The 50,956-nt window shown below is 44.0% G+C and carries 36 protein-coding genes and 1 pseudogene (1 of these 37 only partly in view); 19 read left to right on the top strand and 18 right to left on the bottom strand.

Annotation, left to right across the window (positions count from 1 at the left end; translation table 11 throughout):
* Positions 1 to 70: 70 nt before the first annotated feature.
* The 9 genes and pseudogenes from IAQ59_RS22380 to IAQ59_RS13940 all read left to right on the top strand — a co-directional run.
* A pseudogene (locus IAQ59_RS22380) lies at positions 71 to 184 on the top strand (helix-turn-helix domain-containing protein); the annotation flags it as partial.
* Positions 181 to 1,170 carry an FAD:protein FMN transferase gene (locus IAQ59_RS13975; RefSeq protein ID WP_209331441.1) on the top strand — a complete coding sequence of 330 codons (990 nt, stop codon included), beginning with the start codon at positions 181 to 183 and terminating at the stop codon, positions 1,168 to 1,170. The pseudogene IAQ59_RS22380 and the gene IAQ59_RS13975, both read left to right, overlap by 4 nt.
* Before the next feature lie 323 nt (positions 1,171 to 1,493).
* Entirely contained in the window at positions 1,494 to 1,571 is a 78-nt protein-coding gene (locus IAQ59_RS22780) for a potassium-transporting ATPase subunit F (protein ID WP_209331453.1), read from the top strand.
* A 3-nt stretch (positions 1,572 to 1,574) separates the two neighbouring features.
* On the top strand, positions 1,575 to 3,272 hold the full coding sequence (kdpA, locus tag IAQ59_RS13965; protein WP_209331440.1) for a potassium-transporting ATPase subunit KdpA: 1,698 nt from the start codon (positions 1,575 to 1,577) through the stop codon (positions 3,270 to 3,272).
* Between the two features lie 11 nt (positions 3,273 to 3,283).
* Positions 3,284 to 5,305 (top strand): potassium-transporting ATPase subunit KdpB, encoded by a 2,022-nt coding sequence (kdpB, locus tag IAQ59_RS13960; protein WP_209331439.1) that lies wholly within the window; start codon positions 3,284 to 3,286, stop codon positions 5,303 to 5,305.
* A gap of 12 nt (positions 5,306 to 5,317) precedes the next feature.
* Positions 5,318 to 5,884 carry a potassium-transporting ATPase subunit KdpC gene (gene kdpC, locus IAQ59_RS13955; RefSeq protein ID WP_209331438.1) on the top strand — a complete coding sequence of 189 codons (567 nt, stop codon included), beginning with the start codon at positions 5,318 to 5,320 and terminating at the stop codon, positions 5,882 to 5,884.
* 22 nt (positions 5,885 to 5,906) lie between these two features.
* Positions 5,907 to 7,001, top strand: coding sequence for a porin (locus IAQ59_RS13950; RefSeq protein ID WP_209331437.1), 1,095 nt, complete (start codon positions 5,907 to 5,909; stop codon positions 6,999 to 7,001).
* Positions 7,002 to 7,139: 138 nt separating this feature from the next.
* On the top strand, positions 7,140 to 8,333 hold the full coding sequence (locus IAQ59_RS13945; RefSeq protein ID WP_209331436.1) for a sensor protein KdpD: 1,194 nt from the start codon (positions 7,140 to 7,142) through the stop codon (positions 8,331 to 8,333).
* A 12-nt stretch (positions 8,334 to 8,345) separates the two neighbouring features.
* A complete protein-coding gene (locus tag IAQ59_RS13940) occupies positions 8,346 to 10,142 on the top strand; it encodes an ATP-binding protein (protein WP_209331435.1) in 1,797 nt (598 codons plus the stop codon).
* A 285-nt stretch (positions 10,143 to 10,427) separates the two neighbouring features.
* On the opposite strand, the gene IAQ59_RS13935 is transcribed toward IAQ59_RS13940, so the two are convergent.
* The 7 genes from IAQ59_RS13935 to IAQ59_RS13905 all read right to left on the bottom strand — a co-directional run bounded on the left by IAQ59_RS13935 (position 10,428) and on the right by IAQ59_RS13905 (position 25,234).
* Positions 10,428 to 15,236, bottom strand: coding sequence for a RecQ family ATP-dependent DNA helicase (locus IAQ59_RS13935; RefSeq protein ID WP_209331434.1), 4,809 nt, complete (start codon positions 15,234 to 15,236; stop codon positions 10,428 to 10,430).
* A 1,040-nt stretch (positions 15,237 to 16,276) separates the two neighbouring features.
* A complete protein-coding gene (locus IAQ59_RS13930) occupies positions 16,277 to 16,756 on the bottom strand; it encodes a hypothetical protein (protein ID WP_209331433.1) in 480 nt (159 codons plus the stop codon).
* Positions 16,749 to 17,387, bottom strand: coding sequence for an IS1096 element passenger TnpR family protein (locus IAQ59_RS13925; RefSeq protein WP_209331432.1), 639 nt, complete (start codon positions 17,385 to 17,387; stop codon positions 16,749 to 16,751). The genes IAQ59_RS13930 and IAQ59_RS13925 overlap by 8 nt, the downstream gene beginning before the upstream one ends.
* A gap of 58 nt (positions 17,388 to 17,445) precedes the next feature.
* Positions 17,446 to 18,717 carry a hypothetical protein gene (locus IAQ59_RS13920; protein ID WP_209331431.1) on the bottom strand — a complete coding sequence of 424 codons (1,272 nt, stop codon included), beginning with the start codon at positions 18,715 to 18,717 and terminating at the stop codon, positions 17,446 to 17,448.
* Between the two features lie 78 nt (positions 18,718 to 18,795).
* A complete protein-coding gene (locus IAQ59_RS13915) occupies positions 18,796 to 20,454 on the bottom strand; it encodes a SusD/RagB family nutrient-binding outer membrane lipoprotein (protein ID WP_209331430.1) in 1,659 nt (552 codons plus the stop codon).
* A 32-nt stretch (positions 20,455 to 20,486) separates the two neighbouring features.
* Positions 20,487 to 23,882 carry a SusC/RagA family TonB-linked outer membrane protein gene (locus IAQ59_RS13910; protein ID WP_245189599.1) on the bottom strand — a complete coding sequence of 1,132 codons (3,396 nt, stop codon included), beginning with the start codon at positions 23,880 to 23,882 and terminating at the stop codon, positions 20,487 to 20,489.
* Between the two features lie 314 nt (positions 23,883 to 24,196).
* Positions 24,197 to 25,234, bottom strand: a complete 1,038-nt coding sequence (locus IAQ59_RS13905) for a DUF4421 domain-containing protein (RefSeq protein WP_209331428.1) — start codon at positions 25,232 to 25,234, stop codon at positions 24,197 to 24,199.
* A gap of 857 nt (positions 25,235 to 26,091) precedes the next feature.
* Here IAQ59_RS13905 and IAQ59_RS13900 point away from each other — a divergent pair.
* Complete coding sequence (locus IAQ59_RS13900) at positions 26,092 to 26,871, top strand: glycosyltransferase family A protein (protein WP_209331427.1); 780 nt, start codon at positions 26,092 to 26,094, stop codon at positions 26,869 to 26,871.
* Between the two features lie 154 nt (positions 26,872 to 27,025).
* Here IAQ59_RS13900 and IAQ59_RS13895 read toward each other — a convergent pair whose 3' ends face one another.
* Both IAQ59_RS13895 and IAQ59_RS13890 read right to left on the bottom strand, forming a co-directional pair.
* Positions 27,026 to 27,769: a glycosyltransferase gene (locus tag IAQ59_RS13895; protein WP_342450705.1), complete on the bottom strand. Its 744-nt coding sequence runs from the start codon at positions 27,767 to 27,769 to the stop codon at positions 27,026 to 27,028.
* A 47-nt stretch (positions 27,770 to 27,816) separates the two neighbouring features.
* Positions 27,817 to 29,019, bottom strand: coding sequence for a pyridoxal phosphate-dependent aminotransferase (locus IAQ59_RS13890; protein ID WP_209331426.1), 1,203 nt, complete (start codon positions 29,017 to 29,019; stop codon positions 27,817 to 27,819).
* Positions 29,020 to 29,225: 206 nt separating this feature from the next.
* Here IAQ59_RS13890 and IAQ59_RS13885 point away from each other — a divergent pair, with 206 nt between their 5' ends.
* The gene (locus IAQ59_RS13885; RefSeq protein WP_209331425.1) at positions 29,226 to 30,077 is read left to right on the top strand and encodes a toxin-antitoxin system YwqK family antitoxin; all 852 of its coding nucleotides are present in this window, start codon (positions 29,226 to 29,228) and stop codon (positions 30,075 to 30,077) included.
* Here IAQ59_RS13885 and IAQ59_RS13880 read toward each other — a convergent pair.
* Positions 30,074 to 30,430, bottom strand: a complete 357-nt coding sequence (locus IAQ59_RS13880; protein WP_209331424.1) for a YraN family protein — start codon at positions 30,428 to 30,430, stop codon at positions 30,074 to 30,076. The genes IAQ59_RS13885 and IAQ59_RS13880 overlap by 4 nt on opposite strands.
* A gap of 122 nt (positions 30,431 to 30,552) precedes the next feature.
* On the opposite strand from IAQ59_RS13880, the gene lipB reads away from it, so the two are divergent.
* From lipB to IAQ59_RS13850, 6 genes are all read left to right on the top strand, one after another.
* Complete coding sequence (gene lipB, locus IAQ59_RS13875) at positions 30,553 to 31,278, top strand: lipoyl(octanoyl) transferase LipB (protein WP_209331423.1); 726 nt, start codon at positions 30,553 to 30,555, stop codon at positions 31,276 to 31,278.
* A gap of 160 nt (positions 31,279 to 31,438) precedes the next feature.
* Positions 31,439 to 31,840, top strand: coding sequence for a hypothetical protein (locus IAQ59_RS13870; protein WP_209331422.1), 402 nt, complete (start codon positions 31,439 to 31,441; stop codon positions 31,838 to 31,840).
* A gap of 9 nt (positions 31,841 to 31,849) precedes the next feature.
* The gene (locus IAQ59_RS13865) at positions 31,850 to 32,587 is read left to right on the top strand and encodes a 3'-5' exonuclease (RefSeq protein ID WP_209331421.1); all 738 of its coding nucleotides are present in this window, start codon (positions 31,850 to 31,852) and stop codon (positions 32,585 to 32,587) included.
* 60 nt (positions 32,588 to 32,647) lie between these two features.
* Positions 32,648 to 34,834 (top strand): ribonuclease R, encoded by a 2,187-nt coding sequence (gene rnr / locus IAQ59_RS13860; protein WP_209331420.1) that lies wholly within the window; start codon positions 32,648 to 32,650, stop codon positions 34,832 to 34,834.
* Positions 34,821 to 35,810, top strand: a complete 990-nt coding sequence (locus IAQ59_RS13855; protein WP_425342610.1) for a polyprenyl synthetase family protein — start codon at positions 34,821 to 34,823, stop codon at positions 35,808 to 35,810. Before rnr ends, IAQ59_RS13855 begins: the two co-directional genes overlap by 14 nt.
* Before the next feature lie 13 nt (positions 35,811 to 35,823).
* Positions 35,824 to 36,453 carry a rhomboid family intramembrane serine protease gene (locus IAQ59_RS13850; protein ID WP_209331418.1) on the top strand — a complete coding sequence of 210 codons (630 nt, stop codon included), beginning with the start codon at positions 35,824 to 35,826 and terminating at the stop codon, positions 36,451 to 36,453.
* Between the two features lie 37 nt (positions 36,454 to 36,490).
* On the opposite strand, the gene IAQ59_RS13845 is transcribed toward IAQ59_RS13850, so the two are convergent.
* The 3 genes from IAQ59_RS13845 to rplU form a co-directional block, all read right to left on the bottom strand.
* Positions 36,491 to 36,799 (bottom strand): HPF/RaiA family ribosome-associated protein, encoded by a 309-nt coding sequence (locus IAQ59_RS13845; protein ID WP_209331417.1) that lies wholly within the window; start codon positions 36,797 to 36,799, stop codon positions 36,491 to 36,493.
* A 510-nt stretch (positions 36,800 to 37,309) separates the two neighbouring features.
* Positions 37,310 to 37,570, bottom strand: coding sequence for a 50S ribosomal protein L27 (gene rpmA, locus IAQ59_RS13840; RefSeq protein WP_209331416.1), 261 nt, complete (start codon positions 37,568 to 37,570; stop codon positions 37,310 to 37,312).
* 42 nt (positions 37,571 to 37,612) lie between these two features.
* A complete protein-coding gene (gene rplU, locus IAQ59_RS13835; RefSeq protein ID WP_209331415.1) occupies positions 37,613 to 37,924 on the bottom strand; it encodes a 50S ribosomal protein L21 in 312 nt (103 codons plus the stop codon).
* Positions 37,925 to 38,472: 548 nt separating this feature from the next.
* Here rplU and IAQ59_RS13830 point away from each other — a divergent pair.
* Entirely contained in the window at positions 38,473 to 39,456 is a 984-nt protein-coding gene (locus IAQ59_RS13830; RefSeq protein WP_209331414.1) for a ribonucleotide-diphosphate reductase subunit beta, read from the top strand.
* Positions 39,457 to 39,477: 21 nt separating this feature from the next.
* On the top strand, positions 39,478 to 41,868 hold the full coding sequence (locus tag IAQ59_RS13825; RefSeq protein ID WP_209331413.1) for a ribonucleoside-diphosphate reductase subunit alpha: 2,391 nt from the start codon (positions 39,478 to 39,480) through the stop codon (positions 41,866 to 41,868).
* Positions 41,869 to 42,270: 402 nt separating this feature from the next.
* On the opposite strand, the gene IAQ59_RS13820 is transcribed toward IAQ59_RS13825, so the two are convergent.
* The 5 genes from IAQ59_RS13820 to IAQ59_RS13800 all read right to left on the bottom strand — a co-directional run.
* On the bottom strand, positions 42,271 to 44,553 hold the full coding sequence (locus IAQ59_RS13820) for a DUF2357 domain-containing protein (protein ID WP_209331412.1): 2,283 nt from the start codon (positions 44,551 to 44,553) through the stop codon (positions 42,271 to 42,273).
* 10 nt (positions 44,554 to 44,563) lie between these two features.
* Positions 44,564 to 45,601: a PDDEXK nuclease domain-containing protein gene (locus IAQ59_RS13815; protein ID WP_209331411.1), complete on the bottom strand. Its 1,038-nt coding sequence runs from the start codon at positions 45,599 to 45,601 to the stop codon at positions 44,564 to 44,566.
* A gap of 8 nt (positions 45,602 to 45,609) precedes the next feature.
* Positions 45,610 to 47,055 carry an McrB family protein gene (locus tag IAQ59_RS13810; RefSeq protein ID WP_209331410.1) on the bottom strand — a complete coding sequence of 482 codons (1,446 nt, stop codon included), beginning with the start codon at positions 47,053 to 47,055 and terminating at the stop codon, positions 45,610 to 45,612.
* A 166-nt stretch (positions 47,056 to 47,221) separates the two neighbouring features.
* On the bottom strand, positions 47,222 to 48,874 hold the full coding sequence (locus IAQ59_RS13805) for a response regulator receiver domain (RefSeq protein WP_209331409.1): 1,653 nt from the start codon (positions 48,872 to 48,874) through the stop codon (positions 47,222 to 47,224).
* Positions 48,864 to 50,956, bottom strand: the 3' portion of a protein-coding gene (locus IAQ59_RS13800) for an ATP-binding protein (RefSeq protein WP_209331408.1). The gene runs 811 nt beyond the window's last position; 2,093 of the gene's 2,904 nt are visible here — the last part of the coding sequence; the start codon falls outside the window, past its right edge; the stop codon is at positions 48,864 to 48,866. The genes IAQ59_RS13805 and IAQ59_RS13800 overlap by 11 nt, the downstream gene beginning before the upstream one ends.

Here is a 50,956-nt window from a genome sequence, read left to right as displayed (position 1 = left end):
TTTTTAGAGGGGTCAATATGACCGGAACAGGGGTCAGTATAGTCCGGAATATCCACCTGCCGAAAGAGCCCAAATTATCAGGGTCCTTAACCATGTTTATGGAAACAAAACACAAGCTGCCAAAGTTTTGGAAATTGGTTTGACTACACTTTACAAAAAATTACATGATTTTGGAATAGAATGAAAAAGGAGCTCTATTGTCCTCTATTTATGGGTATATTGATACTGCTGCTTTTGTTTTTAAATTCTCTGAAAGACCCTGAACATTCATATATTCTTCTAGAAGGGGAAGCTTTAGGTACTTATTATCAAATTCACTATCAAGGAGAAAATAACCTTGCTCCTCAAGTGAAGAGTTTTTTTGAAGATTTTAATCAATCTGCCAATACCTATGTGCCAGATTCTGAAATCTCCATTTTTAATAAAAATGGACTTGTTGATCTTGGACCTAATTCTTTTTTGCCTGAAATGCTGACTTTGTCGCAACTGTACTTAGACAAAACGAATGGAGCCATTGATCCTACTATGATGCCATTAATAAACGCCTGGGGATTCGGTTTTAGTAATAAAGCAACTATGAATCAATTAATGGTAGACTCTCTTTTGACGTTAGTTTCAATTCAAAATGTCGAAATTGAGCAAAACAGATTAATTAGTAAGATTCCAGGAGCTATGTTAGATTTCAGTGCGATGGGTGAAGGGTTTGCTATTGATAAACTTTCTGAAATCCTTATTTCCAATGGTGTGGAAAATTTTAAAGTGGAAATCGGTGGAGAAATGCGCTGTAAAGGTTTAAACCCTACAGGAGAGATTTGGAGAATCGGAATTGAATCACCTTATCCTACAGGCCCCAAGTTGCTGCATATTACATTGTTGGATGACCAAGCGCTAAGCACATCTGGTAACTACAGAAAGTACTACATAGATGAGATGGGAAAAAAAAGAGTTCATATTATTGATCCAAAATCAGGGTATCCTGTCTCACACAATTTGTTAAGTGCAACTATCAAAGCAAAAACAGCACTTGAAGCAGACATTTTTGCAACAGCTTGTATGATTTGGGGGCCTGAAAAGGCTCGATTGTTTATTGAAAACAACAATTCAATTGAAGGTTTTTTGGTGTACGAAGAAAACTCAGAAATGAAAACCTGGACATCCAAAGGTTTATAAACAGAACCTAATTTTTTTTTGACCCCTTCCATTTTGGAAATCGACCCTTCAGAATCCGAAGGGTTTTTATTTTTTAATAAATCGCCTTTTTTACCATAAAATTTTTTAAGTAACTGTATATCAATATTTTAAATTATAAAACCAGAAATTTTTTCAAAACGGGAGCAAGACTTGCCAATGGTTATCCAAAAAAAACTATGAACGGAATTCTTGTCATTGGCATGTTGCTGCTCGGAGTAGCAGTACTGTCCGCAATTTTCAAATCCATTTCTTTCTTCGACGATTTATGAACCTATATCTAACTACTAAAACTTAACTGAATCATGATACTCATTCTTATCACATCGCTCATAGCATGCGGATACTTAACCTATGCGATTATGAAACCTGAAAAATTTTAAACTATGAATACTGAACTGATTGGAGTACTATTCATCTTCCTATTATCTCTGGGATTGGCTTGGCCACTTGGCAGGCACATGGTAAAGGTGTTCAAAGGAGAAAAAGTCTGGTCGGATTTTATGTCTCCTTTAGAAAAGTGGGTTTTCAAAATTGCAGGTGTAGACCCACGGCAAAACCTGGACTGGAAAGAAAACATGAAAGCCCTTGTCGTGATCAATATTGGGTTTTTTATTCTTGCATTCCTATTCTTAGTCCTACAATCCCTGCATCCCTTCTGGAATCCTAATGGTTTTGAAAATTGGGAACCGACCTTGGCATTCAATACTGCGGTAAGCTTTACCACCAATACCAATTTACAGCATTACAGTGGTGAATCAGGAGCCTCTTATTTCACCCAGTTATTGGTGTTTTGTTGGCTACAGTTTGTCAGTGCCGGTACGGGAATAGCGGCTTGTGCTTTGCTTTTCCAAGGTTTGGTCAATAGGTCTTCGGCAGGTTTGGGCAATTTCTTCAACCTTTTGGTAAAGAGCTGCACTAGAATTCTTCTGCCCCTCTCTGTTTTGCTAGCCATTATTCTCGTATTCAACGGAACGCCTGCCAATTTCGAAGGATTGCAGAAAGTCAAAACCTTGGAAGGAGAAACCCAGATGGTAGCAGCAGGACCTGCCGCGCCCATGGTGGCCATCAAGCAGATGGGAACCAATGGAGGTGGATTCTTTGGTCCAAACTCAACCCACCCTTTCGAAAACCCCAACTACCTCACCAATATCGCTGAAAACGTGGCTATTTTATTGATACCCATGGCCTTGGTTTTCGCCTTTGGTTTCTATACCGGCAGAAAAAAGTTGGCACTGGTATTTATCTCGGTGATGTCAGTATTGTTTGTATCCTTTACCGCTATCTCAGTTGTACAGGAATTTGCTGGAAACCCCAATTTCACCAATTTAGGCTTATCTGATCCAACCAATATGGAAGGTAAGGAGGTAAGGTTTGGGCCAGCAGCATCTTCACTTTGGGGCGTATCAACCACTTCGACTTCGAATGGATCGGTCAATTCCATGCACGACAGTCATACTCCGCTTTCAGGCGGAATCTTCTTGCTGGATATGTTTATCAATGCGATTTACGGAGGAGTGGGCGTAGGATTTATCAATTTCTTCGTGTTCGTCATTGTGGCTGTATTCATTGCAGGATTGATGATTGGAAGAACCCCTGAATTCATGGGAAAAAAGATTGAAGCCCGGGAAGTGAAAATCGCTGCTCTAATAGTCATTTTACATCCCTTTTTGATCCTTGCCGGTACGGCTTTATCAAGTTACTTGGCCGCGAAAGATGCCACCCTCTTTGCCGAATGGATCCACAACCCCGGCTATCACGGACTTTCGGAAATGCTCTATGAATTTACATCTGCCTCAGCAAACAATGGTTCCGGGTTTGAAGGACTCAATGATGACACCCCATTCTGGAACATCTTAAATGGTTTGGTGATGTTGCTAGGTAGATTCCTGCCCATCATTGGTCCCTTGGCCATTGTTGGTTCATTGGCTATAAAGAAGACTGTACCAGAATCTGCAGGTAGTCTCAAGCTTGAAACTCCAGCTTTCGGGGCAGTCCTGCTATCCGTGATCCTGATTGTCGCTGCCTTGGCATTTTTCCCTGTCATGGCGCTTGGGCCAATTGCTGAATTCTTTTCCTTCTAAATGAAAAAATCATGAACAAATACACAAATACCATCAATTTTTCAGAAGCCTTCAAATCAGCTTTCGGGAAATTGAAGCCTCAGTACATGATCAAAAATCCGGTTATGTTCACTGTAGAGCTAGGAACATTTATCATGTTGGTAGTTTCCATCGTTTCTTTGGTTTCCCAAAATGACTTTCTGGGTTCCTTTGGATATAATCTTACGATTACTCTCCTTCTTTTCCTGACCGTTGTATTGGGAAATTTTGCTGAAGCCATCGCCGAGGCAAGGGGAAAAGCACAGGCAGATACCCTTAGAAAAACACGGCAGGATACACCTGCCAAACTTCTTCGCAATGAACAGGAAACCATTATCAGTTCTGACCAGCTTCAAAAGGGTGATCTATTCATTTGTGAGGCAGGAGATACAGTACCTGCAGATGGTGAAATTGTGGAAGGATTGGCTTCCATTGATGAATCCGCTATCACTGGTGAATCAGCACCTGTCATCAGAGAGGCAGGTTCAGACCAAAATACCGTTATCGGTGGGACCAGGGTGCTGAGTGATAGAATAGTGGTAAGCGTCAGCTCCAATCCAGGGGAAAGTTTCCTTGACAAAATGATCGCATTGGTAGAAGGCGCCAATAGACAAAAAACTCCCAATGAAATTGCGCTTACCATTTTACTGGCGGCATTCACATTGGTGTTTTTGATCGTCACCGTTACATTGAAGCCCTTTGCTGACTTTCTGAACATCAGCCTTTCTTTGGCTTCACTGATTTCTCTCTTTGTCTGCCTGATCCCTACGACAATCGGAGGCTTGCTTTCTGCAATAGGAATTGCAGGGATGGATAGAGCCTTAAAAGCAAATATCATTGCCAAATCAGGAAAAGCGGTCGAAACTGCTGGCGATATTGATGTCCTCCTTCTGGACAAGACCGGTACCATCACCATCGGGAATAGAAAAGCAACAGCCTTTATTGCAGCTCCAGGAATTACCAAAGATGAATTGGTAAAAGCTGCTGTTTTGGGTTCACTTTCTGACACTACGCCGGAAGGAAAATCTATCATTGAATTGGCTCGAAAAAAAGAAAATCTTGAAATGAAAAATCCAACAGGGGCAACTTTCATCGACTTTTCCGCAGAAACCAGAATGAGCGGGGTAAACCTTTTGGAGGGATCACAAATCAGAAAAGGCGCTTGGGACACCATAAAAAAATGGTCATCCACTTCTCAAAATGGCACATTGGAGGCCTTGGAAAGTGAGGTTAGAAAAATCGCCGAAAAGGGTGGCACTCCTTTGGCTGTTTCGGTGGATAAGAAAGCTATAGGCATAATTCAGTTGGAGGACATCATCAAGCCGGGTATCCAACAACGTTTCGAGCGTCTCCGCAAAATGGGTGTCAAAACAGTCATGGTAACGGGAGACAATCCGCTTACAGCCAGATTCATTGCCGAACTGGCAGGAGTGGATGATTACATCGCGGAAGCCAAACCTGAAGATAAAATGAATTATATCAAGCAGGAGCAGACCGAGGGTAAACTGGTAGCCATGATGGGTGACGGCACCAACGATGCACCTGCTCTTGCACAGGCGGATGTGGGTGTGGCGATGAACTCAGGTACCCAAGCCGCCAAGGAGGCAGCCAATATGGTAGACCTGGATTCTGACCCGACCAAATTGCTGGAAATCGTAGAAATCGGGAAGCAATTACTGATTACCCGTGGAAATATTACCACTTTCTCAATTGCCAATGATGTGGCCAAATATTTCGCTATCGTTCCAGCGCTTTTTGCAGCATCCATCCCGGGTCTTGCGGCTTTGGACCTGATGAATCTGGGAAGTCCCGAATCTGCCATTTTATCAGCGGTAATCTTTAACGCCCTGATAATTCCAGCACTGATCCCTCTGGCCCTTAAAGGCTCAAAATACAGACCAATCGGGGCATCAGCATTGCTTAGTAGAAACCTCCTAATCTATGGCTTAGGAGGTATAATCCTGCCTTTCATAGGGATAAAGGCAATCGATATGGTAGTCTCTTTATTCATTTAAATTAACAAAATCATGATACGTCAAAGCATTACACTCCTTTTGATCACCTTGATCTTATTTGGGGTAATTTATCCGATCACCATTTGGGCAATAGGAAAGTCCATGCCGCACCTGGCTAATGGCAAACCCATAGAGATTAATGGAGAATTAAGGGGATTCGAAAATATCGCCCAGAATTTTACCAGCGAACATTACTTCTGGTCCAGACCCTCTGATGTGGACTATGATGCTTCGGATACTGGTGGATCAAACTATGGCCCGAGCAATGAAGCCTTTTTGGATCAGGTATCAGAGAGGATGGACTATTTATTGAAAACACATCCGAATAAGAATAAAGCTGACATTCCAATAGATTTAGTCACAGCTTCGGGAAGTGGATTAGACCCTTTCATTTCCTTAGCAGCAGCAAGGTTTCAGGCAGAACGGGTTGCAGAAGCCAGAAACCTACCGCTCGATCAAGTGAACAGATTGATTGAGTCCCACACGCAAGGCGCCTTATTGGGAATATTTGGCCCAAAAGACATTGTACATGTATTAAAGCTGAACCTTGCACTCGATGCCATCAATACTGAAAATTAAACCAACTATTCTTATAAAAGTCATGAAAAAATTATTCGCTTTAGGAGTCTCTTTTTTATGTTCGTTTGGGGCTATAGCCCAAGAATCGAACCGACCTATCATTAACATCAGCGGGTTTGCTGATGTGTATTACGGCTACGATTTTAACCGTCCTGTATCTAATGAAAGGCCTGACTTTCTCTTCAACCATACCAGGCACAATGAAGTCAACCTTAACCTTGGATTGGTTCAGATGGATGTGGATGGGGGTTATTACAGGGGAAGCCTTGGATTGATGGTGGGTACCTACGCCCAATACAATCTTGCTGCAGAGCAGGATTTGCTCAAAAATGTGTTTGAAGCTTATGCAGGTATTGCGCTTGATCAGGACAGAAAATTATGGCTGGATGCGGGTATTTTTGCTTCCCATATAGGTTTTGAGTCCGCAATTTCTTCCGAGAATTTCACCTTAACCCGAAGCCTACTGGCTGAGAATTCGCCTTATTTTCTTTCTGGTGCGAAATTAACCTTTACGCCTTCTAGCAAATGGGAATTTGAGGCAGGTGTATTCAATGGTTGGCAAAGAATCCAAAGGTTGCCCGGAAATACAAGTCCTTCTTTCGGTACCAGGATCACCCATACTCCTACGGAGAATTTAACCTTAAATTGGAGTACTTTTGTGGGAAATGATTTTCCACAGGAGGATAAAAGGATGCGGTACTTTAATAACCTTTATGCCCAAATGCAGGTATCTCCAAAAGTAGGTTTGATCCTAGGATTTGACTACGGTATCCAACAGGAAGCTAATTCAGAAGTTATGGCAGGTGAAAATAGACAATTCGACCATTGGTTTTCACCTATAGGGATTTTCAAAGTGGATTTCAACGAAAAATGGCGGATGGCTCTGCGAGGCGAATATTACCAGGATGAAAATGGGGTAATCATCGATGCCCTATCTCCCGATGGTTTCAAAACAACGGGGTTTTCTATAAACTTAGATAGAAAAATCAGTGAGCATATCCTATTTAGAATTGAAGCAAGGCATTTACAAAATGCAACACCGAATTTTATTGAAAACAATGAACTGGTTAGAGGAAATACCCTGCTGATAGGCGGATTATCTATTACGATCCCTTAAAAGTTTGGCCCACTTCCATGATTTTGGAAGTGGGCTATTTAAAAAAATCATGCATTGAATTCATGATTTTATCAAATGGAATTGGAATGGTTGAGTCTATTGCTGCTTCATTTTCCTGATTAAAAAATTGTCATTCTCATGAAAAGTAACCCCAATTATTTTCTGCAATTGATCCAAAAATCAAAAAAAGGTAGATTGAAAATCTACCTGGGCATGATAGCGGGGGTAGGTAAAACTTACCGTATGTTACAGGAAGCACAAGAGTTGCTGAAAGTCGGGGTAGATATTAAAATCGGGTTTATAGAAACACATGGACGACCCGAAACCCAGGCTTTGGTGGCAGGTATTCCTTCTATTCCAATGAAAGAAGTTTTTTACAAAGGGAAAATCCTCAAAGAAATGGACCTGGATGCCATTCTTCAAATCAAACCTTCTATTGTGATTGTAGATGAATTGGCACACACCAATATTCCGGGAAGTAAAAATCTAAAAAGATGGGAAGACGTAAAAGCCTTGATTGATTCGGGGATCCACGTGATCACTGCATTCAATGTCCAACACTTGGAAAGCCTCAATGACAAGGTCAAACAAATCAGCGGGATTGAGGTAAGTGAGAGAATTCCAGACACTTTTCTGAAAAAAGCAGACGAAGTCGTCAACATAGATTTACCTGCCGAAGATTTGATCAAACGCCTGAAAGCTGGAAAAATCTACCAAGGCCGTAAGATCCAGCAGGCACTTGACAATTTCTTCAGGGAAGAAAAAATCTTACAGTTAAGGGAGTTGGCCTTATTGCAAGTAGCCAAATCCCTGGAGCAAAAAATCAATTTTTCCCTACAGGAGAAGCCAAGTGTAGTAGAGCGTTTTATGGCTTGCATCAGTACCAATGAGCTGCTCTCCAAAAAAGTAATACGAAAAACAGCCCGGCTTGCTACCAACTACCAGGCCTCTTGGTTCGTGGTCTATGTCAAAACCCCACAAGAATCAGCAGAGAAAATCAACAGCAGAACACAGACCAAACTGCTTCAAAATTTCAAATTGGCCAATAGCCTGGGAGCGGAGGTTTATATTTTCGAAAGTCATACCACCACAGCGAGGGTACTGCCGGAAGGGCAAAACCTATTTGTGCAGGATAGCTCGCGTACTTTTCAAAGTGCTGAGAAAAAGATTCCTGCTGTATTATTCGAAGCAGCCAATAGGCTTCAAGCCACCAATATTGTCATCGGAAAACCCAATCAGCATATCTGGAGAACCCTAACGGGGAAAAACCACTTTCAGGGACTTGTCAAACTGATTTCTCCCACAGATATAGACCTCATTGTAGTCACCTAAGTCCAAATAACCATGAAATTAAAGACCAAACTCTATCTCTCTTTCGGTTTCCTGTTTTTTTTGATTGTGTTGCTTTCAGGACTGGGAAGTCTATTTGTCAGGCAATTGGCAGATGACTCCAAGGCCATCATACAAGACAATTACCGTACTTTGGATTACATGCAGCAAATCAAAACTTCATTGGACAGGTTAATCCTTGTCATCGGACAAGAGGATCTAAAAAGTCTCAAAGAGAGGGACACAGCTTTGGACCTTTTAGAGGTGAGCATAGAGAATCAGTTGAAAAATATCACAGAGCCGGGGGAAAATAAGCTTTCGGAGGAATTGGCCCAGCAGTTTGAAATTTTAAAGGTTGCCCTCATTGAAGAAAGTCCCACCGCCCTAGGCATCAACAATCAGTTCTTGTTATATCAGATAGTTGCTTTACAGGATTTAAGCTCCAAAATTTATGAACTCAACATCCAAACTTTATTGAGGAAAAACGACACAGCCAATCAAACTGCGGAAAGGGTAATACTTTATATGGCCATCACCGGTGTGACCGGTTCCATCCTCAGTCTGATTTTTATCATAGGATTTCCTGAAGTGATTTTTGACCCCTTGCAAAAATTAAATGAAGGTATTAAAGCCATTGCTGCCAAAAAATATGATCAGGTTTTGGATGAAAAACAGGGGGATGAACTGGGAGAAATAGCAGCTTCCTTCAATCAAATGGCTGTAAAATTAAAAGAATATGAAGCCAGCAGCTACGCACTTCTTTATTCGGAGAAAAAACGGATCGATGCCATTGTCAGTCAGATGCATGAAGGGATAATCGGTATAGATGAAAATCAGCGGATACTTTTTGTAAATGATTTTGCAAAATCAATCTTTAATCTTCATGGAGATCAGATCAATGGGGAGCATATTCAGAGCCTAGCCAAAAAAAACGATTTCATTGCCTCCTTCGCCTCTGATTTTGCTTTGGGAGGGGAAGAAAGCCTCCAACCCAAATCCATCAAAGTAGTTGTATCGGGTTTGGAAAAAACTTTTTCAAGAGAAATCATTCCCATCAATATCCAACAAAAAGAGGTGCGGGTAAATATCGGCTATGTAGTAGTCTTGACAGACATCACGCAATATAGCGAAAGGGATAAAGCCAAGACCCAGTTTATTGCCACCATTTCGCATGAATTAAAAACACCTATATCATCCATAGGACTCGGGCTAAAACTTCTGGAAGATCAGCGCACTGGTACTTTAAATGAAGAACAACAAAAATTAGTCAAAAGTTTACAGGAAGACAAAAACAGGCTTTTATCGATTACAGGAGAATTGTTGGACATCACGCAAGCAGAAACAGGGAACATTACTTTGGAGCAGGAGATATTTAAACCAGAGGAAGTCATTCTAAGTGCTACAGAAGCGCTTCAATTGCCCTTGGAGGAAAAAAATATTCAGTTGAAATTAGAGATTGTGAACAATGATCCTGTTTTAGGCGATCCCAATAAAGTGGTATGGGTGATCGTAAATCTCCTTTCCAACGCCATCCGGTATTCCAGGCAGGGCGGCAGCATTGAAGTTACCTGTTCAGATAAAAATTCCAACCGGATTTGGTTTGAAGTGCAAGACCATGGAAAAGGTATTCCTGAGGCATATCAAAGCCAATTGTTTGAAAAGTATTACAAAGTACCCGGAAGCAAAAGCAGTGGTTCTGGTTTAGGTCTTGCCATCAGTAAAGAATTTATCAAAGCCATGGGAGGCAGTATCGGAGCAAAAAGTGAAGTAGGGAAAGGCTCGAGATTTTGGTTTACCCTGAACAAAGCCTAGGCATTATTTTGGGGCAATTGCTTCCCACAAAACTTGCAAAAAATTGCTTCCTTATCAAAAATCACCTGTTCACAGCTTTTGCATCTCGGGGCTGAGGCAAGTTTTTTTCTACTCCTCACCTGTGTCAACTCTGATGTGACTATCCCTGTAGGCACGGCAATGATTCCGTATCCCATCAACATGAAAATTGAAGTTATCAGTTTTCCTTTTAATTGCAAACTAATTTTTATTATGTTTGTTGCCTAGGCTTGAAATCTTTGATATAGGCTTCACGAAATTGATTCTTTAAGAGACGCTGATACGCTCAAAAATCAACTCGGGCAAAATAACCAATCCCTCCCTGTCTTGCTCCTCATCCTTCCAATAAACCAAATAATTAACCCTAATATGGGCTATGCGGTAGGGTTTTTCGGATTGCACTTCCAGTTCCTTTAAAAAGCTTTTTGCAAATTTCAGCACAGATTGGCCGGCGCCGTCCAAGCACTCTCCTTCTCGCAGGGTGAGTGGGTCCCCGCTGCGTAGCCGTTTGATAATAGGTTGTCTGCGCAAAAAATAGCCCAGCCAAACATCTCTGAACGTAAGCTGCCTGGCCAGTAGCTGGGGAGGAAAGGTAAACTGGTTGTTATGTCTATAGGTCAGGTTTTTTACCGAAAGGCCCGCCAGAAACCGGCCGTTCAAATGAATACTTAGCTGCTGCTTTGCCCGCGTCATCCCCACATAGAGCAATCGGCGAAATTCAGGAGTTAATTCAGGCGTCTTTTCCAACACAATAAATACCCGATCAAACTCCTTGCCCTTTGCTTTGTGGATGGTAGATACAAACACCGTCTCCGTCCGCTGCGGAAAGAAATCCTCCAGCTTGGATTCCCGGATAAAGGTATCCAAATCGGAACGGTACCGGGTCTTCGGATAAATTCGCTCAAAATCCGAAATCATCTGTAGGCAAAGCTCAAATTTCGTGCTTTGTCCAAAATACTCTTTTAGCCTGTCCTTGGCCTGTTTCCAGTTGTCCGAAGGAATGGTAAATACATCATCCGGCAATCGGAGCTGCTCTAAAAAGTAGCGTACTTCATATAAATTGACCAGGTTAAAACCGTCGTTGGATTGAATCAGCTTGGCGGGAATACCCCCTTTAATCAACAACCCTGTTATCTGCATGGCCTCTTCATTGGTGCGTGTCAGTACAGCCACCGTCCCATGGAGTGGGCTGCTTAGCACGTCCTCCACGATGGGAGAAATCAGGGACTGGTCCATATAGGTCGTGATGGAAAGCTTTCCATTCCCCGATTGCTTGGCAATAACCGGAGCTGATTTTAGCCGTTTGGAAAGGGCGGCTACCCATTGGTTCGAAAAAGCCACCAAATTGGCCTTACTTCGATAGTTCTCAGCCATCTCGTATTTGACGGCTTGGTTCTTGGTTAAGAACTCTTCCAAAAAGGCCGCACTGGATCCTCGGAACTCGTAGATATTTTGGTCGTCATCCCCTACGGCTATCACGCGCATTTCCTCGTTTTGGGCCATGAGGGCTTCGATAAGCGCAAATTCCTCGGCATTTATGTCCTGGGCCTCATCGATCACCAATACGGTGCGGGTCACTTCCCTGATTTCCACCTCCCCTCCACTGATTTTTTCGGTCGCCTGCCGGATGATATCCGCCGATGCATCGAGGTTCCCTACTTTTCCCAAGATATCAAAGCAATAGGCATGGAAAGTCTTGATATCTACCCAAAGAGCCGCATTACCGATCAACTCCATCAAGCGCTTTTTAAATTCGGTGGCGGCGGCCCGTGAAAAGGTCAGCATTAAGAGCTGCTCATGCCTCACGTCTTCCATCAGTAGGAGGGAAGCCAACTTGTGTACCAAAACCCTTGTTTTACCACTGCCCGGTCCTGCCGCCACGAGGATATGCTGGGCCCGGTTGTCTTTGATAATCGCCAGCTGGGCAGGCGAAAGCTCACCGAAAAGCTGCTTGAACTTGGCGGGCGTGATATTCTGACGGATCTCCCGCTGTCTGCCGGCACTGAAGTATTTGCGCAGGAAGGACGGGTAATTTAACTGGAAGTAGTCGTCCACAAACTGCAACGCACCTTGGTAATCCTGTATCATGCGCTTGGCATACTCCCCGACTATGTGGATCTGCTGCACTTTGTTTTCGTAGTATTCCCGGAGTTTTTCATAGTCCTCCGTCTTGTACCGCTTTTTGTTATCCTTCTCCAACCGTTCTATGGTCAGGCGGTTATAAATAACCAAAAAGCCTCCCTCGATTTTGATAGCCTCGATTTTGGACAGGAAATAAAGGGTGTCCTCTACATCCGCAATACTGACATCCAACAGAAAAAGTGCCGAATGATTTAGGTAGGCATCTCTGAGTTCCTGCACGGAAAATGCTACCAGAACCTCTCCGTTGGATTCGGATTCCTTCAGCTGTCCGCTTTTCTGGTAAAGATACTCGATGATAAATCTGGAAAGAACGTGGCGTTTTTCCATTTTCTCTCCGAGCAATTCCCTATCTACCAATAGCGCTACTTTCAAGTGGTTTTTGGAAAGCCGGCTGAGTTGGCTCTTCGCCCAGTGCTTGATATTCCAATACGTTATCAGGGTTCTGATGCGGTGGGTGGTAACTTCCTCTCCTAAGGTTGGCGCAGCGGCCTCGTTCAGAGCCTTTAGCGAATGTACGTTGGGTTCGGTCCCGATTTGGGTGAGCAGAAATTTTTCCAGCTTACTATACAGCTCCACCAGCGAAACGGAGCGGTTTATCGGTTCTCCCTGCTTGATAAACGCTGTCAGGTCTTTGGCATCTGCGAGTATCTTTTCCTCACGTAGCAGGTTGATGATGTTGATCACCTCCTCCCGTACGATGCCCAAGTGGTCTGAGATATAATCTACGCGGGACTCTGCAGCCTCCTCTCCGTCCGTAAGCTTGCTTTTGCTGGAAAATAGCTTCTTGATAATCCGGGTACCCGAGGCTTTCTGCTTTTCGTTAAAGCGGGAGGAAGCTTGGATCTTATCAATGGCCTCTTGGGCATTTTTGGAGAGAATACTGTTGGCAAAAATCCGGGGCATATTTTGCCCTCTACGAAGGTATCCAGCATCCTCTAGGGCTGCGATGGCGGTGGTCACCCGGGATTCTATATCCAGGATGCTGTCATCCCAGCCGGCTTTGCGGGCAATTTCCAGGGCAGAGTTGGATGCCGTACTACGAAAGTGGGTCACCTCCTTGATGGCTTTCCACACCTGCTGAATCTCTTTGATGCTCAATTTGGTCTGATTGAGCATGATAAAATGCTTGCTCAAATCCTCTTCATCAAAGAGCACGTAACAGGAAGCTTCGATGGCCTCGTCCCTTCCGGCGCGTCCGGCTTCCTGCACGTAGTTTTCGAGCGAGTCGGAGATCTCGTAATGCACGACAAGGCCCACGTCCTTCTTGTCCACGCCCATCCCAAAGGCGGAGGTAGCCACCATAATCGGTACTTCTCCGGAAACAAACGCATTCTGGTTGGCAGATTTCTCCTGTTTGTCCATCTTGCCGTGGTAGGGCCTGGCTTGAAATCCGTCGGTATTCAGACGCTGTGCCAGATCGTAGGCTTTTCGGGTCCTGGATACATACACGATGGTGGGGCAGTTTTTGGATGAAATCAAGTCCCTAAGCGCGGCATATTTGTCTTCTTCTTCTCTACGCTCAAAGACGCTGTACTGAAGGTTTGTACGGGACACACCCGATCGGAATACAATAAATCGAAGGCCTAGCTTTTCTTTGAAATAATGCTGGATATCTTCGATCACTTTTTGTTTGGCGGTGGCTGTAAAGCAAGAAACAGGAATTCCTTCGGACAACTGTTTCTTTTCCTGAAGCTGCTTGATAAAATCGCCAATATACAAGTAATCTACCCGGAAGTCCTGTCCCCACGCAGAAAAGCAATGCGCCTCATCAATGACAAAGCGACTTATTTTACGCCCCAATAGCAGTCGTTCGATGCTATGCGACCGGAGAGACTCTGGAGAGATATAAAGAAGGGATGCCGAGCCGTCTTCTACCCGTTCAAAGGATTTGGCCCGCTCAATCGGATCCAGCAATCCGTTGATGGCTACTGCTTGGGTAATCCCGCTTGCCTCCAAGTTGTCTACCTGGTCTTTCATCAGGGATTGCAGCGGAGAAATGACGACGGTAAGTCCACGCTCGGTTTCTCCGCTCATCAGGGCAGGTACCTGAAAGGTGATTGATTTGCCACCTCCCGTAGGGAAGATAGCCAGCACAGATTTTTGCATCACAGCCGCCTGCACGGCCGACTCCTGTAGGGGCTCATCTCCGAATTTGCGGTAAGCATCGAATCCAAAGAACTTCTTTAACCCCAGGTGTATGTCCAGTGCTTGAGAACAATAAGCACAACCGGCGAGGCAGGGACGGTTTCTCAATAGCGTAATCACGCGATCTACTTTTGGAAAGGTCCTCAATACCCACGGTGGAGTAATGGACTGGATATCCCCACCATAAATCAGGGCAAGGCAATACGCGATTTCCCGCGGACTCTCTTTGACCAGTTTGGCCAGCGGTGCGGAGGAGCAGATTTTCCCGGTAAAATAGCCGTTGATTAACTCTTCCAGAGAGGTCTGTGAACAGACATATCCAAGATACAAAAAGAAACCTGCAAACCCTTCTTGGTTTTTTAAGAGCAGGTAGTATATCTGCTTCAAGTCCTCTGGCAGCTTTAAAAAAGCAGTACACTCATCCTGAAACAGGTCTTTTGCCTTTTGGGCATCATTCAACGGGTTATTGATGCTTTCGGTTAAGAGTTTATCGTCTTTTAACAGGGCATGATAGGGGCGGTTTGGGAAAAGTAACGGCGAAAGGAATAATGTATCGATTGGCTTGACGTGACCGGGTTTAGCCAGCTGTTGAAGTGCAGCCTGTAAATAGGGTAAATCGTGGTACACCATATTATGCCCACAAAGAAAACGTCTATTGCCAATAAAGTGGAGGAGGCTTGTTGGATTATTGGCGTGGAAGGTACTGCCATCTTCAGCTACCGCACCGATATCCAGCAGCAGGTTTTGCTCTGGGTTGACTTCCGTATCAATACAAACGAATGGATTCACCTAAGGACTTGTAGCAATGTAGTTAGTTTCTATGCCCAAATTACACAAAGAATCACGCATTCGAAGTTATGGGATTGATTTTTTGCGGAAAGGAGCTACAGGATAGTTTGTTGCCAATGTACGCCAATGTGGTGAGATTGGATCCTTCTTGGCAAATGAGGTATAGTTGGGCTAGTTTGGGAACATGAGAATGTCCGTTACCTCTTTGGACTCAAATCAATTTATCCAGCGGTGCCCATAAGATGGCCTTTTCTGCCTCATTGATTTGATTTTTGGTAAAGTTCGAAATAGGTTCCAAAAAACCTACTCCAAGATCCACAAGGGTAAATTTCAATAAATTTTTGCTCGGGTAATACTGTCCACAAGCAAAAACAGGGTCTTTTGTATGGGCATGTAAGTGGATATTTGAAAATACTTCCAAGAAATGATTCATAAGGTGTTCTTCCAATGTAGAAATGACTTTTGAGTAAAAAAGAAAGGTGCGTCGTCTTCTTCGAAATTCTAATGGTATTGTTTGTCAAGAACTTTGAAGGGGACCTCTTGGTGGTGGTTGATGACTTTTTCCTTGCCTATCCAGTGAAAACTGGGTATATTTTGTTAATTTTAAAAAGGTGTAGAAAAAAAAATAGCATAAAAGGGCTGTAGAACAAATGACCAAACCTGCCAGGTCTTCATAGTCTATCAATGAATTGCTGGGTCAAAAAATTCTAACTTGGCCGCTTTACTTAACTTCCTTGCTTGATCGTTGGTTAGCTCAATTTCTGATTCACTCCTATGGATTTCTGCATGCTCTGGTTGACTGAGTAGGGGTTTGGCAACTGGATGTGTGCCAAACCCTCGACATAAAGCTACTGAAATGGAGACTACAACTCTAACCGGAAAACGATTTCTTAATTCCTCGACAACTTCTGAACTTGGCCTGCCTGATCCCGATCAACTGACACACCTCTTGAGTCTTTAAACACTGCCGACGACGGTTTATTAACCTCAAATTTCCACCAGTTTGGAAAGGGCTTTACAGCTCTATACAATATTCATCGTTAGACAGGTACGGCGACAGCATGAAAATCTTTGGTTAGTTCAAAAATTTCTTCTTCTAAAACCTCTCTTTCTTCATTCTTTCCATCAAACTGTATTAGGGTAATTATTTTATCTTCGAAAACCTCAAATTCAAGGTAATCATCTCCTATTTCAAATTCCAATTGAATGCTGTTTCTGCCTGTTGGAAAGATATCAGGTTGAATTTGGAGTTCACGGACTATTGTAAAAACCTTTTGTATTAATGCTTCAGAAAATGTCACAGACCCGTTTCCATTCCAATCTACTGGCAACTGTTTTATAGTGCGCAATGTTTGAAGGTTTTTCAGTAAAGGGTCTTCGTATCTTTTTACAATGTTTTTTGTAAAATGATTTTTAGGGCGAACTTGTCGGTTTTCGACTATAGCCCACCCAATAGAACTTTTACCAAGATCAAGACTAGGTGTCTTAGTGCTCGTGTTTTCGAATAGTAGATTATTCATTTTTCAAAAAGTTTTGTTCAAAGGTTTTAAGATGCTCCCCCAGCCATCTGTGAATTTCTTTGGCATGTTGGTAATCCATGATTATACCATTTTCTACGACCCTAACGAGACTTTGTTCATGATCAACAGGTTTTCTCTCGCTTTCAACTTCACTAAAAACATTCCCTTCTTTAATTTCAAATGTTTGAGAGTTAGGCAAAGCAACTCTTTCCAAATAAAAATTCACTATAAACTCACTTTGTGGCCCAATTCCGCCAAAAGCACCATTAACATATTTTGGGTTATAATCGTCCCCAAAATCATACCAGTACCAGAAGGTTTTGCCATTGGTGTGGGGCATGAATTCACTCAAGGAAATTTCATCGGCCTCATAGATATCGGAAAAGAAATCGCCCCATTCGCCTTCATCGTCCACGCCATACTGCACCCTGACGTCGCACTTCCATTTTTTATCGCTAAACTGGAACAGGTGGCAGTTTTCCCAGCCCATAGCCGTCTGAATAATCAGGTGTAGATCATACATCGTTATATCGTAAGGTATCAATACCTTTCTGTAAACCGGGAACAGCATGTTCTCCAAATCTATTTTGAGCTTAACGGGAATTGGGTTAAGCGAAATCATCTTTGCCATCACGTAGGTTCATTCTGCCCTGAATCAACGCTAAAGGTAGGGAAAAAACGCAAAGAAATCAGTAGGGGTTGCTGGGCTTGGGGGATTGCTCCACCATTTCGAGAATGCCCTGTATGACGGTCTCGCCAGACATCTCCCCTAAACTTGTCCGGCTGATGTATTCGTAGCGCTTGAAGCTGGCGAAATCGACTTTGGTCAAAAAGTAGCCAAAGGCATCGTTGCAAAGGCCAAGCAAAAACGGAAACTTTGTGGGCATATGGCGCTTCAGGTAATATCCGATATTGGGAAGGGCCTCTCCGGGGATGGTCACAAACTGCGCCGGCCCCAGATTAATCAGGTTGAGCTGCGTCTGAACGGATTCGGCGCCCCGCTGTCTATGTCCAAGGGGCGAGTTTTCCAAGATATATTTCATCAGCGGAGACTCGATGGCGATTTCGATCTGTTTGGAAGTTACAAACAGGTCGGAGTTTGAGGCTATGGGAGCGTCGCCTACGATACGTAAGGCTTCATCGGCGAGCAGATACCCTATGCGTTTGCATTCCTCGTAATCGCTGGCTTCCTGACCGTTTTCCCGTCGGTTATCGGCCGTTACCATACCTCCCAAGGCTCCATTCACAAAGAGGGCCATGCCTCCGGCTTTTTCCTCTATCCGATCGTACAGGGGTCCGCATACATCGGGGCTTAAGATGCCGCGTCCGTTGCCGATTACCTCCGGGTGGATGGCATAATTGATCAGGGTGAGCAGCACCCTTCCGTTTGTGTCCAGTGCCTGTATCACACCGCAGTTAGGGTCATAAAGCGTGGGAGCGTAGTAGTTGTACGCTATTTTCCCCTGTGCCTCACCATAGCCTATTTTCAGCTTGGCGGGTGTCAGTTTGGTTACCGCTTCATTGACGGCTTCGGCAATCTGACGCGTGCACCAGTCCAGGTAGTCCAGGTCGGCCCCGTGTTTTCCGGACTCATCGGCAAAGGCGTAGGCATCCGGTGCGCTGTGCGTATGCGTGGCGGCGATCAGTACATTTTCCGGTTTGATTCCCTTTATGAGTGCGCGCGACTTGTCTGCCAGCACAGCCGGCCATCCCAGGTTGTCCATGACCACAAGGGCAAAGCGTTCATTGCCTTGCTCAAACACCGCCGCGCGGGCAAAGAGATCTCCCTTTTTCTCGGTTGCGGGCTTTGGTGTGCCCACGCCGCCCGAGACGGGCAGCAGGGGATCGGGTGTGATGATCCGGAGGGCTGTACCCACTTTCAACCCCTGGGCATAGGTGGAAATGGGATAGGCGCTGCATATAGAGACAAACAGCAGGGTAATAAGTGCATATAATCTCATCGTTTTGGGAGTTTTGTAGTAAAACAAAGGAGGTGTAAGAATTACCTTACACCTCCAAATACGTGTCATGGGTAGCGATTACCAAGGTTTATTGGTTCCCTGTATCACCCAAGGTTTAGACCAGGCGCTGTTAAGCCCGTCCACTTGGGAGAAGTTGGTTTGCTGTAGCCTGTCCATGGCTGCTTGGGTATTGACCTGATTGAGGTTTTCTTCGTCAATCATGTAGTAATACCTGACGGGGAGAACGGTTCGCAGGGCAAAGGGACCTGCCTGTAGCTCGGGGAAGCCGGTTCGTCGGTAGTCAAACCAGGACTCTGCCGCTGCAGTCCAGGAAGCAATCCATTTCTGCTCAATAAGCTGCTTTAAGGTGCCGTCAAAGCGGACGTTATCTTGGGCGAGGTATGCGGCTGCTTGACCGGCAATACCCCAAGTGGTAAAGGAGGCCTGAATGGCGGCATTGTAATGGGCTTCGGCCGAGTTGCCAACGGACCACCCTTTCAGTGCGGCCTCGGCCAGTATGAAATGTACCTCCGAAGCCGACAGGATTCTGGACCGCAAGAGTGGACCCGAAGCTGCACGATAGATGTCATTTAACCACGATACGTGGGGGTTGAAGGCGGCTTGATTGGCATCTGGGCTCATGTTATATACCTGAGGGCCGGGGATTGCAGGGGGAATTCCAACGTAGTCCGGGTTTTGGTTGATATCCTCAAGGGCGATGTTTCGTGCCGCCAATACATCCGGCGAGAGCAATCTTCGGCCATTTTCGATGCGGTCGGTGTTTTCAGGTAATGTTGCGTCTACTACGAGTGGGATCTGCACCCTGTTTGCCCAGACGGCTATTCGGGGATCATTTTTGGACCGCAGCGATTCCACCAAGGTTTGACACATTTTTATCCTGCGGTAGTTGCTCTCATTGGCGTCAAAGCGGGTATTGTTTGGCCACGACGTATCGTTGCTGATACCCGCAAATCCCATGGAAGCGTCGTCTGCCGGGGTTGTGATGATCGGGTATTGAGCTGGATTGGCCATGATGGCTTCAATTCCCTGCTTAGCAAAGTCGGGCAGCTTGTCGGAAACTCTCATCAAGTAGCGAAGCTTAAGTGAATTGGCTAACTTTCGCCACTTAGCCGGATCACCATTGTAGTACACATCGGCTCCCTGAATGGTGCTGTTGTATTCGTTTCGGGGTTTGGATAGGAGCTGATTGGCACGCTCCAGATCCTCTAGGATACCCCGATAGATGCTTTCCTGGGTATCAAATACCGGGAAAGTCGCCTCGGGCGTTCCCTCTGTACCTTTCAGTGCCATGGTATAGGGAGCATCTCCCCAGAGATCGGTGATCAGGCCAAACATCATGGATTTCATGACCAAGGTGACACCTTGCTGCAACTCGAAACCAAGCTCTACTGAACGGTCATATACAAACTGATTGTTTCGAAGGATACCGTAGTATCCCGCCCAGCTGTTGTTTCGGTTCCAGTCGTATAGGTTATGGCCACCTGCCCACCCGTCTTTTTGAGTGTGCTGCATTACGCCTGCGATATCTCCATATCCGAGGTTTACCACGGATTTCCCGGCTTCGGTGAGCACGGTAGTGAGCACGAGGTTAGGGTTTGTGGTTGCCGGGTTAGCGGCATTTGGGTCCACGTTCATATCCATCAGGCTTTCCTGGCAGGATATGGTAAAGATCATTACCAGCCCTAAGAGTTTGAAGGTTATATTTTTCAGAGTCATACGATATCTCATTTTAGGTTGTAATCGGATGATTAAAACGTAGCATTTATTTTGAAACCAATTGGCATCACCCAAGGATTGACGTTCCAACGTTCGATCCCTTGTTTGAACTGGGTTCCTGCTTCTACACCTGCCTGTGGTTGGAAAGCCATCTCCGGATCGATGTTGATTTTGGCAGCAGTCCATAGGATGATGTTACGGCTATACACGGAGAAATTCAGGTTCTGCATCTTCAATGCACTGGTGATACGGGCAGGAAGATCCATTCCGAAGGACACTTCCCGAAGTTTCACAAAGGATGCCGGAAACAGGAAGGCCCTAGTAAAGCTCCAAGCGGTACTTCCGGCAAACGGCATGGTGACTGTACCTCCAGGTTGACCAATGTTTTCCCCTAGGTTTTCGGCAAACTCAGTAGGGTTTCCGTTCTCATCAAAAGCAGTCGCATATACACCTGGGATAAACACGCCACCATAGGGCAAGGTAAAGGGTCCAAAGGTAAAGGGATAGCCATTGAAATCAGGGGTGGGCCCACCGACAAGCGGGAAGTTGTTGCCGTTCATTAGTATCATTTGGTCCTTGTTTGCAATCAAATAGTCTCTAAGCTCTCTTCCTTGCATATCGCCCGGGTTGATCAATTTATCCAAGAAGATCTGAGATCTGCCGTGTTCTTCGCCCCATCGGTAAGTTTGGGACACAAAGTCACCCCCATTTCTCCAATCAAAGGTAAAATTCAAGTGGAAGTTTTTGTACGAAAGAGAGCTCTGACCACCTAGGATAAACCTTGGATTAAAATTTCCGATTCTATTTCGGGTATTTTGGGCAGCCACATCTTGCCATTTGCCACTTTGGGGGTTCAAGATAGGAAATCCAAAATACTCGGAATTGGGATCTTCCACGGTGATCACCTCTGCGTCGTAGATGTCACCGATCTCATCGCCTACATAGGTCCAAGCACCCCCTCTTGCATCTGTCCATAGGGTGTAATAGGGCAAGTCATCGGAGAGTTCAAGGATTCGGGTTCGGTTTCTGGTTAAGTTAACATTCACGTCCCATCGCCAGTTTCTGTTTTCCACAATGGTAGACCCCAACGTAAGCTCAATGCCCTTACTACGTAGAAGGCCGGCGTTTATATTCTTTCCCGTGTACCCGGTGGATGGGGGCATTAACGTGCTCAGTATTTGGTTTTCGTTTTCCATCACGTAATAAGTACCTGCGAACCGAACACGGCCATTGAAAAGATGGAAATCAAGACCCGCTTCATAGGAGCTTGCGATCTCCGGTTTCAAGGTCGGGTTTAGAAGGGTGGATGGTAAGGTCAAACGAGGCAGATTTCCCCAAGCGCCGGCATTGGAGAGCATGGCAATCAAGCGGTAAGGATTGGCGTCGTTCCCAACCTGCGCATATCCGCCCCGCAGCTTGAAGAGACTTACGGAAGTCGGCATATTGACCATTTCATTAACCAGCAAACTTAGGGATGCGGACGGATAGAAATAGGGCTCGGCATTGGGCAGCGTACTGGACCAGTCGTTTCGGGCCGTAAGGTCAAGGTAAATCATGTCATTATAAGACAGGTTTGCCAAGGCATACAAACTGTTGATTCCACGCTCAAATCGGGAGTTGGAGTATTGCACATTATCTTGGGCAATATTCTGAACGGTATACACCCCCGGGACAATGAGGCCCGCACCGGGACGGGAGGATACGGTGATGTTGCTGCCATTTTGGTACCGCATGTTGCCGCCACCTGAGAGTGTGATGCCAAAGTTGTTTACATCTTTATTATAGGATACCAAAAAGTCTGCGTTACTTTCGAAGCCATTCAGCTCGGATATGCCATAAGCACCTTGTAGCTCTTGGGTGTAGCTATTGGCAATTTTGCTTTCCCGGGTTTCACTATAGGTATCAAGCGCATACCGCACAAAGGCACTTACGCTTGGAGAGATCTGCCAGTCCGCTTTGATGTTTCCAAATACCCGATCCCGGTTGAAACTGTTGTTCACCTCATTTGCCAGAAAGTAGGGATTGTTGATGGTACGGGTAGGGAAACTTGCATCCGGACTGCGTTGCTGTAACCCTTCCTGACCGGGCATCCAATAATCCTTTAGGTCTAGGATGTTGATATGCGGTGAGGTTTCGTACACCCATTGCAGGGGATTGGTACCTCGTTCACCGGCAGGTCGGTTATTCGAATTGTTTCGGCTTACGTCCAAGTTGGTGCTCAGTGTCAGCTTGTCGTTGAGCTTTACAGATGAATTGATATTTATTGTATTCCGGAAGAGGTCTGAATTGGGTATGATGCCCCTGTTTTGCATGTTTCCGTAGGAGATACGGTAGTTCATGGATTGCGTACTGTTTGATACCGAGAATCCATTGGTGGTGGTGATTCCCGTTTGCATAAAGTTTTGCACATTATTCGGGTGGGACACCAATTCCATGGGAATGGGGCGCCCCTGTTCATCCAGTGGGCTGTTCCACTGTGGTGCCATATAGCCTCTGTCCAGCTCGGCACCAAAAGCCGCGTTCACGTTCTCCTGTACCAATGCTCCAAAGGGATTTGATAAAGGTGTTCCGCTGATATCGGGTGGAATCGCCGAAAACTGTCCGGAGCCAAACCGAGAATGCCACTTAAGGTATTTAAAGGGCACATCAAAAACGGTATTGGAGCTTACATTTACGGTCAATCTATCTACTTTACCACTTTTGGTAGTGATTAGCACCACACCGTTACCGGCACGTGATCCATAGAGCGCTGCTGCGCTAGGGCCTTTCAAGATGGTGATTTCCGCAATGTCATCAGGATTTAGGCCGGAAATGGCGTTACCATAATCCACCCGGTTTTCATTCCCAAAAGACGATACGTTGTTCAACGTGTTGGCTATTGGCACGCCGTCTACCACGAAGAGTGGTTGGTTGTCCGAATTCAAAGAGGTCGCCCCCCGGATCACCATGCTGACTGAGGAACCGGTCCCACCGGTGCTGCTGATGGTGGCACCAGCCACTTTTCCGGCCATGGCATTCAAAAAGCTTTCTTGGGCAACACGGGTCATTTCATCCCCTCCTACCCGTTCAATGGAATAACCCAAGGATATTTCCTCCCGGCGTATGCCCAAGGCAGTAACCACCACTTCACCCAACGTGCCTTCATCTTGGACAAGTTCCACATTAATGACCGACCGATTGCCTACGGTGATTTCCTGGTTTTGGAAACCAATATAAGAAAAGATCAGTACGGTGTTGTTGTCCGGTACGTCCAGAGAGAAGTCCCCATCGATGTTCGTCGCAGTGCCTACCTGCGTCCCCTTAATGAGCACATTGACGCCGGGAATTCCCATCGTCTCTTCTTTAGACGTAACTTTTCCGGATATTCGCCGGGTTTGGGCATAAGCGTCCGTCAAATAGAACAGGCCTAACAGCGCAATGAGCGCCATAGTGAGTGGCCTTTTAGCAAGTGTAAAGTGTTTTCCCATAAAGCATATTGGTGTGGTTAACTAATTTTCCCTACGATGAATACTAAAAAAGGAAATATTCATACCACTAATAACAGGTAAAAATTTTGAAAAAAACAGGCCTTTAGCCCAGAATATTCCTTTTGACAGAATAGATCGCTTTAAGATATTGTAAATAGAATGTTAACAAAATGTTTTTTTGGCTAAAAAAGTGTTAGTTATAAGCAGTAAACGTTATGAAAAATGAAACTAAGGAACAATTCAATTTTATGTAAGCGAGCAGACTTATAGGGTATTTATCTTTTCAGCACGGCATTCCGTTTATCTTCAATCCAGTTTAAATACCGCTTTATCTTTGGTCCAGGATCAAAGCGGTAAATAAAATTAAACCGGTAATTTCCGGTGAATAGGGAGGGATTCAATCCGGCAGTGTTCGGTAGTCGTACTTGGTTCAGGACATAGTTTACATTTATCGACCAGGCTTTGTTGTTGTACCCGGCAAAGCCGCGAAGGAATACGTTGGGATTCAGCTGCCAGGAGGAGTTCCTAATTCCCTGATCGGATGCGGAAAGGTAACCAAGGCCTAGATTGCTGCTGATCGAGCCGGTAAGGAAGAAACGTTTTGCAATAACCAGGGTGCCGACATATCCAAGATTTGGACCGAACTCAAAAAAGCGGATATGTTGGAAACGTCCCTCTTGCTGATTTATTATCGATGAAGTCAGTATCCCCGCTTCGTTGGAGGCGTGCCCTCCATACATCTCAAACCCAAGAAGCATACTGGTGGCGGACTTTTTTTGCCATTCGTTTTGCAGGAAGGCAGCTCGAAGAGATAGCCTTTCGCCGTTGAATAAGTATTGGATGGATGCGCCGATCTTTCTGACCTTCATATCCGGGAGTACGACAAATCGTTCCGGTTCGGGGATCTTGGATTCCCGCCCATCAACGTGATATCCGCGGTAAAACTGCCCGAAAAAGTCAATGACGAAATTTTTGGGGTATATGTGGGCCTGAAGGTCGAGGTATTTGCTATCTCCCTGCCCTAAATCTGGATTCAGGAACCCAAACCCATATGCCAAGTTTAGGGTGAGGTTTTGATAAGTTGCCCCGACTCCCATGTTTAACGTGGAACGGGGTTCGAAGCGGTAACGATAGCCGGTTCCCGGATCCTGTATCTCCAACGCCGTGTATTTCCTGGAGAAGTAATACCGTCCGGTGATTTTTTTCGGAAACGTTTCGTAATACGTATTTAGCGTATCCTGCTGGCCAAAAGCCGTTCCTGAAACCAACCCACTGATTACTGCCAATAGAAGACTGAAAAAATAGCTTTTCATCTGTTTATAATTTGTCTTTAAGCGGTCAGATGGAATCTCGCACGTATTACAATCGTTCCTCCGTGTGTCGCTTGCGTCGTGCTCGATTTCATGTGTCTATAATTGTTTTTCAGTGGTCACAACTTAGTCCCGGTTTATCGGGATGAAATCCCTGCCTACCGTCAGGCAGGTCGTATGTTTGCCCCGATAGCTATCGGGGCATCCCAGTGTGTGTCGCTCGCATTATTTTTGACTGTCCGCTAGGCAGGCTCGATTTCATAGGATAAAGTTACACAATGAATACATGCATTACTAGGCACGGACTTTGTATACGGTTTAAAATTTGGAGGTAAAAAAAATTAAGCCAATGTTCCCTCCATCCAAATTCCAAAGAAAAGTAATTAGTAGAAAAAGTTGCTTAATCACCCAACACAAAGGTACAAATTTTTTTCCTTACAAAACAAAGATAAGATCTCGCTAATTTTTGATAATTTAATGAAATAATTACAAAGTGATTTCCGTCAATTGTGTACGTAACTCATGCGTTAGATACCAACCAATTTAACCGAAATAGCGTACGGAAATGTGATTCTGTTTGGAAGGCTTTTGCGATCGCCCTTAGACATTATATGTGATTGTCAATGAATTAGTTATATAAACATGAATAGAGGAGTCTACGAAAACGATTGTTAATTTTGCACTTTTTAGATATTGATAGAAAATGGATTGCAAATTTTGACTTTTTTCACAGCATTTAATAAAATCTTTTGATAGTAATAATTTTAGCATTAAATGGGGTCTTCGAATCCAACGCATGATGTTTCATCCATTCGCAATTAATCATATAGAATGATTAATTTTGAGGTCAATTCTTAGGTATGGAAGAATCCCCGCTGGTAAGCGTCATAACACCATTGTATAATCAAGAAGCTTTTTTGGAGGAAACAGCCCAATCATTGGTTTCTTCAGACTACGCTCCTATGGAGTGGGTCATTGTAGATGACGGGTCAACAGACCAATCGCCTAAAATAGCAAAGGAACTTGCCGCAACACATGCTTGGATTCACTTTTTTAGCCAGCCCAATGCGGGACCATCAGCGGCAAGGAATGCGGCCATACGCTATGCGAGGGGGGTCTACATTCTTCCTTTGGATGCCGATGACCTGATAGCAAGCCATTATATCCGAGAAGCGGTGGAGGTTTTGCAACATAGGCCGGAGGTCAAAGTAGTGTACTGTGAGGCGGACAAGTTCGGTGCTAAAACCGGGCCTTGGAAGCTCAAGCCTTTTAGTCGGGCACAACTGGCCCAGGGTAATATGATTTTTGTTTCTGCCATGTACCGCAAGCGAGATTGGGAAGCCATAGGAGGGTACGCCGAGGAAATGACCTGGGGGTTTGAGGACTGGGAATTTTGGATCGCCATGCTGAAGGATACCGGCGAGGTGATTAAGTTGCCCTTTACCGGGTTTTATTACCGCATACGGGGAGGTTCTCGGCGTAAGTCAGTAGACAGACAGGCCCGGCAACGGACCTATCGATTTATCAATGACAAACACCGGGATTTTATATATCAGCATCTTAACGGACCGATTCGAAAAAGCAAAACATGGTCAAAGCTTATTAATACGCTAGAAAACTGGCTGCTAATACGCCACTAAAAAGGGACGGATCGGTACAATCAAAATGCCACTTCGTGGGTTTGAGAGGGAATTTGCTAAAAAATAAGACCAGGTGCTGTTTTTAATCCCGTAAAGTCCCCGATCTATTACCACCTGCTGTCTTACCCGCCAATGACTATCGAATTCTCAATTACTAAATTTTGTCTCTTCCCTTAAAAAACTTGTTCAGGTAGTATTTGACCGGATTGGTATACTTGAGTTGTTTCCATGGCCGACTTCCGTGCGGGCGGTGCAGCACTCTAGTGTCCATTAGCACAACGTTTTCAAAACCATTTTCCAACGATTTTTTGGAGATATGTGTGTCAAACCAATCCTTTGAAGTATCGAGATGGGAAAAGTCATAGGAATGCAAAAAACGGTTGCTAAGCAGTGTGCAACAAAAACTCAAGCTTCGCTTGGTATTGATCAAGGAGGCTTTCTCGTCCTTAAACTTAAGGTAAGGAAAATTTACCTTGTTTTGCTCGTCTACGGTGACTGCGCCTACCAGTCCGGTACTTGGATGTTGCTCGCTAAATGCAATCAGCTTGGAGAGCGTATCCTTCTTTACCGTCACATCGGATTCTACGATGATTAGGGAGAGGTTCTGTGCCAATGCATATTTTTGAGCGTGCTGTAGGACCGTTTTGTAGTTGGGCGAGGGCGCATCTGTCAGATCCCGAAGGTGAATAAGTTGAAACTTGTGTTGCTTGGCAGCTTTCTCCAGTCCCTTCTCCGTTTCCGGAGAGCTATAGTCGTTATATACGCGGTATTCCAGAGGTAATTCGCCCGACTGTATGGCTTCAATGGTTGTCAAGGTTGCGCCTAGCGCATCCTTTACCGGTGTGATGACGAGTGCAGGCATGGGAGAGGGAAAAAAGGAGCCGATAGCACATCGCACTGTTTTTTTCAGTCCGCCGGCTATCGGCACCCAAGGATTATCATGAATTATTTTAGCTTAAGAACAGCTTCTTTGATATTCTTAAGTGCTTCTTTGAGTTCTTCTTCAGAAGCGGCGTACGAAAGCCGAACGCAGTTAGGCGCGCCAAAAGCTTCTCCTGTTACCAAAGATACGTGTGCTTCTTTGAGAATGTACAGACAGAAGTCATCTGCGGTGCCAATGGTCATTTCCCCGTCTGTTTTGCCGAAAAAGGCCGTTACGTCCGGGAAGAAATAAAATGCGCCTTCGGGTACATGGGTCTTAATCCCGGGGATGTCCCGAAGTAAGTCGAGCACTAGGTCTCTTCTTTTTAGGTAGGCGGCTTCCATCTCCTTGGTGGGAGCTTGGTCTCCAACAATACCTGCCAGCGCAGCCCGTTGGGCAATTCCCGTACCGCCGGAAGTAAACTGCCCCTGTAACTTTTCACAGGCCTTTGCGATGGCCACAGGTGCACAGATATAGCCCACTCTCCAGCCGGTCATGGCGTAGCCCTTTGAAAAACCATTGACTGTGATGGTGCGTTCGAACATGCCAGGAAAGGAGGCGATACTCGCATGCGCTCCCGTAAAATTGATTTTTTCGTATATTTCATCGGCTATCACCACGATGTTGTCCCGTTTTTTCACCACTTCGGCAATGGCTTCCAGTTCTTCTTTGCTGAATACCGAGCCAGTAGGGTTACAGGGAGACGAGTAAATGACCGCTTTGGTTTTTTCGGTGATGGCTTCTTCGAGTTGCTGGGCAGTTGCTTTGAAGTTGTTTTCCAACGTACCTTCTATCAATACCGGTACCCCACCGGCCAATTTGATGATTTCAGAGTAAGAAACCCAGTAGGGGGAAAAGATCACTACTTCGTCACCTTCGTTAACGATACACATGAAAATATTCGCTATCGAATGCTTTGCCCCGGTAGAAACCACGATATTTTCAGCCTTTGCTTCGGCAATGCGGTTCTCTGTTCTCAATTTTGCCGCAATGGCCTCCCGGAGATCCTGATAACCTGCTACTGGGGGATAGGAGAAATATTTGCCCTCGTCTATTGCGTCCTTTGCTGCCTGCTGTATGTGCTGGGGCGTTTTAAAGTCCGGTTCCCCCAAGCTTAGGCTGATGATGTTGATACCTTGACTTTTGAGTTCTCTGGCTTTTTTCGCCATGGCCAAGGTGGCAGATTCCTCCATGGCATTGATTCGATCCGATAAAATAGCGTTCATGAATATGCGAAAGATTTAAATGACAGCCGTCACAAGGCTGATAACTAGGTATATTGTTGGAAACGGAATATTGGTAATTGGACAATCTTTTCGATTGTGGGTGCAAAATTAAGTATATTGCCGTTGAATTCTAAACCTTTATGAGAAATTGATGAGATATATTTGATCTACAAAATTTCTTGCCGGAAAATGCCGTTATATTCAAGATGAAGCGAACCATTGCGATGTTGTTGGTGCTCCTATTATGCCAAGTGATACCAGTTTTGGCGCAAGACGAGCTGGTTGTGGACCCAGATTCTTCCGGGGTGGAAAAAAGCCGGCTATTGCCTACCTCTACTCCCATATTGTTGTTTTCTGACCAAGAAGAGGAAACCAGGGAGAAGAAAAAACAAAAGAAGAAGAAGGAGCGAAAGAATTTCTATTTCGGCGAGCGGACAAGCCGAAGTATGATTCGAAGCAGTTTTCGGGATCAGACTACCCTACAACTTTTTCATACCACTTCACGAAATCAACGTGTAGACCCTTATATCAGAGATATCTATTGGTATGACTCGCGTTCTAAGTCCATCAAGGATCGCAACTTTGATCCCTCAAAAGGCCAACTGCTACACGGTCCCTATGAAAAGCGGGTAAATAACGTAGTCGTCGAAACCGGCATGTATTACTATGGAACCAAGCATGGCAGATGGCTGGCGTTTGACGCGAAGAGCGTGCTTTTGGACAAGTCTCATTTTTACCAAGGATGGCCCAAAGATTCCAGAATCACCTATTATAATCGCGAAAATAGGGAAATCGAACGCTTGACACCAATTGAATACGATTTGGAAGAGGGCAATTTTTTTCACTTCTTTCCAGGCGGACAGGTAGCGGTGATAGGGGAGTATCGCTACGGCGAGCGAGTAGGGCTCTGGACGGAGTATTGGGAGACTAAGGGCGATGAGCTCATTCGAAAGCGGGAGATTCAATACCAACCTGAGCCCTTTACCAGGGACTTTCGCCCTTATATTCGGGCTGAGTGGGATAGAGAAGGCAATTTGGTGTATCGAAACGACGGCTAATAAAAGGCATCCTCAAAATGTCGGAAGGCAATGCTACCGTTACGATCTCTATACACCCCCACTATGTCAAAGCGGATATCCCGATGCCAGTCTTTTTCATGGATGTAATGGTCTGCGGCCCTTATGATCAGTTGACGCTTCCGGAAGTCGACAAATTCTTCGGCGTACCCGTAGCCTGTGCCACTTCTGAATTTAACTTCTACAAATACCATGATCCCCTTATGGGTAAAGATCAGGTCGATTTCAGCGTGTTTGTAGCGGTAATTGGCTTCGATAAACTCATATCCTTTGTTTTCGAGCCACTCCTTGGCCAACCATTCGGCCTCCTTCCCTTTCTCGAGATGCTCTGCCATAGTGATTTGGACATATATGTTTTAAAAGAAGATCTGCTTGATTACTTTTATTGCCTTATGCAGGAAAATCAGAACCAATCCAATGTGTGGTGTTGTTCTTTTTCTGTGATAACCGAACTACAGTGAACCAAAATAAGAATAAAACGGTAAAATTCATCGATTTAGGGCTCAAAGATTACAAGGAAACCTGGGATTTTCAGGAGCACTTGTTTGCTGAAACCGTAGCCCAAAAGATTCAAAACCGTCAGCTGCCCCAAGCAGAACAAGCCCCAACTGCAAATTACCTCATCTTTGTAGAACATCCCCATGTATATACACTAGGTAAGAGCGGTGATAGCAGCCACTTGCTGTTGGATGACGCGGGGCTAACGGATAACGGGGCTGTTTTTTATAAAATCAACCGGGGAGGCGACATCACCTACCATGGGCCGGGTCAGTTGGTAGGGTACCCGATTTTGGATTTGGATAATTTCTTCACCGATATCCATCGGTATCTTCGGTTTCTTGAGGAGGCGGTTATCCTGACATTGGCCGAGTATGGCCTTGAAGCGGGAAGAATCGATGGCCTCACGGGCGTTTGGTTGGACCATAAGGCACAACAAAATCCCCGGAAAATTTGTGCGCTGGGAGTGAAGTCCAGCCGCTGGGTAACCATGCATGGTTTTGCGCTTAATGTCAATGCGGATGTGCAGTATTTTGGGCACATTGTTCCCTGCGGAATTCCCGACAAGGCGGTAACCTCACTTCACTTAGAGCTAGGTAGGCAACTAGATATGGAGGAAGTAAAGGTAAAAATGAGGCGGCACTTGGAGATACTTTTTGAAATGAAGTTGGAAATCACGGCCTGATTTATGGCTCCTCGGGTCATTTGGGTTTGCAACGGCAGAGAAGCATGGGGCGCGTGACTCACAGAGGAACGGTAATTAAGCGTACATACCACCAATAGGTACGAATGACCGTATGCAACCACATCCCAGGCATTATAAAACCAAAAAACAATTACAAAAGATGAAGAAAGACATACCCTTCCATCCCGTAACCGGGGTTAAGATGGCTATTGCCAGGGCAGAAAAGGAAGCCGGAGCAGATTGGTCGGTATATATCATTAACAAAAATCTGATTTCCCTGCACACATTGATGATTACCTCTAAAGGATATGGCGACTTAGGCGGCGAGAGAAAACAGACTTCTACCCTTCGGCACCTCATTCAGGAGTTGGAAGCCACGTCCGTTGCGAGGGTGGAATCCATTGATCCCAAGCTCTTTTCGCTTACCAACGAGTTTTGGGTAAGCTATTACATTATGGATCAGATATTCGATAAAAAATTTATATTTGTGCAAGGCAGTATGGAATCATCAAATATCCGATATATTCCAGAGCTGGATTTGTACGGGGTTCTTCACGTTTAACAGTATGTTATGGGTAATTTTTTTCAAGAGGTACAGGATATTTTGTTTTTGGATATAGAGACGGCATCATCCACGGAGCGATGGGAGGAATTGCCTTCACGCCTGCAGGAGGAATGGGTTCGTAAAATGCGGAATCAGCCTGCTTCGGAGGAGGGCAGACCCGAGGAGCTTTACTTCCAGCGGGCCGGCATTTATGCAGAGTTTGGTAAAATAATCTGCATTGGTGTAGGCTTTTTTTACTATGCAGCGGATGACAACGAGCTGATCTACCGAACCAAAACCTTTGCCGAGGAAAGCGAACACGACACCCTAGTGGCTTTTCGGCAGTTGCTAGAGAAAAAAAGGTGGGTGCTCTGCGGTCACAATGGCAAAGAGTTTGACTTTCCCTATCTGTGCCGGCGTATGCTCATAAACCGCATACCCCTTCCGGAAGTATTGGACATAGCCGGGAAGAAGCCCTGGGAGATCCGGCATATAGATACGATGGAGATGTGGAAGTTTGGCGATTACAAACACTACACTCGACTGGAGTTATTGGCTGCAGTATTTCATATCCCAACCTCCAAAGAAGGCATAGACGGGAGCATGGTAAACGAAGTGTATTACAAGCAAGGGGATCTGGAGAGCATTCGCCATTATTGTATCCGAGATGTAGAGGTAACAGCCAGGCTGTACCTAGCCTACCAAGGGCTTCCGGGCGATATGGAGTTTCGTGTATTGAATCTGGATCTAGACGGTAAAGATTAGTTCCAAAGCCCTTCTTATGTACCATAATAATCTTTACCTTTAACCCTTGAGAATTTGTTTATGGGAAGAAAATCTGGCAAAAGCAACTATAGAGATCGTAAAAAGGGTGGGCCTAAGCGGGGTGGAAACCCCTTTCAGTTAAAACACACCGTACTAAATTTTTTAGAGAGCCACTTTGGCGAGGAGTTTTCTGAGCGTCAGCTCAGCAAGCAGCTGCGGCTTCGAGATGCATCGGAAAAGCGTGCGTTACCGGAAATTTTGGTAGAATTGGTTAGCGCGGGGAAGGTTTCCAAAAATGCCCGCAATGAGTTTAGCACGACAAGCGATCCCGCGTTCATCGAAGGAGAGGTTGATTATGTAAATGCCCGTTTTGCGTTTGTCATCCCCCAGCATATGGGCAAGGCGGATGATGACATTTTGGTGAAGGAAAAGGACTTAAAGAATGCATTGGACGGGGATATTGTACGGGTGATGGTATATCCTGGAAGGGCAAAGAATGGTCGCCGGGAGGGTAAAGTTGTGGAAATACTTACCCGCTGTAGGGATGAATTTGTAGGCAGAGTAGAGATTTCTCCTCGCTTTGCCTTTGTGGTGCCGGATTTCAAAAAAATGCACCGCGATATTTTCGTGAAAAAATCAGATCTCTTGGATGCCCAGCATAATCAGAAGGTAGTTGTGAAACTCACCGATTGGAATGAAGGCGAAAAGAACCCGAGCGGTAAGATCATCCGGATTTTGGGCAAGGCCGGAGAGCACGAGGTAGAGATTCATTCAATTATGGCCGAATTTGGTCTTCCTTTTGAGTATCCTGACGAAGTGGAAGCGGAAGCTGAGCAAATTTCGGAGGTGATTGGAAAAGAAGAGATAGCCGATAGAAAGGATTTTAGGGCGGTCCCTACGTTTACAATCGATCCGGCGGATGCAAAAGATTTCGATGATGCCATTTCTTATCGCCAATTAGAAAATGGAAATTACGAAGTGGGGGTTCATATTGCCGATGTAACCCATTATGTGCGGCCAAACTCGCTTTTGGAAAGAGAAGCCTATCACCGGGCCACTTCGGTTTATTTAGTGGACCGCACTATTCCCATGTTGCCGGAGCGTCTTAGTAATGGACTATGCTCTTTGCGCCCAAATGAGGACAAACTTACCTTTTCCTGTGTATTTGAAATGACCCCCGATGCAGCCGTCCTCAATTACTGGATTGGCAGGACCATCATTCATTCCGATCGCCGATTTGCCTACGAAGAGGCACAAGAAAATATAGATCAGCAGGCCGGAGATTTTTACAAAGAGCTCACAGAGCTGAATGAAATGGCCAAAAAGCTTCGTTATGAGCGGTTTAAAAAGGGAGCTATCAATTTCGAGACGGTAGAGGTTAAATTTAAGCTCGATGAACGGGGAAAGCCCTTGGGACTGATCATCAAAGAACGAAAAGATATTCACAAGATGATCGAGGAGTTCATGCTTTTGGCTAATCGGACAGTAGCCGAATTTGTGTTTAATCGAAACAAAGGCAAGGACACCTTCGTTTATCGGATTCATGATTACCCTGATTTGGAAAAATTAACCACATTTGCTGGATTCGCACGAAAGTTTGGACACGAACTCTCCATCACGGATGAACGGACCGTGTCCAGGACATTGAATAAGTTGATGGATGAAATTGTGGGGAAGCCCGAGCAGAACGTACTGGAACAATTGGCAATCCGGAGTATGGCAAAGGCAAAATATACCACAGAGCCAAAGCTCCACTTTGGCCTTGCGTTCAAACATTATACGCACTTTACCTCTCCCATAAGAAGGTATCCGGACATGATGGTGCACCGTCTCTTGCAGCATTACCTAGATGGCGGCAAGAATTCCGAAAACCAATCCTGGGAGGAAAAATGTACCCATTCATCCGAACGAGAGAAGCGGGCGGCAGATGCAGAGCGAGCGTCTATCAAGTATAAGCAGGTAGAATACATGCAACTAGCGGAAGACAAGGATTACGTGGGTATTGTCACTGGCGTTACCGAATGGGGAGTATATGTGGAAATTACCGAGACCAAGTGCGAGGGCATGGTCAGATTGCAGGATATCACAGACGATTACTATGATTTTGACGAGCGCAACATGCGATTGGTTGGTTCCAAAAATAAACGCATCATAACCTTGGGGGATACCGTATCCGTACGGGTGGTGAAAACCGACATAGACAGGAGAACGATCGATTTGGAATTTGTAGATGATGCAGCAAACTAAGCAACTTTTACCTGGCATACAGGAAGACCTGGAAGGATACATTAAGGAGTTCGATTTTGGAAAAAATCCCCGGGAGCTTTATCAGCCAATAACCTACCTGATGGGGCTGGGAGGAAAGCGGGTGCGGCCGCTTTTGGTGTTGCTGGCTTATAGGCTTTACAGGGCTGACTATAAGCGTGCCTTGGCACCGGCCTCGGCAGTGGAGGTTTTTCATAACTTTACACTTATGCATGACGATATCATGGATCAGGCGCCGCTGAGAAGGGGCATGCCGACGGTACATGAGAAATGGAATGCGAATACGGCGATTTTATCCGGTGATGTCATGCTGGTAAAAGCCTATGATATGTTACTTGAAACCCCGCAAGGAAAGCTCGCCGAAGCCATTCGCTTGTTTAATCGAACCGCTGCAGAGGTTTGTGAGGGACAGCAGCTCGACATGAATTTTGAAGGCGAATCTGTGGTGTCGGAGGATGCTTACATCGAAATGATCCGATTAAAGACAGCGGTGCTTTTGGGTTTTGCGTTACAGCTTGGGGCGCTCTTAGCAGACGCCCCGAAAGCGGATGCGGAACGGTTGTATACCTTTGGTGTGTTGGTGGGCATTGGTTTTCAGCTCAAAGATGATTTGTTGGATGTATATGCCGATAAGGCCAAATTTGGAAAGCAGGTGGGGGGTGATATTATCGCCAACAAAAAGACCTATCTGTTAATCAAAGCATTAGAGCTTTCCCACGGCAAGGTTAAGGAGGAGCTGACCGGATGGATAGCGGATCAAAACCCGGACAAAGCCGCTAAAGTGGCGGCGGTCACCGCTATATACGATAGCCTGGGGATCCGATCGCTCACCGAGGAGAAGATACGTAGCTATTTTGACCAAGGATTCTCCCAACTATCGGAGCTAAAAACCACCGACGAGGAGGCCTTAGCCCTGCTGAGGACGGTGGTAGAGGACTTGATCAACCGCGAAAAATAAAATCGACATCCCCATGGAATTTTCCTTGACTCTGGTCTTGATCGCAATGACCTGTTTGAGCTCGTATTATGCCTGGAACAACCCTTCCTTTCTTGAGGCAAGTATGTTTACACCCTACCGTGTCAAGCATCGGGGGGAGTATGGCCGTTTTCTCCTTTCGGGATTTATCCACAAGGATGGCGTACACCTGTTATTTAATATGTTTACCTTCTATTTTTTCGGGCAGGTAGTGGAGCAATTTTTGGGATACGTGTTTGGCACAGGCCTGGGGGCATTGGTGTTTGTGGGGTTTTACCTAGTGGCCATCGTGGTCTCAGATATTCCTACGTTTTGGAAGGAAAAGGACAATCCGCACTATCACGCGTTGGGTGCGTCCGGCGGAACTGCCGCGATGGTGTTTGCCAGTATCATACTCATGCCTTTGGCGGATATTTGTATCTTCGGCATTTTCTGCTTGCCTGGTTTTATTTTAGGCTTTTTGTTTCTGGGATATGCCATCTACAAAGGCAAGCAGGGCGACGACAACATTAACCACGACGCCCATTTGTACGGTGCGCTGTTTGGAATAACTTTTGTACTGTTGATTTCCCCCAGTCAGGGGGCCTACTTCTTGGAGCAACTAAAAAGCTTCCGGCTTTTTTAAAAAACCGGAAGCTTGAGATGGATTTCGGTAATGAAAACTATTTACCTTTCTGGAGTTGTCTCACTAACTTGTCCACGGCATCTTTCAGCATAGGAACCCAGTTTTCCCCTCTAACCTCTGCAAAGGCATCAGGACCCGGAATACCTACCCTAAAACCGAGTATTCGCTCAGTAGTGTGGCCCTGTCCTTCCGTTTTGAAGTAAATGTCGGCAGCATTGATGTTAGGGGTAAATCGGGAAAGTTTGTCTATAGAAGCCCGGATTTCTTCCTGAACAGCGTTGCTGATGTCAAAGCTTACCGCCTGAACGTCGATTTTGATGCCTTTATAATTCTCCGTGTAATTCATAAATGTTTACTGAATGATTAAATAATATAGGTTGAAATGACTATGGAAAGCTACCGCTTCAAAAAAACGCGGTAACAAGTGTTTAGGTGCTTGGCGCAAAGTTAAAACCAATTTTCAAATTGAAGCTACAATTCATCAAAAAGAATATCCTTTGGCATAAGATGAAACCGGGCATTGCGCAAGGAAGTCTGCAAGTGCGGAGACCGTCAAAGGTGCCATTTTAAGCCTACCGCCCATCCCCTGACCAGGTGCAGAATCGGCCGCATCCTTTTATTCGTAGCCTCCTTTACTTTCGCAAGCCCTCTTATACCATTTACAATGGCCTACTAAAGAAACGCAAAAAAAAATAGCTTGTTAGTTCGACTCGCCTGAGTACACAGGAAGTAAGCCGAGGGCAACATCACCAAACTTACTGCAGGAAGCCTTTCGGATATTCCGGAAAATTAGCGGCATAAAAAAGGCTGCCCTTTTCGGACAGCCTCTTTGGATACTATTGGTAAAAGATGAGTCTTAAGCTTCTGCAGGAACCACAGAAACGTAAGATTTACCGTCGTACTTTTTGCGAAAGCTAACCTTGCCGTCTACCAATGCAAAAATGGTATGATCTTTTCCAAGACCGACATTTTCACCAGGATGATGCTTGGTACCTCGCTGTCTAATGATGATATTTCCAGCGATAACTGATTCACCGCCAAATTTCTTTACACCAAGACGTTTACTTTCCGATTCTCTTCCGTTTTTGGAACTACCGACACCTTTTTTGTGAGCCATGATTGAAAATATTTTAGAATTAACGGATACTTCCCCTTTGGATTAGAGGGTGATACCTTCGATTTGAATTTTTGTGAATTGCTGTCTGTGACCGTTTTTCTTCTTGTAACCCTTTCTTCGTCTTTTTTTGAAGACAATTACCTTGTCACCTTTCACGTGCGCCAGCACTTTGGCCGACACTTTGGCACCATCCAACAAAGGAGCGCCTATCGATACCGTTCCATTGTCTTCTGCCAACAAAACCTCATCGAACTCTACGGAAGCGTCAACATCAGCAGCCATTTTAGGGGCATAAATCTGTTGATCTTTTGTTACTTTGAACTGCTTACCGGATATGTTAACTATTGCGTACATAAACTGGTTGAATAATACGATTTATAAAATTGAGGTGCAAATATAGCTAGCTTTTAGGATTAAAACAATAAAACGCTGATAATTAAATGGTCTATGGATGTGATTTGGTGGCATATGTACGCTAGCAATACCCGTACACAAGGTGCCATTTTATTGTAAACTATTCAGGGAGGTTATTTTCATTGCGAACTGACCAATGGTCAAAAAAATGTGGATTATTTCTGTGGAAAACTTTTTTGTCAAAAACGTGTTTTTTTTCAGTAGCCAAATCAGCGGCTATTAAATTAAACCATAACTTTATTCTATATTTATTATCCTACTGTTTTACAATTTATTAAGTATCGTTGAACAATAGTCAAAAAAATGCCAATTTTGGCTAACCTCCGCTTTGTTTTGTGGTTTATGTTAGCCATATTTGTTAGGATGTTTTCGCAAATCTAGGCGAAGAATCGAATTTGTCAACCTAAATAAGCACAGAAGGGAAGTTTAGCAGGCGGTGAAACCTTGAGGCTGAGTGAGCATAAACTTAACGACGTAAATAGATTACCATGAGAACAGAACCCATATTAGAACAAGGAGACAACAGTAGGTTTGTATTATTTCCCATTCAGCACGATGATATTTGGGAATATTATAAAAAAGCAGAGGCGAGTTTTTGGACTGCCGAAGAAATTGATCTCGGACAGGACTTAAGCGACTGGAAGGATTTGAATGATGGCGAGCGTCATTTTATTTCCCATGTGCTTGCCTTTTTTGCGGCGAGTGATGGCATCGTGAATGAAAATCTAGCTGAACATTTTGTCTCTGAAGTGCAATACACCGAAGCGAAGTTTTTCTATGGTTTCCAAATTGCGATGGAAAACATCCATAGTGAGACCTACAGCCTGTTGATTGATACATACATCAAAAACCCGGATGAGCGCGACAAGCTTTTGAATGCGATAGAACATTTGGATTGCGTCAAGAAAAAAGCCGAGTGGGCACTGCGTTGGATAGATCAGGGCAATTTCCAGGAGCGTTTGATTGCCTTTGCTGCAGTAGAGGGAATCTTTTTCTCCGGTTCTTTCTGCTCCATTTTCTGGCTAAAAAAGCGGGGCCTAATGCCCGGATTGACTTTTTCGAACGAGTTGATCTCACGGGATGAGGGGTTGCACTGTGATTTCGCCTGCCATCTTTACAATAACCATGTAGTCAACAAACTGCCTGTAGAGCAGATCACTGCGATCATCAAAAATGCGGTAGAGATAGAAAAAGAGTTTGTAACAGATGCCCTTCCGGTAAGGTTGATCGGCATGAATGCAGACCTGATGTGCCAATACATTGAATTTGTGGCAGACAGGTTATTGGGTGAATTGGGTTGCCCCAAAGTATGGAACAGTACAAATCCATTTGATTTTATGGATATGATTTCCCTTCAGGGTAAGACCAATTTCTTTGAGAAGCGGGTAGGTGATTATCAGAAAGCCGGTGTGATGAAAAACAAAGAGGTAGCATCATCCGGTAGCAAGTTTTCCATTGAAGAGGATTTTTAATTTTAAGTAAAAGACAGCAGCATGTTAGTAATCAAAAGAGACGGACGCCGGGAATCAGTCAGGTTTGACAAGATCACCGCAAGGATTGAGAATTTGTGCTATGGATTGGATGCCAGGTATATCCATCCCATAGAAATCGCCAAGAAAGTCATCGACGGGCTGTACGATGGAGTTACCACAACAGAGTTGGATAACTTGGCTGCCGAGGTATGTGCGTCGCTTACGGTAAAGCATCCGGATTATGCCATCTTGGCTGCTCGGATAGCCATTTCAAACCTACATAAGACCACCAGCCAGTCTTTTTCCAATACGATGAAGCGGCTGTATACCTATATCAACCCCATTACCAATGAAAATGCGGCATTGATCGCTCCGGATGTCTACGGTATAGTGAAGCAACACGCCGCCCGCCTTGATGAGGTAATCGATTATGATAGGGATTTTGATTACGATTACTTTGGCTTCAAAACATTGGAGCGAAGTTACCTCATAAAGCTAGACGGAAAAGTCGTGGAGCGTCCACAGCATATGCTGATGCGTGTGGCAATTGGTATTCACAAGGAAGATTTGGAAGCCGCGATAGAAACCTACCATTTGTTGTCACAGAAATGGTTTACCCACGCTACTCCCACCCTGTTCAATGCCGGCACTCCCAAGCCACAGTTGTCTTCCTGCTTCCTATTGACAATGAAGGACGATAGCATCGATGGTATCTACGATACCCTAAAGCAATGCGCTAAAATTTCCCAGTCTGCAGGCGGCATTGGACTCTCCATTCACAATGTTAGGGCCAAGGGCTCTTATATTCGGGGAACAAACGGTAAGTCTAACGGTATTGTGCCTATGCTTCGTAACTTCGATATGACCGCCCGTTACGTGGATCAGGGTGGGGGAAAGCGCAAAGGGAGCTTTGCGGTTTATTTGGAACCTTGGCATGCGGACATCAAAGATTTCCTCGATTTGAAGAAGAACCACGGAAAAGAGGAATTACGGGCCAGAGATCTGTTTTACGCACTTTGGGTTTCTGACCTGTTTATGAAACGCGTGGAGGCAAACGAAGATTGGTCACTCTTCTGCCCGAACGAGGCGCCGGGTCTCGCCGAGTGCCATGGAGCAGAATTTGAACGACTTTACGAAAAATACGAAAAGGAAGGCCGGGCCAGAGAAACCATCAAGGCACAGGAACTGTGGTTTGAGGTGTTGGAATCTCAGATCGAGACGGGCACCCCTTACCTGCTATACAAAGATGCCGCCAACAGTAAATCCAACCAAAAGAATCTCGGTACTATAAAGTCATCCAATCTGTGTACGGAAATTCTGGAGTATACTTCGCCAGATGAAGTAGCCGTATGTAATTTGGCGTCACTGGCCCTGCCAAAATTTGTGGTGGAAGGAAAAGATGGCAAAAGATATTTTGACCATCAGCGCCTATACGAGGTAGCCAAAGTGGCCACTCGAAACCTGAATAAGGTGATCGATGTGAATTTCTACCCGGTAGAGGAAGCCAGGAGATCCAACTTCAGACACCGTCCCATTGGGCTTGGCGTGCAAGGCTTGGCAGATGCCTTTATTATGTTGCGCATGCCTTTTGACTCAGAGGAAGCAAAAGGCTTAAATGAAGATATCTTCGAAACCATCTACTACGCAGCTATGGAAACTTCCATGGAGCTGGCCAAAGAGCAGGGTACGTATGAAACCTATGAAGGTTCGCCGGTATCTAAAGGTCAGTTTCAATTTGACCTGTGGGGTGTGACCCCGAAGTCTGGCCGATGGAACTGGTCCGAACTGAAAGAAAAAGTGAAAAAGTACGGCGTACGAAACTCTCTGTTGGTGGCACCGATGCCTACGGCCTCCACCTCTCAGATATTGGGCAATAACGAATGTTTTGAGCCCTACACTTCGAATATTTACACGAGAAGGACACTTTCTGGAGAGTTCATCGTGGTTAACAAGCATTTGCTGAAGGACCTTATCCAAGCAGGCCTGTGGAATGAAAGTATGAAAAACCGAATCATCGCTGCTAACGGTTCCATTCAGAACATTCCGGGTATACCTCAGCATTTGAAGGATCTGTATAAGACGGTGTGGGAAATTTCGCAAAAAGTGATCATCGATATGGCCGCCGACCGAGGCGCCTATATTTGCCAATCCCAAAGTATGAATCTTTTCCTACAGGAACCTAATTTTGGCAAGCTTACTTCCATGCACTTCTACTCTTGGAAGAAAGGTCTTAAAACGGGCATTTATTACCTGCGTTCCAAAGCTGCTACCAGTGCGATCCAGTTTACCGTAGATAAAAGCCAACTCGCCACCCCTAACGAGGTGGCCGCAGAAGAAGCTAAGAAGCAGAATCAGGAAGCCATCGCCTGTTCACTCGATGATCCTGAGGGATGCGAAATGTGTGGTAGTTAAGAAATTAACTAACAGATAGGTTTTAAAAAAGCTGTTTATCGTATCGGTAAACAGCTTTGATATTTCCACTTATTCGCCAACCCCATCAAATGTTCCTCGATCCTTGCCCCTCTTGGTGGCGTATAGATTATTTCTCTGGCTCTATAAGTACACTTCGTGGACATATTAGGGTTTTGCGTTCACGATCATATTCAACAGTTGCTATTTGATCCCCTAAATCCAGCGAAGCAGGCAGCGTGACCGCGAGATCATCCTGTATTACCTGTCCAAAGGCTGGACCCTGCTACGGTTTTGGGATTTTGAGGTGAAGAAGGAACTGGGGATGTGTGTGAAGCGGGTGGTGGATAGCCTGACCGGAAATCTAAGCAGTTTCCAATTGCAGTAATCTTTCCTTCATACCAGCTAGACTTTATTCTTGATCAATTCAGCCAGACTTGTGGTAAAAGGAAAAGCAGAAGCATTCCCCTTTTTAAAATTTTCAAGGTTTTTAAACTTCCAAGTCTTTCCAATCAACTCTTTGTCCACGACAGGCTCCAAATCAATAACCAAATAGAATTCATGGGAAGGGCTTGGGTACCTGATTTTTAGTAAATCATTTTTTGAATACACTTTTGGCCCTTTACTTACTATCTTCCAAAGTATAGAGGAGTCTTTGTCTCCTTCTTTATGGAGCAATAGAAATTTGGAACTGACAGCCTGGGAATCCAAAGCCAGTGATCCGTTCCCAGTTCCTGTTCTAAAGTTGTATTTCCTGTTTTTTTCTATCCATGCCAAATGTTCTTGAGACTTGTAATATCCCACCAAAACATAAGTTTCATCTGGAATTAAAGCCCTGTTTTCTCCATAAGGCTCTGGAAGGAATTCATTAACCCGATCGTCTTCTTTAGGCTCGGTTTTATGAACCTCGTAGAATCTTAATGCTATTTTCTCTCTTTGCGATGCGCGGTTAATAAAGTGTTCTAAAATCTCCTGAATAAATCCTTTCAACTCACCAATTCCACTGTCTAATTTGGAAGGGCGAACCGGAAAAGCACCAAGCCCAGGAATGATTTCATGAAAACCCTTCTGATTGATGGATTTATCTCCGGGATACAAGACATAGGCTCCACCAGTTCTTCGAATAGCATCCTTATAGGCATGCATTTTTAGCAAGTCAGCGTTTTTATAAATTCCTTTGCGGTTTTGGGTTTTTTCTTCATCCAATTCCTTTTCAGAGCTTTGGTCTAGAAATTCCGTTAGATTGGCAACCTTATACTTTGCATCAAAGTGAACATGCACGATCAACTCCTGTTTTTCTGCTTCTGCCTCTGAAATACCAAAGGGCCAAAGGGAAAGCGTGTAGTCAGGCCTTAGCGTTGTTGTCCAACTGCCGTAATCCGGGTAGGTTTTCTTTCCGCTGAAGGAACGGTTATAGTTAAACCGGACATTTAATTTTCTGGATCCGGAATCAAAAACCCCTCTTATTGCGGTGAATTTTCCTTGCTTGATTTGAAGATTCAGGCCATCAGGTGTTTCTTTTATCAGATCAGATATGTCTGTGGGTTCTATTTCAAAAATGCTTTGAAACAAGTCAAGCAGTTTGAAAAAGAGCCAGTATTCATATAAAGTAGCAATGTCTTTTTTACCTCCACTGTAAATATCATCACCACCTGACCAAATAAGTTTGGCGGCTAGTTCAAACATAAGCCATACCCGCAATACTTCACGATAACCCTCCTTTCGTTGGAGCACTGGACTGTTCAGCTTTAAGGTGGTTGGTTTTGAAATCTCTTTAAAAATGCTATGGTGCAACTGGCTTTCAAGCTCACGAATCACCATTTCTGACTCACCCTCCGTTTTCCGATGCCCAAATTTTTTTGCCTTATCGTTGATGTCAGTGCAGAACTTCAGAAAAGTCTCCAAAGCATGTTTGATAAAGCGGTTTTCGGGCGTATCTACGGAATCCGTTTTACGAATCGACGTAATCCTTTCAGGAAGCGACTCTATTCCAAATTTCTTCAAATAATGGGATTCAGGTAATCGTGTCCGGTTTCCTCCTTTTAAAAATTCCTTGACATTGGTATTTGAGAATCTTTTGGCATTACGGATGTCTTTGTATTCGGATATTTCAGTCCATTTGGTGACAGGAGCTGTGACGATCCTGTGGATAGCCTCCGCAAATTCATCTGTATTGATCACTGATTTTATGAATGCAAATTTCTGATAAAGCGTATGACTGTCTTTGGCATGGTTAATTTCAAAATGATGCGAAACTGGCGAATTAGCCTGTAATATTAGGTCGGTACATTTTTCTGTGATCAACTCCAACATATCTCGATAATCGTCTCGATAGCCGGATTTTATGGATTGGACCTCCAACTGAATTACTGCTTTTGGCTCTGCTTCATCTTTCCTAAAAATGGGGATTTCAAGGGTACCTACATATATATTCGGAGCTATTCTGCCGATGTGACTTACCCTTTTATGTGCCTGGACAACGTTGTCATAAGGGTCTGCCAAAAAGTAGTTAGGATTGCTTAATTCGTAGTCGTAAAAACAGCCTTCTATCAATTGATAGGGAGCTTCACCATGTTCTGTAGCATCTTCCACTACAAACAACGTGTTGTTTGCTCTCTCATTTATTGTTAGTGAAAGATCACGTTCTATATAACCTAAATCCAGCGTTATTTCAATAAGTTCTCTCACCGTTTGTGCATCATTCTATTACCTTCTTCAGCGCGGCTTTGCTGGGCAACACCAGTTTGTATTTACTGGCAAAAATCTGCTTGTTGTTTTCAGGCAGGGTAATTTCTACCATTGTATCTTTTTTGTCTTTACACAGAATGATACCAACGGTCTTGTTTTCATCATCCAATTTCACAAAGCGGTCATAGTAGTTCACATACATCTGCATCTGACCCAAGTCCTGATGTCTGAGTTTGCCTATTTTCAAATCAATCAACACAAAACACTTCAGTATCCTGTTGTAAAATACCAAGTCAACTCTAAAATGCTCTTCATCAAAAGTAAACCGAACCTGCCTCCCCACAAAAGTGAACCCATTGCCTAGTTCCAAAAGAAAATGTTCTAGTTTGCTGATTATTTGATCTTCCAACTCAGTTTCTGAATAGGATGAGAGTTCTGGGAAACCAAGGAATTCTAAAATATAGGGGTCTTTTATTACATCCTTGGGTTGCTCGATTACCAAACCTTTTTCAGAAAGTTCTTTAACTTTTTTGGTGTTACGGCTCAAAACCAGGCGCGTGTACAATTCGGAATCAAATTGTCGCTGCAATTCTCTTACACTCCAGTGGTTTTTAGAGGCCTCTATCTCGTAAAACTGCCGTTCCTCGTCGTGATCAATTCGCATAAGTATCAAGTAATGGGACCAGCTTAACTGGAATGCGGATTTCAATTTCCGAGACGGTGTTTCGGATTTTGACTCCGAAGAAATCCGAGACAGTGTTTCGGATTTTTTGTAAGTAAGATACAACCTCCTCATGTTTTCAAGGTTGTCTACAGAGTACCCCCTGCCAAATTCTTTAGTAAGCCTAGCTGATAAACCCTTCAAAAGTTCTCTTCCATAATCGGCCCTTTCCTTGCCACTTTGCTCTTCTTCTACAATCATCCTACCGATTTCATGGTAGGTCACAACCATGGTTTGATTTACTGCCCGAACTACATTTTGTCTGGCAGCATTAAGCAACTCAATGATTTGCGAATAAAATCTGATATCTAAGTTGGATCTAGCCATTAATCATCTTATGCTTCAGCAAAACTGGTAAATCCGTTGTCAATTGCTCCTTTGTACATGCGCGCAATCTTTTCCAGAGACAAAGGATATAATACATTGGGGCCATTAAAATCGAAATCTTCTTTTTCAAAAACTTCCTTAATAATTTTTAAATCCCCTATAATACAGAAAGAGCCTAGCGTCTCCAGAACAGGACATAGTTTTCTGCGGGAGCCGTGAAGTTTGGGCAACAACTTTTGCATAATGGCAATATCCATTTTAGCATTGGCATCAAGTTCTTTGTCAATCACCGTGAGCTGATTTATCAGTCTGAGAATTTCAGAAGCACTGCGGTAGCCAAATTCAGCACCTGTTTTTTTCAGTTCACCAAAGAACCGGATAAGGGTTTTGTTTATGTCGCTTTTATCAGTCTCTGGAAAAATCCTGTTTTTTGCCAATTGTAAGAAACTTTCGGCCATACCGGCACCTTTAGCATTCAGTGCTTCCATGTTCAGGTCTTGAATATTATCCAGAAAATGTTCCATTTCCTTTTCCGTCACACGGAATTCAATCGTATTGGCCCTGTCAAGCACTTTAGGGCTAAACATATTGGTGGTTTCGTCTATATTGACAGTTCCTATGATAAACAGATTGGACGGCACAGGCAGTTTTGACGGTACACCATTATCGACGGTGCCCTCTGCATAAAGCGGAATGGCCTCTTTGGATTCCATCACACTGAGGAAATCTGCAAAATAGCGTTCTACATGGCTCAGGTTCATCTCGTCCAGAATCAAGAAGTAGGGTAAAACCGGATTTTCATTCGCCCTAAGAATTAAATCAAGGGCCCCAGAATCCGGCTTCACATACTCCTCCGGCTTTAAAGCATTTGGGTATCCCAATAGTGGTTCCCTATTGGTCCAGTCTGCTCCTACGGGGATAATCCGGTATTGGCTTTTGTCCTGACATATCCACTGCACAAAAGCTTGAGCCAGTTTTGTTTTACCAGAACCGGAAAGGCCTGTGAGGATGATAAAAGGCTTAGTTAATAAGGAGGCCGTGAACCTGGAAATAAAGCGCTCTGAATATAGAAACCCTGATTTATATAACTCATCAATAAAGGAGGTCATATTAAATTTCATTGAATATGGAGCGGCTTTATCTTTAATCTCGTGCTCTAAAAACTCAATATATTTACCAAGGCTTGCAGAATAGAATCCTTTACTACCATAACCTGGCGCATTTTTGTTAAAGATATATGAAGATTCATCCTTTTGGATTTGGAGAATTTCTGAATAAAGGGGTTTTAATAACTCGATTTCATTTATATCATAAACTGATTTACTATTGATTTTATCATTTTCATAAAACCTATCAGAAAGCCAATCTAAAGATTTTAAATATGATGATCCAGCATTTGATCCTACTCCCATATTTTTCTTAATCCATTCCTTAAATGCTTCTTTATTATTCATTTTTATTTCATATATACTCAATATAATTATTTGATTCTTTATTGAAAAAATGATCTATTGTACTCTATAATTTTTTTTCTGAAAAACCTTCATAGATAAAGACAATTCGATTTAAATTATTATTTTAATTCTTTTTGATCAGTTACGATATGATACTACTACTCTATTAAAGGATTTGGGCTAATGATACTCCGACCCTGGCTGGATAACTCAATGCTTTATTGGCAATTCTTTGGGCAAAGTTTTCTTTAATACGACCCAGATGTTCCGGTTCCAACCATTCGTTTCTGTAACACACTTTGGATAGGTTTCCTAATTCTGGATTTTTAATATACAATGAAAAAGGTTTGCATTCACCCCAATCAATACATAGTATTCCATCTTCCAACCGTAGATAGGAAATGTATTTGCCTTCTGCCTTTTTTAAGGCATTTAAATTACTGTCAATCAAGGATTCGTATCTTACAAAAAAGTATTGCTTTTTTATTTTGTCTGGATCGGCACAATCACATAACGGAGTAATGCACATTACGTATTCAATGGTGTCATTCCCTTTTTTGAGTTTCAACACATCACCGAAACTCAATAGTTCTTTGCCCTGAGGGTTAAATCGCAATTGATTGTAGAAATTATTGAGCTTGACAAGAGCTTCTTGAAATAGAAGTTCGGATTGGATTTGCTGCTCAAAGTTATTCACCTTTCTATCAATATCATTGCTAGCCTTGTATTCTTCCAAAGTTGAGTACAACGTAGGGTTATCGGTAATCAGAAAGTGTGTGGCCTGATCTACCCAAAGCTCCCTTAGAAATTCATAGAAGGCATTTTTGGGTTTAATGTTCTTGTGGTGATAGAAGAATGCGGTTTCATCTATTTCATCCAATTCTTTTCCAATGAAGCCGGATCCTTTTCGAAAGGCGTTTCTCATTTCCAGACCTAGCAGGGTAAGAAAGATATTGTGCTCTTCCACAATGGAGTTTTTAAACTCTTCGTAAAATCGCTGTTCCTGAATTGAGTCTTTGTTCGCAATGGCTATAATGGTATTATTCACATACAAACGCCAGTTATCGGCCTCGGTCTTTCTGATTCGGATTTTGTGTTTAATCTCGCAAATAGGAATGGCTTGTTCTTCGAAAGCATAAGCCAAGGCTGCTAAAGAACTGCCCAAGTCTCCAGTAATCTCCTTAACCTGATTTCTGATTTGTCCGAAATTAGTAAATGACTCTTTCAGATAATCCAGTATCTGTTTGGTTAGTTCACGCTTTTTGGTGGAGTCGGATGAGTAAAGGACATATTCCTTGACCAATGGGTTCAAGGCTTCGGTTACTTCTTCGGAATCCAGACCTTCCTCATCGCAAATATCGATGAATTGCTCCCTTATTCCAGTAAGCTCGGCACCTGTTAGTTTGATGCAGTACCCGAAGTAATAGAGTAAGGGAAAAATGATCTTATCAATGAAAGCATTAGGGTTGGTATCCGTATAGATGCAGCAGAAATGTAGGCTGTCGGTTTGTACGGCTTCCTGAAGTATGGCAAAAGTATCGGAATATGTATCTTGATTTTTTCGCAGTTGCCAGTCCAGAATAAGGAGGTCCCTATTGTCAAACAGAAAATTTGCTTTTGATCTCCATTCATTGCCAAACCGATAAAACGATAATGTGCATCCTTTTTCCTCAAATGGAGCAATTAGGTTGCTATAATCCAGAATATTGGGATCGGTTTTGGCTTCAAATGGCAGCAGCACACGATCATCGATAAAAATGGCCGACTTTATCGAATCCTGTAAAATAGTGGAAGCAACGATATCAAAATTAGGATTCATGAGTTTCTTCGTAAATAAGGAAACAGGCTCCGTTCAATTGGTTGTATTTAGGATCCTGCGTAGCGATAATATCATAGCCGACACTGTTAAGGGTCGTTTTAGCCAGGTAAAGGCCTATTCCACGACCTTTGGGTCGCCTTGAGAAAAATGCCTTGAACAAATCCCCGTCCTTTATATAAACCTGGTCAATAGGTTCTCCTGAATTGGCAACTACAATTTTATCATCGATAAAGTCAAAAAGGATTTTACGGTCTTCTACAGAATTGAGCCAATATATCGCATTGTTTATTAAATTGATAAATACGGGTTTTAGAATTGACTCATACGTAAAGAATGAAGCCTTTAAAAATTTAGGAGAACAGTCCACGTGAATTTCTTTTTCACCGAATTCTTTCCCAAAGAATTTCTTTACATAATCGAATATATCCTGACCGGAAATATCTTTTCTTATTCGATTAGTAGTACGGTAGAGAGGGGTGAGCAGCTTGTAGTTATTTTCCAAATGCTCAAATGTGGTTCGAAGAAGTGCGTATGTAGCAGCACTGTCTTCTTCATCAATTATGAAGCCCTTCATGGCGTCTATGATCTTAGCTAATTTCGAATAAAGCGCGTTAAATTGATGGTCAATAATTTCCACTGCAATCCCCAACTGTGCCAACTCTTGTGTTTCCTGCCATTTTTCGCGCAGTTTGACGAATTCCAATTTGTAATAACCTACCAATGCATCTTCATCCAGTCCTATGGACAAACGCGAAAGGTGTTCTACAAAAGGCTGTATTCGGTCTTTTATACGTTGTAATCTGTTTTGATGGATTTCCTCTATTGCCTTTAAACTGGCATATATTTTTTCTCTGTTGTCTTCGGTAGGTTGAATAGTGCCATATTCTTTTCTGAAGGCATCCAGTTCATCGGATTTTTCCTGATCAAATTCAGCTTGCAGACGATTGAACGAGGTTTGCAACTGCTTTTCGTATTCCCTGATTATGGCTATCATCGCTTCTTCATAGACTGAAAGTTTGCGCTTGAATTCGGCTAACAGCTCTTTTTCCTTTAGCTTATCCTGCGCTTTCACAATAACAGCATTTGCCTTGCTAACGGTTTTGCTCTCTATTGCCTCTTGTTGCTTTCGGTAATCATAAAGTTGTTTGCGCTGAGAATCGTTAGGGATGAATTTTTTCGGTGGTTCAAGCTTAAGCCCGTTTATTTTGATTTTGACTTCATCAATTCGATCCAATATATTTTCGATCTTCCCATATCCTTCGAATAATTCCCCGGTTTTTTTCTCAAGCTCCTCTGTTAATCGATAAAGTTCGTTTTGTAATTCTTCAAGTTCTTTCGGATATGCTTTCAGGTTTGCAACAAACTGCTTGCGTTCCTTTTTCTCCCTTTCCTCTTCCTGCTTTTGTTGCTCAATTTCTTCTTGTTGTTCTATTTTAATGTCGAACTCAGCGTCTTTACCGTAGTATTTTCTGGCAAGGTCGATAAAGAAGGAAACCAAGGTAGCCTTAAATTCTCGGTATGCTTTGTTATTGATAAGCCCTTCACGTCCAGCTTTGTCAATTAAAGAGCTGTTTTCATCTCTAGATAATTCTATATATCCCCAAATTCTTCGGTAGCTGAAAAAGTAATGACCTGCTCCCCTTGTTCTTCTTTCTTCAAATTCCAAAAAATCCCAGTCCTTTCGTCCGTAGGGTAGAATTCTAAATCCATCTCGGTAAAGATACAAGCCTCCTACCCGTTTCAATTTTGAGTCCATTCTATTGAATAAATCCTGATTCAATAATGTCGGCTGCCCGGCTCCAGGAATGGATGCTATTTTGATATTGAATGGGCCAAAAGATGTCTTTGCCCTCTTCTTGTTTGGTTTAAATAAATGGTTCTTAACCTCCTTATTGTAGATTTTAAGATCACCGTTAAATACTCCATATTCATCAAAAGAACCTTCAATCAAATGATCCGCATATTTGAAATCATTGTGATCAAAAAACTCCCGCTGGTGAATGAAATCAGTTGGAGTTTCCGAATCATAAATCATGAAGGCGGTATCAAAAACCGGCTTTTCCTCCTTAAACACGTTGGACA

Source organism: Lunatimonas salinarum (genome assembly GCF_017811155.1).
Classification (GTDB): domain Bacteria; phylum Bacteroidota; class Bacteroidia; order Cytophagales; family Cyclobacteriaceae; genus Lunatimonas; species Lunatimonas salinarum.
Note: the sequence above shows the minus strand (reverse complement) of the source record. Positions and strands in the feature narration are given on the sequence as shown.

Bases quoted from the DNA above. Each gene is read 5' to 3' on its own strand.
- IAQ59_RS13975 (WP_209331441.1), top strand. From the start codon at position 181: ATGAAAAAGGAGCTCTATTGTCCTCTATTTATGGGTATATTGATACTG.
- IAQ59_RS22780 (WP_209331453.1), top strand. From the start codon at position 1,494: ATGATACTCATTCTTATCACATCGCTCATAGCATGCGGATACTTAACC.
- kdpA (WP_209331440.1), top strand. From the start codon at position 1,575: ATGAATACTGAACTGATTGGAGTACTATTCATCTTCCTATTATCTCTG.
- kdpB (WP_209331439.1), top strand. From the start codon at position 3,284: ATGAACAAATACACAAATACCATCAATTTTTCAGAAGCCTTCAAATCA.
- kdpC (WP_209331438.1), top strand. From the start codon at position 5,318: ATGATACGTCAAAGCATTACACTCCTTTTGATCACCTTGATCTTATTT.
- IAQ59_RS13950 (WP_209331437.1), top strand. From the start codon at position 5,907: ATGAAAAAATTATTCGCTTTAGGAGTCTCTTTTTTATGTTCGTTTGGG.
- IAQ59_RS13945 (WP_209331436.1), top strand. From the start codon at position 7,140: ATGAAAAGTAACCCCAATTATTTTCTGCAATTGATCCAAAAATCAAAA.
- IAQ59_RS13940 (WP_209331435.1), top strand. From the start codon at position 8,346: ATGAAATTAAAGACCAAACTCTATCTCTCTTTCGGTTTCCTGTTTTTT.
- IAQ59_RS13930 (WP_209331433.1), bottom strand. From the start codon at position 16,756: ATGAATAATCTACTATTCGAAAACACGAGCACTAAGACACCTAGTCTT.
- IAQ59_RS13925 (WP_209331432.1), bottom strand. From the start codon at position 17,387: ATGGCAAAGATGATTTCGCTTAACCCAATTCCCGTTAAGCTCAAAATA.
- IAQ59_RS13920 (WP_209331431.1), bottom strand. From the start codon at position 18,717: ATGAGATTATATGCACTTATTACCCTGCTGTTTGTCTCTATATGCAGC.
- IAQ59_RS13915 (WP_209331430.1), bottom strand. From the start codon at position 20,454: ATGACTCTGAAAAATATAACCTTCAAACTCTTAGGGCTGGTAATGATC.
- IAQ59_RS13910 (WP_245189599.1), bottom strand. From the start codon at position 23,882: ATGGCGCTCATTGCGCTGTTAGGCCTGTTCTATTTGACGGACGCTTAT.
- IAQ59_RS13905 (WP_209331428.1), bottom strand. From the start codon at position 25,234: ATGAAAAGCTATTTTTTCAGTCTTCTATTGGCAGTAATCAGTGGGTTG.
- IAQ59_RS13900 (WP_209331427.1), top strand. From the start codon at position 26,092: ATGGAAGAATCCCCGCTGGTAAGCGTCATAACACCATTGTATAATCAA.
- IAQ59_RS13890 (WP_209331426.1), bottom strand. From the start codon at position 29,019: ATGAACGCTATTTTATCGGATCGAATCAATGCCATGGAGGAATCTGCC.
- IAQ59_RS13885 (WP_209331425.1), top strand. From the start codon at position 29,226: ATGAAGCGAACCATTGCGATGTTGTTGGTGCTCCTATTATGCCAAGTG.
- IAQ59_RS13880 (WP_209331424.1), bottom strand. From the start codon at position 30,430: ATGGCAGAGCATCTCGAGAAAGGGAAGGAGGCCGAATGGTTGGCCAAG.
- IAQ59_RS13870 (WP_209331422.1), top strand. From the start codon at position 31,439: ATGAAGAAAGACATACCCTTCCATCCCGTAACCGGGGTTAAGATGGCT.
- IAQ59_RS13865 (WP_209331421.1), top strand. From the start codon at position 31,850: ATGGGTAATTTTTTTCAAGAGGTACAGGATATTTTGTTTTTGGATATA.
- rnr (WP_209331420.1), top strand. From the start codon at position 32,648: ATGGGAAGAAAATCTGGCAAAAGCAACTATAGAGATCGTAAAAAGGGT.
- IAQ59_RS13855 (WP_425342610.1), top strand. From the start codon at position 34,821: ATGCAGCAAACTAAGCAACTTTTACCTGGCATACAGGAAGACCTGGAA.
- IAQ59_RS13850 (WP_209331418.1), top strand. From the start codon at position 35,824: ATGGAATTTTCCTTGACTCTGGTCTTGATCGCAATGACCTGTTTGAGC.
- IAQ59_RS13845 (WP_209331417.1), bottom strand. From the start codon at position 36,799: ATGAATTACACGGAGAATTATAAAGGCATCAAAATCGACGTTCAGGCG.
- rpmA (WP_209331416.1), bottom strand. From the start codon at position 37,570: ATGGCTCACAAAAAAGGTGTCGGTAGTTCCAAAAACGGAAGAGAATCG.
- rplU (WP_209331415.1), bottom strand. From the start codon at position 37,924: ATGTACGCAATAGTTAACATATCCGGTAAGCAGTTCAAAGTAACAAAA.
- IAQ59_RS13830 (WP_209331414.1), top strand. From the start codon at position 38,473: ATGAGAACAGAACCCATATTAGAACAAGGAGACAACAGTAGGTTTGTA.
- IAQ59_RS13825 (WP_209331413.1), top strand. From the start codon at position 39,478: ATGTTAGTAATCAAAAGAGACGGACGCCGGGAATCAGTCAGGTTTGAC.
- IAQ59_RS13815 (WP_209331411.1), bottom strand. From the start codon at position 45,601: ATGGCTAGATCCAACTTAGATATCAGATTTTATTCGCAAATCATTGAG.
- IAQ59_RS13810 (WP_209331410.1), bottom strand. From the start codon at position 47,055: ATGAATAATAAAGAAGCATTTAAGGAATGGATTAAGAAAAATATGGGA.
- IAQ59_RS13805 (WP_209331409.1), bottom strand. From the start codon at position 48,874: ATGAATCCTAATTTTGATATCGTTGCTTCCACTATTTTACAGGATTCG.